The sequence below is a fragment of the Sphingomonas sp. genome (genome assembly GCF_036269755.1).
In the GTDB taxonomy this organism is placed as follows: domain Bacteria; phylum Pseudomonadota; class Alphaproteobacteria; order Sphingomonadales; family Sphingomonadaceae; genus Sphingomonas.
Genome location: NZ_DATBDV010000023.1, coordinates 169634 through 225752, shown reverse-complemented (window position 1 = coordinate 225752; position 56119 = coordinate 169634). Strand labels below are relative to the sequence as shown.

54 protein-coding genes and 1 tRNA gene (2 of these 55 cut by a window edge) are annotated in these 56119 nt (G+C 66.5%); 27 read left to right on the top strand and 28 right to left on the bottom strand.

Going from position 1 to position 56119, the window contains the following annotated elements; all coding sequences use genetic code 11:
* The 6 genes from VH326_RS15800 to VH326_RS15775 all read right to left on the bottom strand — a co-directional run.
* Window positions 1-341 carry the 5' portion of a MucR family transcriptional regulator gene (locus VH326_RS15800; protein ID WP_329632804.1) on the bottom strand. It extends 76 nt beyond the left edge of the window, so the window shows 341 of its 417 coding nt (coding positions 1-341); it begins with the start codon at window positions 339-341; its stop codon lies beyond the left edge, outside the window.
* Window positions 342-453: 112 nt separating this feature from the next.
* Complete coding sequence (gene rimI / locus VH326_RS15795) at window positions 454-924, bottom strand: ribosomal protein S18-alanine N-acetyltransferase (protein ID WP_329632803.1); 471 nt, start codon at window positions 922-924, stop codon at window positions 454-456.
* Entirely contained in the window at window positions 921-1544 is a 624-nt protein-coding gene (gene tsaB, locus VH326_RS15790) for a tRNA (adenosine(37)-N6)-threonylcarbamoyltransferase complex dimerization subunit type 1 TsaB (RefSeq protein ID WP_329632843.1), read from the bottom strand. Before tsaB ends, rimI begins: the two co-directional genes overlap by 4 nt.
* 73 nt (window positions 1545-1617) lie before the next feature.
* The gene (locus tag VH326_RS15785; RefSeq protein WP_329632802.1) at window positions 1618-2214 is read right to left on the bottom strand and encodes a malonic semialdehyde reductase; all 597 of its coding nucleotides are present in this window, start codon (window positions 2212-2214) and stop codon (window positions 1618-1620) included.
* Window positions 2214-2789: a NifU family protein gene (locus tag VH326_RS15780; RefSeq protein WP_329632801.1), complete on the bottom strand. Its 576-nt coding sequence runs from the start codon at window positions 2787-2789 to the stop codon at window positions 2214-2216. The genes VH326_RS15785 and VH326_RS15780 overlap by 1 nt, the downstream gene beginning before the upstream one ends.
* 71 nt (window positions 2790-2860) lie before the next feature.
* Window positions 2861-3712, bottom strand: coding sequence for an aspartyl/asparaginyl beta-hydroxylase domain-containing protein (locus VH326_RS15775; protein ID WP_329632800.1), 852 nt, complete (start codon window positions 3710-3712; stop codon window positions 2861-2863).
* 181 nt (window positions 3713-3893) lie between these two features.
* On the opposite strand from VH326_RS15775, the gene VH326_RS15770 reads away from it, so the two are divergent.
* Complete coding sequence (locus VH326_RS15770) at window positions 3894-6821, top strand: M16 family metallopeptidase (RefSeq protein ID WP_329632799.1); 2928 nt, start codon at window positions 3894-3896, stop codon at window positions 6819-6821.
* Window positions 6822-6854: 33 nt separating this feature from the next.
* Here VH326_RS15770 and VH326_RS15765 read toward each other — a convergent pair whose 3' ends face one another.
* From VH326_RS15765 to VH326_RS15755, 3 genes are read right to left on the bottom strand one after another with little or no spacing between them, the layout of a single operon-like run.
* Window positions 6855-8639: an AMP-dependent synthetase/ligase gene (locus VH326_RS15765; RefSeq protein WP_329632798.1), complete on the bottom strand. Its 1785-nt coding sequence runs from the start codon at window positions 8637-8639 to the stop codon at window positions 6855-6857.
* 60 nt (window positions 8640-8699) lie between these two features.
* Window positions 8700-10472, bottom strand: coding sequence for a gamma-glutamyltransferase (gene ggt, locus VH326_RS15760; RefSeq protein ID WP_329632797.1), 1773 nt, complete (start codon window positions 10470-10472; stop codon window positions 8700-8702).
* A gap of 45 nt (window positions 10473-10517) precedes the next feature.
* Window positions 10518-11543 (bottom strand): quinone-dependent dihydroorotate dehydrogenase, encoded by a 1026-nt coding sequence (locus VH326_RS15755; RefSeq protein WP_329632796.1) that lies wholly within the window; start codon window positions 11541-11543, stop codon window positions 10518-10520.
* A gap of 240 nt (window positions 11544-11783) precedes the next feature.
* On the opposite strand from VH326_RS15755, the gene VH326_RS15750 reads away from it, so the two are divergent.
* The 11 genes from VH326_RS15750 to VH326_RS15700 all read left to right on the top strand — a co-directional run bounded on the left by VH326_RS15750 (window position 11784) and on the right by VH326_RS15700 (window position 21001).
* On the top strand, window positions 11784-12638 hold the full coding sequence (locus tag VH326_RS15750; RefSeq protein ID WP_329632795.1) for an AraC family transcriptional regulator: 855 nt from the start codon (window positions 11784-11786) through the stop codon (window positions 12636-12638).
* Window positions 12639-12853: 215 nt separating this feature from the next.
* Window positions 12854-13354: an SUF system Fe-S cluster assembly regulator gene (locus VH326_RS15745; RefSeq protein ID WP_329632794.1), complete on the top strand. Its 501-nt coding sequence runs from the start codon at window positions 12854-12856 to the stop codon at window positions 13352-13354.
* On the top strand, window positions 13354-14817 hold the full coding sequence (gene sufB, locus VH326_RS15740) for a Fe-S cluster assembly protein SufB (protein WP_329632793.1): 1464 nt from the start codon (window positions 13354-13356) through the stop codon (window positions 14815-14817). Before VH326_RS15745 ends, sufB begins: the two co-directional genes overlap by 1 nt.
* Window positions 14814-15215: a hypothetical protein gene (locus tag VH326_RS15735; protein WP_329632792.1), complete on the top strand. Its 402-nt coding sequence runs from the start codon at window positions 14814-14816 to the stop codon at window positions 15213-15215. Before sufB ends, VH326_RS15735 begins: the two co-directional genes overlap by 4 nt.
* Entirely contained in the window at window positions 15215-16045 is an 831-nt protein-coding gene (sufC, locus tag VH326_RS15730) for a Fe-S cluster assembly ATPase SufC (RefSeq protein ID WP_329632791.1), read from the top strand. The genes VH326_RS15735 and sufC overlap by 1 nt, the downstream gene beginning before the upstream one ends.
* Complete coding sequence (locus VH326_RS15725) at window positions 16042-16362, top strand: hypothetical protein (RefSeq protein WP_329632790.1); 321 nt, start codon at window positions 16042-16044, stop codon at window positions 16360-16362. Before sufC ends, VH326_RS15725 begins: the two co-directional genes overlap by 4 nt.
* Window positions 16359-17111: a SufD family Fe-S cluster assembly protein gene (locus VH326_RS15720; RefSeq protein ID WP_329632789.1), complete on the top strand. Its 753-nt coding sequence runs from the start codon at window positions 16359-16361 to the stop codon at window positions 17109-17111. The genes VH326_RS15725 and VH326_RS15720 overlap by 4 nt, the downstream gene beginning before the upstream one ends.
* Before the next feature lie 115 nt (window positions 17112-17226).
* Window positions 17227-18438 (top strand): cysteine desulfurase, encoded by a 1212-nt coding sequence (locus tag VH326_RS15715; RefSeq protein WP_329632788.1) that lies wholly within the window; start codon window positions 17227-17229, stop codon window positions 18436-18438.
* Window positions 18435-18905: an SUF system Fe-S cluster assembly protein gene (locus tag VH326_RS15710; RefSeq protein ID WP_329632787.1), complete on the top strand. Its 471-nt coding sequence runs from the start codon at window positions 18435-18437 to the stop codon at window positions 18903-18905. Before VH326_RS15715 ends, VH326_RS15710 begins: the two co-directional genes overlap by 4 nt.
* On the top strand, window positions 18905-19258 hold the full coding sequence (locus tag VH326_RS15705; protein WP_329632786.1) for an iron-sulfur cluster assembly accessory protein: 354 nt from the start codon (window positions 18905-18907) through the stop codon (window positions 19256-19258). Before VH326_RS15710 ends, VH326_RS15705 begins: the two co-directional genes overlap by 1 nt.
* Window positions 19259-19342: 84 nt before the next feature.
* A complete protein-coding gene (locus VH326_RS15700) occupies window positions 19343-21001 on the top strand; it encodes a hypothetical protein (protein ID WP_329632785.1) in 1659 nt (552 codons plus the stop codon).
* An 8-nt stretch (window positions 21002-21009) separates the two neighbouring features.
* On the opposite strand, the gene VH326_RS15695 is transcribed toward VH326_RS15700, so the two are convergent.
* From VH326_RS15695 to VH326_RS15670, 6 genes are all read right to left on the bottom strand, one after another.
* The gene (locus VH326_RS15695; RefSeq protein ID WP_329632784.1) at window positions 21010-21462 is read right to left on the bottom strand and encodes a MaoC family dehydratase; all 453 of its coding nucleotides are present in this window, start codon (window positions 21460-21462) and stop codon (window positions 21010-21012) included.
* Window positions 21462-22010: a GNAT family N-acetyltransferase gene (locus tag VH326_RS15690; RefSeq protein ID WP_329632783.1), complete on the bottom strand. Its 549-nt coding sequence runs from the start codon at window positions 22008-22010 to the stop codon at window positions 21462-21464. Before VH326_RS15690 ends, VH326_RS15695 begins: the two co-directional genes overlap by 1 nt.
* Entirely contained in the window at window positions 22003-23844 is a 1842-nt protein-coding gene (locus VH326_RS15685) for an acetyl/propionyl/methylcrotonyl-CoA carboxylase subunit alpha (RefSeq protein ID WP_329632782.1), read from the bottom strand. Before VH326_RS15685 ends, VH326_RS15690 begins: the two co-directional genes overlap by 8 nt.
* Before the next feature lie 126 nt (window positions 23845-23970).
* Entirely contained in the window at window positions 23971-24462 is a 492-nt protein-coding gene (locus VH326_RS15680; RefSeq protein WP_329632781.1) for a nuclear transport factor 2 family protein, read from the bottom strand.
* Between the two features lie 32 nt (window positions 24463-24494).
* A complete protein-coding gene (locus VH326_RS15675; RefSeq protein ID WP_329632780.1) occupies window positions 24495-25073 on the bottom strand; it encodes a hypothetical protein in 579 nt (192 codons plus the stop codon).
* Window positions 25070-26671 carry a carboxyl transferase domain-containing protein gene (locus VH326_RS15670; protein ID WP_329632779.1) on the bottom strand — a complete coding sequence of 534 codons (1602 nt, stop codon included), beginning with the start codon at window positions 26669-26671 and terminating at the stop codon, window positions 25070-25072. The genes VH326_RS15675 and VH326_RS15670 overlap by 4 nt, the downstream gene beginning before the upstream one ends.
* Window positions 26672-26778: 107 nt before the next feature.
* On the opposite strand from VH326_RS15670, the gene VH326_RS15665 reads away from it, so the two are divergent.
* On the top strand, window positions 26779-28854 hold the full coding sequence (locus VH326_RS15665) for a M13 family metallopeptidase (protein WP_329632778.1): 2076 nt from the start codon (window positions 26779-26781) through the stop codon (window positions 28852-28854).
* A gap of 78 nt (window positions 28855-28932) precedes the next feature.
* Window positions 28933-32202: a tetratricopeptide repeat protein gene (locus VH326_RS15660; protein ID WP_329632777.1), complete on the top strand. Its 3270-nt coding sequence runs from the start codon at window positions 28933-28935 to the stop codon at window positions 32200-32202.
* Here the strand turns inward: VH326_RS15660 and VH326_RS15655 are convergent.
* The 3 genes from VH326_RS15655 to VH326_RS15645 form a co-directional block, all read right to left on the bottom strand.
* On the bottom strand, window positions 32199-32738 hold the full coding sequence (locus VH326_RS15655) for a DUF4199 domain-containing protein (RefSeq protein WP_329632776.1): 540 nt from the start codon (window positions 32736-32738) through the stop codon (window positions 32199-32201). The two genes, VH326_RS15660 and VH326_RS15655, sit on opposite strands and share 4 nt — an antisense overlap.
* A 90-nt stretch (window positions 32739-32828) precedes the next feature.
* Window positions 32829-33242 carry a response regulator transcription factor gene (locus VH326_RS15650; RefSeq protein WP_329632775.1) on the bottom strand — a complete coding sequence of 138 codons (414 nt, stop codon included), beginning with the start codon at window positions 33240-33242 and terminating at the stop codon, window positions 32829-32831.
* Between the two features lie 7 nt (window positions 33243-33249).
* Entirely contained in the window at window positions 33250-34404 is a 1155-nt protein-coding gene (locus tag VH326_RS15645; protein ID WP_329632774.1) for an acyl-CoA dehydrogenase family protein, read from the bottom strand.
* Between the two features lie 105 nt (window positions 34405-34509).
* Here VH326_RS15645 and VH326_RS15640 point away from each other — a divergent pair, with 105 nt between their 5' ends.
* Complete coding sequence (locus VH326_RS15640; protein WP_329632773.1) at window positions 34510-35940, top strand: amino acid permease; 1431 nt, start codon at window positions 34510-34512, stop codon at window positions 35938-35940.
* Here the strand turns inward: VH326_RS15640 and VH326_RS15635 are convergent.
* Both VH326_RS15635 and VH326_RS15630 read right to left on the bottom strand, forming a co-directional pair.
* Window positions 35929-36756 carry an oxygenase MpaB family protein gene (locus tag VH326_RS15635; protein WP_329632772.1) on the bottom strand — a complete coding sequence of 276 codons (828 nt, stop codon included), beginning with the start codon at window positions 36754-36756 and terminating at the stop codon, window positions 35929-35931. The two genes, VH326_RS15640 and VH326_RS15635, sit on opposite strands and share 12 nt — an antisense overlap.
* A 149-nt stretch (window positions 36757-36905) precedes the next feature.
* Window positions 36906-36980 (bottom strand) — tRNA-Glu (locus VH326_RS15630).
* A 122-nt stretch (window positions 36981-37102) separates the two neighbouring features.
* Here VH326_RS15630 and VH326_RS15625 point away from each other — a divergent pair.
* From VH326_RS15625 to VH326_RS15605, 5 genes are all read left to right on the top strand, one after another.
* Window positions 37103-38371, top strand: a complete 1269-nt coding sequence (locus tag VH326_RS15625; protein WP_329632771.1) for a hypothetical protein — start codon at window positions 37103-37105, stop codon at window positions 38369-38371.
* Window positions 38372-38409: 38 nt separating this feature from the next.
* Window positions 38410-39039 (top strand): carboxypeptidase regulatory-like domain-containing protein, encoded by a 630-nt coding sequence (locus tag VH326_RS15620; RefSeq protein WP_329632770.1) that lies wholly within the window; start codon window positions 38410-38412, stop codon window positions 39037-39039.
* Between the two features lie 87 nt (window positions 39040-39126).
* Complete coding sequence (locus VH326_RS15615; RefSeq protein WP_329632769.1) at window positions 39127-41388, top strand: putative bifunctional diguanylate cyclase/phosphodiesterase; 2262 nt, start codon at window positions 39127-39129, stop codon at window positions 41386-41388.
* 106 nt (window positions 41389-41494) lie between these two features.
* Window positions 41495-41641 (top strand): lmo0937 family membrane protein, encoded by a 147-nt coding sequence (locus VH326_RS15610; protein WP_329632768.1) that lies wholly within the window; start codon window positions 41495-41497, stop codon window positions 41639-41641.
* Window positions 41642-41793: 152 nt separating this feature from the next.
* Complete coding sequence (locus VH326_RS15605; protein ID WP_329632767.1) at window positions 41794-42201, top strand: MAPEG family protein; 408 nt, start codon at window positions 41794-41796, stop codon at window positions 42199-42201.
* A gap of 10 nt (window positions 42202-42211) precedes the next feature.
* Here VH326_RS15605 and VH326_RS15600 read toward each other — a convergent pair whose 3' ends face one another.
* On the bottom strand, window positions 42212-43513 hold the full coding sequence (locus tag VH326_RS15600; protein WP_329632766.1) for a chloride channel protein: 1302 nt from the start codon (window positions 43511-43513) through the stop codon (window positions 42212-42214).
* 179 nt (window positions 43514-43692) lie between these two features.
* On the opposite strand from VH326_RS15600, the gene VH326_RS15595 reads away from it, so the two are divergent.
* The gene (locus VH326_RS15595) at window positions 43693-45315 is read left to right on the top strand and encodes a hypothetical protein (RefSeq protein WP_329632765.1); all 1623 of its coding nucleotides are present in this window, start codon (window positions 43693-43695) and stop codon (window positions 45313-45315) included.
* A gap of 12 nt (window positions 45316-45327) precedes the next feature.
* Here VH326_RS15595 and VH326_RS15590 read toward each other — a convergent pair whose 3' ends face one another.
* Window positions 45328-46455 (bottom strand): cytochrome-c peroxidase, encoded by a 1128-nt coding sequence (locus VH326_RS15590; protein ID WP_329632764.1) that lies wholly within the window; start codon window positions 46453-46455, stop codon window positions 45328-45330.
* Between the two features lie 68 nt (window positions 46456-46523).
* Entirely contained in the window at window positions 46524-47897 is a 1374-nt protein-coding gene (locus VH326_RS15585) for a class II 3-deoxy-7-phosphoheptulonate synthase (protein ID WP_329632763.1), read from the bottom strand.
* An 89-nt stretch (window positions 47898-47986) separates the two neighbouring features.
* Here VH326_RS15585 and VH326_RS15580 point away from each other — a divergent pair, with 89 nt between their 5' ends.
* Window positions 47987-48631: a DUF2490 domain-containing protein gene (locus VH326_RS15580; protein ID WP_329632762.1), complete on the top strand. Its 645-nt coding sequence runs from the start codon at window positions 47987-47989 to the stop codon at window positions 48629-48631.
* 1 nt (window position 48632) lies between these two features.
* Here VH326_RS15580 and VH326_RS15575 read toward each other — a convergent pair whose 3' ends face one another.
* Window positions 48633-50060 (bottom strand): carotenoid oxygenase family protein, encoded by a 1428-nt coding sequence (locus tag VH326_RS15575; protein ID WP_329632761.1) that lies wholly within the window; start codon window positions 50058-50060, stop codon window positions 48633-48635.
* 60 nt (window positions 50061-50120) lie between these two features.
* On the opposite strand from VH326_RS15575, the gene VH326_RS15570 reads away from it, so the two are divergent.
* Both VH326_RS15570 and VH326_RS15565 read left to right on the top strand, forming a co-directional pair.
* Window positions 50121-50714, top strand: a complete 594-nt coding sequence (locus tag VH326_RS15570; RefSeq protein ID WP_329632760.1) for a TetR/AcrR family transcriptional regulator — start codon at window positions 50121-50123, stop codon at window positions 50712-50714.
* 63 nt (window positions 50715-50777) lie between these two features.
* Window positions 50778-51107: a Rap1a/Tai family immunity protein gene (locus VH326_RS15565; protein ID WP_329632759.1), complete on the top strand. Its 330-nt coding sequence runs from the start codon at window positions 50778-50780 to the stop codon at window positions 51105-51107.
* Between the two features lie 45 nt (window positions 51108-51152).
* Here VH326_RS15565 and VH326_RS15560 read toward each other — a convergent pair whose 3' ends face one another.
* The 4 genes from VH326_RS15560 to cysS form a co-directional block, all read right to left on the bottom strand.
* A complete protein-coding gene (locus VH326_RS15560; protein ID WP_329632758.1) occupies window positions 51153-52088 on the bottom strand; it encodes an NAD(P)-dependent oxidoreductase in 936 nt (311 codons plus the stop codon).
* On the bottom strand, window positions 52085-52525 hold the full coding sequence (locus VH326_RS15555) for a TM2 domain-containing protein (RefSeq protein WP_329632757.1): 441 nt from the start codon (window positions 52523-52525) through the stop codon (window positions 52085-52087). Before VH326_RS15555 ends, VH326_RS15560 begins: the two co-directional genes overlap by 4 nt.
* A gap of 62 nt (window positions 52526-52587) precedes the next feature.
* On the bottom strand, window positions 52588-53133 hold the full coding sequence (locus VH326_RS15550) for a hypothetical protein (RefSeq protein ID WP_329632756.1): 546 nt from the start codon (window positions 53131-53133) through the stop codon (window positions 52588-52590).
* The gene (cysS, locus tag VH326_RS15545) at window positions 53133-54566 is read right to left on the bottom strand and encodes a cysteine--tRNA ligase (protein WP_329632755.1); all 1434 of its coding nucleotides are present in this window, start codon (window positions 54564-54566) and stop codon (window positions 53133-53135) included. Before cysS ends, VH326_RS15550 begins: the two co-directional genes overlap by 1 nt.
* A gap of 357 nt (window positions 54567-54923) precedes the next feature.
* Between cysS and rpsU the strand changes: the two genes are divergently transcribed.
* The 3 genes from rpsU to VH326_RS15530 form a co-directional block, all read left to right on the top strand.
* A complete protein-coding gene (rpsU, locus tag VH326_RS15540) occupies window positions 54924-55130 on the top strand; it encodes a 30S ribosomal protein S21 (RefSeq protein ID WP_329632754.1) in 207 nt (68 codons plus the stop codon).
* 94 nt (window positions 55131-55224) lie between these two features.
* Window positions 55225-55857, top strand: a complete 633-nt coding sequence (locus tag VH326_RS15535) for an FKBP-type peptidyl-prolyl cis-trans isomerase (protein WP_329632753.1) — start codon at window positions 55225-55227, stop codon at window positions 55855-55857.
* Window positions 55858-55961: 104 nt separating this feature from the next.
* Window positions 55962-56119: the beginning of a cytochrome ubiquinol oxidase subunit I gene (locus VH326_RS15530; RefSeq protein WP_329632752.1), read on the top strand. The gene runs 1243 nt beyond the window's last position; only the first 158 of its 1401 coding nucleotides appear in the window; it begins with the start codon at window positions 55962-55964; the stop codon falls past the right edge of the window.

Genomic DNA, 56119 nt, shown 5'->3' with positions numbered 1-56119 from the left:
GCGACCATCGGATAGTCGGCGGGCAGGTTCCACTTCTGGCGATACTGATCGGGGGTCATCTGATAGTGAGTCATCAGGTGCCGCTTGAGCATCTTGAGCTTCTTGCCGTCTTCGAGGCAGACGACGTAATCGGGCTTGATCGACGAACGGATCGACACCGCCGGCTCCTGCTTGGGCTCGGGGGCGGGTGTCGCGGGATTCAGCTTCGACAAGCCGCGATAGATGTTCTGGATGACCAGTTCGATGTCGGAAACGGCGACATTGTTGTTGCCCATATATTCGGCGGCAATGTCAGCGGTCAGCGTGACCAGCGTCTCCTGCAGGTCGGTATCGTTATCCATGAATGATTCCTTTGGCACATTTGGCGGAGTTCTTCCCCCGCGCGAGCTTTAGGGCGGGTTATTCCGCCAGCGCAAGGACGCAGTTTAGGTTTGCGACAATTTTATGGCACGTTCAGCGGGTGGCGCGGCGAAGGGTCAGCGCCGAATAGTTGTGACCGTCCGCGCCGCGATAGTAATCGCGCCGCTCGCCGACCTTGCTAAACCCCGAATTTCTATACAGTTTGATCGCATCATTGCCGTCGCGGACTTCGAGATGGAGCGACGCGATCCCCCGGCTCGCGCAATCGGCGATCACCGAGCGGAGCAACGCCGCGCCGACTCCGCCGCGCCGCATTTCCGGCACGACCGCGAGTAGCAACAGTTCGGCCTCGTCGAGCACGCCGCGAGTCAGCGCGAAACCCGCGGTCCGCCCGCCAAGCTCGGCGATGGTCAGCCACACGCCGGGCACAGCAAGAATCCCGATCATCTGATTGCGAGTCCACGCCTCGCCCCAGCGCGGGTCGAACGCTTGCGCCATCACGCGGTCGACTCGATCGAGGTCGCGGATGTCGCCTTCGCGCAATTCGAGGGCCGCAGTGCTCATGCGACAACCTTCGGCGCCGCCATCGGCTTGGCGTCGGGCGCGCGTCCGTAGATAGGGCGTGGCGCAAGGCTGGCGAGGACAGCGGGCAGCAGGATCACGGCGGCGGCATCGGGCAGCGCCTCACGCCCTCCCACATCCAGAAACCGGACGCCGTTTCCGACCGCCAGCGCGCCATCGAGCCGCGCCATCGCATCGGCAGGCGCGAGCGAGGCGAACTCAGCGGTGTGGGCAAATGGATCGGCGGCGAAGGGCTGCATGAACACCTCTCCGTGCCCGCCCTCGAGCACGATCGCAACCCGGTCTAGCGTTGGATCGCCGGCGAAGGCGGACGCGGCGATCAGGGGAAGGGATGAGAAGCCATACACCGGCGCATTCCAGCCGAGCCCAAGCCCGCGCGCCGCAGCGATCCCCACTCGGATCCCGGTGAAGCTCCCCGGGCCGCAATCGACCAGCACCGCATCGGCGCGGCCACCTTCGGGTAGCTCCGCGATCATCGGCACCAACCGCTCGGCATGCCCGCGCCCGACCACCTCGTGAATCGAGGCGACGACCCGACCGTCCGCGATCAGCGCGACCGAGCAGGCGGCGGTGGCGGTTTCGATGACGAGTGTGCGCGTGATTTCTACGTCACCCCAGCGAAACCCGGGGTCTCCCAGTTACAACGAGACCCCAGCTTTCGCTGGGGTGACAATGTTATGCAATGGTGTTGAACTTCTCGAAGTCGGGCCGCGGCGAACGATCGAAGATCGTTGCCGGATCGCCATAGCCGAGCGTCGAGATGAAGTTGGACTTCACCGCCGGCGTGTCGGCAAAGAACGCGGCGTCGACCTTTCCGTTGTCGAAGCCGGACATCGGTCCCGTGTCGAGGCCCAGCGCGCGTGCGGCAATGATCAGATACGCGCCCTGCAGCGACGAATTGCGGAACGCCGACGCTTCGCGCAGCGGCGAATTGCCATCGAACCAGCTCTTCGCGGTCTGGTTGTGCGGGAACAGCTCGGGCAGATGCTCGTGGAAGTCGGTGTCCATCCCGACGATCACGCTGACCGGGGCGGCGCGGATCTTGGGCGCGTTCTGCGCGCTGGCGCAAGCGGCGAGCTTCTCCTTCGCCTCGCCGGACACGCACCATACCAGGCGTGCGGGCAACTGGTTGGCTGAGGTCGGGCCGAACTTCATCAAGTCCCAGATCGCGCGGAGCTGGTCCTGCGTCACCGGCTGGTCGGTATAGCCGTTATACGTGCGCGCGGTACGAAAGATCGTGTCGAGCGCTGCGTCGTCGAGCGGCTTGCCCATCAGACCGCCCTCACTTCGGTGACTTCGGGGACGTAATGTTTGAGCAATTGCTCGATCCCGTTCTTGAGCGTCGCGGTGGAGGATGGGCAGCCCGAGCACGCGCCCTGCATGCGCAGGAACACCTTGCCCTTGTCGAACCCGCGATAGACGATGTCGCCGCCGTCGTTGGCGACTGCGGGACGGACGCGCGTGTCGATCAGCTCGCGGATTTGCGCGACGATATCGGCGTCGGCGGGATCGTCGGCGAGGCCCTCATCGTCGGCCGGGACCGAAATCCCGCCAGCGCTGGCCGGCTTGAACAGCGGCATATTGGCGGAGAAATGATCGAGCAGGATCGCCAGCACGTCGGGCTTGAGCCCCGGCCAGTCGACCCCGGGCGCGGCGGTCACCGACACGAAATCACGCCCAAAGAATACGCCGGTGATGTCGCCCAGATTGAAGATCGCCTCTGCCAGCGGGCTCGCCTCCGCTTCTTCGGGCGTCGCGAAATCGCGCGTGCCGGCATCCATCACGGTGCGGCCGGGCAGGAACTTCAGCGTCGCCGGATTGGGCGTGGTTTCGGTCTCGATTAGCATGGGGGCCATGTGGGCGGGATGGCCGCGCGGATCAAGCGCACATCGGGAAAGGATTGGTTTCCCGATGACGATCAGGCGTCGAGTTGCTCTATCGCCGCGTTCCACGCCATCACATTGGCGCGCGCTTCCTGGACGAAGGCGCTGCGGCGGATGACGTTGAGGAACGTGTCGGCGATCCATTTGCCGGGGTTGCGCAACGGGCGGCGGACCTGGATCAGCAGGACGACGCGCGTGTGCCTGGTGTCGTTCCACACTTCATGGTCGTAGGTGTCGTCGAACACCAATGTTTCACCGTCGGCCCAGCGCACGATTCGGTCGCCGACCCGCATCCGGGCGTCGCCATCCCTCGGCACGATCACCCCGAGGTGACACGTGATCAGCCCTTTGGTCACGCCGCGGTGCGCGGGGATGTGCGTGCCCGGCGCGAGTATCGAGAAGAAGGCGCTGTTGAGGTTGGGGATTTTGGCGACGGTCGTACTGGTCACCGGGCAGGCGGCCAGGTTTTCCTCGACGCAATAGCCATAGCCCCACAGGAAGAAGCTGCGCCACTTGCCGACCGGCGCGATCGAGCGGTGATCGGGCGAGATGCTCGACAGCGAGGGCGATTTGCGGCCGAGCACGGCACCGATCGCCTCGTCGCGGATCGCTTGCCAATTCTCGCGAAGATGCTGAGTCCAGGGAAAGTCGCGCACGTCGAGCACCGGGTCGTTGGGGACCAGCGAGGACGAAGCGATCAACCGGTCGAACACGCCGCGCAGGTGTTTGCCGTGGCGGATGATCAGCGGCCGCTTGCGGCCGGCCGATTGCTCAGCCGCCGCGTCGGGCAGGCACGCGCCCGACACGATCGTCATGTCGGGCACGCGACCATCGGCGAGATCCCCAGGCGGCCGGTCCTGCACGACGATCTTTTGCTGGACGCTCACTGAAAACCTCGATTGTCGCCATCTGCCCCCGGCGCTCGACCCGCGCCTTTTTCGGCGCGCTAAGCCGGGGCTAACCCGGACTTTGGACCAAATCGTGGCGAATTTTGGCGGTATCCGTGATCTTTGCCCGACGGCGCGCGCGGCATTGCCGGTGGCGGACCGAGTCCTTACACTGGAGCATATGCCGATCCTGTCCCGCGCGCCGCGCCTGTCGTTCGTTCTTGCCATCACCCTGGGTCTCGCGATCCCCGCGATCGCACAGGACACCGCCAAAAATTCGCCGAGTGCGGCCAAGGCTGTTCCCACTGTCCCCGCCGACGTCGACCGCTCGCCCTGGCTGTTCAAGGGCAGCGACATCACGCCCGATCTCAACTGGCATTTCGGCACCTTGCCGAACGGGCTGCGCTATGCCGTGCGCAAGAACGGCGTGCCGCCGGGCCAGGTCTCGATCCGCGTCCGCATCGACGCCGGCTCGCTGTACGAGGACGACAGCGAGCAGGGTTACGCGCACTTCATGGAGCACCTCGTGTTCCGCGGCAGCCAGTATGTCGCCGACAACGAGGCGAAGCGGACCTGGCAGCGGCTGGGCGCGACGTTCGGCAGCGACACCAACGCGCAGACCAGCTTCACCCAGACGGTGTTCAAGCTCGACCTTCCGGCGGCGACGGCCGAGAGCGTCGATGAGAGCCTGAAAATCCTGTCGGACATGATGGAAGCGCCGAGCTTCGACGACACCGTGGTCAACTCGGAACGCCCCGTGGTCGAGGCCGAGCAGCGCGAGGCGCCGGGGCCACAGGTCCGCTATGGTGACGCGATGCGCGCGGCACTCTTTGCCGGCCAGCCGTTCGCGACGCGCGCGCCGATCGGCACGACCAAGACGCTCGAGGCAGCGACCGCCGCCTCGCTGCGGGCGTTCCACGACAAATGGTATCGCCCCGAACGCGCGGTGGTGATCATCTCCGGCGACCTCGATCCGGTGCTGTTCGAGCAATTGGTCGACAAGAATTTTTTGAGCTGGAAGGGCAAGGGGCCAAACCCGGCCGACCCCGATTTCGGTACGCCTGCGACCAAGCAGCCGATCACCGCGAGCCTGGTCGAGCCCGGCCTGCCGACGCTGGTGAACTTCGCGACGCTGCGCCCTTGGCACTTCAACGCCGATCTGGTGATCTTCAACCAGAAGCGGCTGGTCGATCTGATCGCGGTGCAGATCATCAACCGTCGGCTCGAATCGCGCGCGCGCGCCGGCGGCAGCTTCCTGCAGGCAGGGATCAGCCTCGACGATGTATCGCGTTCGGCGAACGGCACTTTCGTCAGCGTGGTCCCGGTCGGCAACAATTGGGAACAGGCGATGAAGGACGTTCGCGCGATCATCGCCGACGCCATGACCAATCCGCCGAGCCAGGCCGAACTCGACCGCGAACTCGCCGAATATGATTCCGCGATGAAGAACGGCGTCGACACCGCGCGTGTCGAAGCAGGCGCGTCGCAGGCCGACAATATGGTCCAGGCGCTTGATATCCGCGAGACGGTCGCCGCACCTGACGTGTCGTACAAGATCTTCACCGACGCGCGGGCGAAGGGGATGTTCACGCCGGCGTCGATCCTCGCGTCGACCAAGCGCGTCTTTCAGGGCGACGCCACCCGCGCATTCGTGTCGACCCCGACCGCCGATCCCGCGGCGGCGACCAAGCTCGCCACCGCACTGACTGCGGACGTGTCGAAGCTGGTGCCCAAGCGCACAGCGCTGGCTGCGGTCGACTTCTCGAAGCTGCCGCCGCTCGGCGCGCCGGGCAAGGTCGTCAGCCGTGAGCCGATTGCCGACCTCGATATGGAAAAGGTCGTCTACGCCAATGGCGTACGGCTCGTGCTCTATCCCAATTCGGGCGAGACCAATCGAGTCTATGTCCGCGTGCGTTGGGGCGGCGGCTACAATGCGTTGCCCGCGACACGACGCACCCCGGCTTGGGCGGGCGATCTCGCGCTCGTCCAGAGCGGGATCGGCTCCTTGGGGCAGGAGCAGATCGACCAGTTGATGACCGGACGGCGGTTGGGGATGGATTTCGCGATCGACGACGACGCGTTCGTGCTCGGCGCGGTCAGTTCGCCCGCCGATTACAAGGATGAACTGCGCTTGCTCGCCGACAAATTGGCGAATCCGGGCTGGGATCCGTCGCCGATCCCGCGCGCCAAGGCGGTGGTGATCGCTGGCTATCCCGGGCTCGATTCGTCGCCCGACGGCGTGCTCAGCCGCGACCTCGAATATTTCCTCCACGACCGCGACCCGCGCTGGGGCTTGCCGCCGCGCGACGCGGTCGATGCACTGACCCCGGCAAGCTTCAGGGCGCTGTGGCAGCCGATCCTCGCCTCGGGCTCGCTCGAGGTCCAGGTGTTCGGCGACGTCACCGCAGACGACGCGATCGCCGCGGTCGGCGCGACGTTCGGGGCACTCAAGCCGCGCCCGGCGGCGCTCCCGGCGGCGCCGCCGATCCGGTTCCCCGCGCACAACGCGACGCCGGTCGTCCGCACGCATTCGGGCCAGGAGAACCAGGCGGTGGCATTGATCGCGTGGCCGACCGGCGGCGGCATCGATGGCATCGCGGATAGCCGCAAGCTCGAGGTGCTGGCGCAAGTGTTCAGCGATCGTCTGTTCGACCGGCTGCGCACCGAATCGGGCGCGAGCTACAGCCCGAGCGTCCAGTCGAGCTGGCCTGTCGGCGCGGCGAATGGCGGGCGAGTGATGGCGGTCGGCCAAGTGCCGCCCGACAAGACAGCTTTGTTCTTCCGTCTGGCGCGCGAGATTGCCGCCGACCTCGTCAAGAACCCGATCGGTGCCGACGAGCTGCAGCGCGTCAAGGCGCCGATGCAGCAATATGTGCTGCGCTCGTCGACCGGGAACACGTTCTGGCTCAACCTGCTGGCCGGCGCGAGCTACGACCCGCGCCGCATCGCCGCGGCGCGCTCGATCATGGATGATTACCAGGCGATCACCGCCGCGGACCTGCAGGCGGTGGCGGCGAAGTATCTGAGGCCCGACCGTGATTGGACGATGGAGGTGGTGCCGAAGGCGGTCGCCGCGAAGGAAGGGCTGACGGTCGCGGCGGGGCAGTGAAAACTATTTCCTCCTCCCTCGTAGGGAGGGGGTTCAGGTCCGATACAAGGCGTCCAGGCGCTCACCGTACACCTGCTTCAACACATGCCGCCGAATCTTCAGGCTCGGCGTCATTTGCTGGTTCTCGATCGTGAAGGGTTCGTCGGCGAGGATGAAGCGGCGGACGCGTTCGATCACCGACAGATCCTTGTTGACTCGCTCGACCGCCGCCATCAGCGCGGCGCGATAGTCGAGGTCGTCGATCAGCTTGTTCGGGTCGCACGGCGCGGCGTGCTTGGCGCACCATTCCTGAGTCCATTCCTGGTCGGGCACCAGCACCGCGACCATGTGCGGGCGGCGGTCGCCGGCGATCATCGCCTGGCCAATTTCGGGCTGGAGCGTCAGCATGCCCTCGACCTTCTGGGGCGAAACATTGTCGCCCTTGTCGTTGATGATCAGATCCTTCTTGCGATCGGTGATCTTGATCCGACCCTTGTCGTCGATGATCCCGACGTCGCCGGTGTGCAGCCAACCGTCCTTCAGGACCCGCGCGGTTTCTTCGGGGTTCCGCCAATACCCGTGCATGACGAGCTCGCCGCGCACCAGGATCTCGCCGTCCTCTGCGATCCTGACCTCCGTGTTGAGCAGCGGTGGCCCGACCGTGTCCATCTTGAGCCCTGCACGCGGCCGGTTGCACGAGATGACCGGCGCGGCCTCGGTCTGGCCATAGCCTTGCAAGAAGGTCAGCCCGAGCGATTGGAAGAAGATGCCGATCTCTGGATTGAGCGGCGCACCGCCCGACACCATCGCCTTGATCCGTCCACCAAATCTTTTGGCGATCTTGGGCATCAGCAGCGTCCTAACGATCAGGTTCATCGGCTGGTCGTAGATCGGCACCCCGCCCGCCGCCTTCTTGCCGCCGATCGAAACCGCGCGGTCGAGCAGATAGTAGGACAGCTTGCCCTGCTTCTCGATCGCCTTGACGATCCGCGTGCGCAGAACCTCGAACAGCCGGGGGACAACGACCATGATCGTTGGCCGCACTTCCTCGATATTGCTCGCAAGCTTCTCGAGCCCCTCGGCGTAATAGATCTGCGCGCCGAGCCCGATCGGAAAATGCTGGCCCCCGGTATGCTCGTAGGCGTGGGAAAGCGGCAGGAATGACAGGAACACTTCGTCCTCCCAGCCGAAGTCCTCTGCGATCAGCGTGCAACACGCCTCGACGTTGTGCAGGATCGCGCCGTGATGCTGCATCACTCCGCGCGGCGCGCCGCCGGTGCCGCTGGTGTAGATTATGCAGGCAAGGTCGTCGCGAGTCGCCGTCGATACCATTGCCGAGGGATCGGTCGCATTGTCGGCGACCAGCTTCGACCAATGGTGATAGTCGAGCGTCCCGGTCTGCATCACGCGCAGATCGTCGATGCCGATGATGATTTTGGCGTCGCTCGCGCGGATCGCGGCGGGGAGCAGCGGCCGGGCGAGCTTGGCGTTCGACACGATTACCGCGCGCGCGCCCGAATTTTCGAGGATGTGCGTATGATCGCGTTCGGTGTTGGTGATGTAGGTTGGCACCGTCACGCATCCGGCGGCCATGATCGCTAGGTCGGAGATGCACCATTCGGGGCGGTTCTCGCTGACCAGCATCACGCGGTCGCCGGGTTGCATCCCGATCGCCTTGAGCCCAGCGGCCAGGCTCGCGACCTGCCGCGCCGCCTCGGCCCAGCTGAGCGGCATCCACGCGTCGCCCGCCTTGTGCCACAGGAACGGCGCGTCGCCGCCTTGTGCCGCGCGCGCGAAGAACATCGCGACGAGGTTCGGGAACTTCTCGATCTGCCGCATCCGGCTGCCTCTCCTCCTGACGCGCCGCATTCGGCTACGCCTGATCCCCCGCGAGGGGCGTTATTCCGACGGCCGATTGTCCGGCATGCCCACGCGCTTGATCCAGCCGACCTTGCCGTCCTGGCCCATCGCGACGCCTTCGCTGCGCGGATCGGCCGCGCCGACCCAACGGCCGCCGACTCGCTCGATCGCGTTCGCCTTGAGCCCGAGCGGCCCGACCACGATCTTCTCGCCGAGCGCACGCAACGCGGGGGTCATCGCTTCCGCCTGGGTGCCCTGTTCCGCGACCGCCATCGGCCCGGGAGCGTAGATCAGCCCCAGCCCGATCGCGTCCTGCGCGCTCATCTTCCAGTCGATCACCGCGACGATCGCCTTCGCCACCTGCGCGATGATCGTCGATCCCCCCGCCGCGCCGATCGCGAGGCGGACCTTGCCGTCGGGGCCGTAGACGATCGTCGGTGCCATCGAGCTACGCGGGCGCTTGCCCGGTTCGACGCGATTGGCGACGAGGTAGCCGTCCTTTGCCGGCACGATGTCGAAGTCCGTCAGCTCGTTGTTGAGCATGACGCCATCGACCGACAGGCCCGAGCCGAACGGCCCCTCGATCGTGGTGGTCACCTCGACGACGTTGCCGGCCTTGTCGGTGACAGCGAGGTCGGTGGTCCCCGGCGTCTCGCTGGACGCGACTCGCTTGCGCGGCGGGGCTCCGGCGGGGACACCGGCGACGACGTTCGCCATCGAGCGGTCGGGCGAGATCAGCGCCGACCGTCGAGCGATGTATTTGGGATCGAGCAGCCCGGCGAGCGGCACGGTCACGAAGTCGGGGTCGCCGAGATACATGTCGCGATCGGCGTATGCGAGCCGCGAGCTTTCGGCGAACAGATGCCAGGCGACGGGCGAATCCTTGCCCAGCTTCGCCATGTCGAAGCGCTCGAGCTGCTTGAGGATCATCAACACGGTGAACCCGCCCGACGAAGGCGGCCCCATCCCGCAGATTCGATAGCCGCGATAGCTACCGCAGAGCGACGGGCGCGGCTTGGCGCGATAGGTGGAAAGGTCGCTCGCAGCCATTTTCGACGGATTACGCTGCGCGCTGTTGACCGTCGCGACGATGCGCCCGGCAGTGGGGCCGGTGTAGAAGGCTTCAGGACCCGCATTGGCGATCCGCGTGAACAAATCGGCTTGCGCCGGGTTCTTGAGCCAGGTGCCGACCGGCCACGGCTTGCCCGAAGCGTCCATGAAGATCGCGCGCGCCCCCGAATCGATGTGCCGCGCGAACTGCATCACCGAATTGTTGAGCCGCGGCGATACCGCAAAGCCTTCGCGCGCGAGCCGGATCGCGGGCTCGAACAGCCGCGCCCAGGGCAGCTTGCCCGATTGCGCATGCGCCATCGCCATGACGCGAAGCTGGCCCGGCACGCCGACGCTGCGCCCGCCGGGCACCGCCGCTTCGTGCGGCAGCGGATTGCCGTTGGCATCGTAGAACCAGTGCGCATCGGCGGCCTTCGGGGCGGCTTCGCGCCCGTCGATCGTGGCGACTCGGCCGGTCGTGGCGTCGTGGCGGACGAAGAAGGTGCCGCCGCCGACGCCCGAGCTTTGCGGCTCGACCACGTTCAACGCGAGCATCGTCGCGATCGCGGCGTCGGTCGCGCTGCCCCCGGCATTGAGGATTTCGACTCCCACGGCGGCGGCGCGCGGATCGGCCGCGCTGACCATGCCGGTGGCGGGACGGATCGCGGCGGCGCGCGTGGCCGGCTGGCGCGCCGGGGCCGAACCGGGGATCGACGCCACCAGCGGCAGGAGCAGCGCGGCGATGGGGAACAGTTTCTTCATGGCGATCGACCCTAGCGGCGAGGGCGCGCGTGGCAAGACGCGACGTCAGTCACGGCCGATCGCATCCTCGACGTTGGCGAAGCCGTCGCGCGCGAGAAGCGCGGCGAGGTCGTGAACGATACGGCTTGGAAGGCCGGGGCCGCCATAGACCAGACCGGTATAGAGTTGGACGAGGCTCGCGCCGGCGCGAATGCGGGCGTAGGCCTCGGCGCCGCTGTCGATCCCGCCCGCAGCGATCAGGGAAACCTTGCCGCCGGTCGCCGAACGGAAATCGCGCAAGCGTTGCGCGGCGAGCGGGGCGAGCGGCGCGCCTGACAACCCGCCAGCCTCGCTTGCGTCGGGCGAAGCGAGGGGAGGCCGGCCGACCGTGGTGTTGCCGACGATCAGCGCGTCGATCCCCGCGTCGATCGCGGCTTTGGCGATTTCGTCGATTTGCGTCGGCTCCTGGTCGGGCGCGACCTTGAGAAAGAGGGGCGTTGCCCCGCGCGCGGCGGTGGCGCGGGCGAGCAGTCCGACCAGCGCGCGGCCGTGCTGCAGGTCGCGCAGCCCCGGCGTGTTGGGCGAACTGATGTTGATCGTCACGTAATCGGCAATCGGCGCGGCGGCGGCAACGCCGGCTTCGTAATCGGCAATCCGGTCGACCGCGTGCTTGTTCGCGCCGACGTTGATTCCGAGAATCCCGCGCCGCTTCGCCGCCTTCGCGCGCGCCAGGGCGGCGGCAAGCCCGCCATTGTTGAACCCCATCCGGTTGATCACGCCGCGATCGGCGCGCAGGCGGAACAGGCGGGGCTCTGGATTGCCGGGCTGCGGCAGCGGGGTCAGCGTTCCGATCTCGACGCTGCCGAACCCCAAGCCGAAAAATCCCGCGATCCCACGCCCGTCCTTGTCGGCGCCCGCGGCAAGGCCGACCGGGTTGGGGAAGGTCAGTCCGGCGACCGTCACCGGCAACGCTGTCGACGCCGCCGCGAACGGTGTCCCGATTGCCCCCCATCCCGCCAGCATCTCGATCGACAGCCCATGCGCGCGCTCGGCGTCGATCGCGAACAGAAGCGGGCGCAACGCAAAACTCATCGCCGCGCCATGGCAGCCCGCGCGCATTTCGCAAAGCGGCGGCGAATCCGTCCAATACGACTCGGCCAGCCCCGGGTAGACAAAGCATGCGACCCGAAGGGCCCTGGGAGGGGTTCTTTCCCTCGACGGCCCGGTTTCCCTCGTGGAGACCGGGCCGCTTTTCATTTCGAGGCTATGGCCGAGTCGGCCGAAATCGTATAAAAGCGACACCAACGAAAGCATAACAGGGGCGCGTCTTTCGTGGGAGATATCGAGCTCGACTATCGGGTCCCCGGACCCGACGTCGCTGACTTCGCGACGTTATTCTATTTTTTTCGCACCGATCTTGCGGTGTTCGAAGACATGGAACGCGCCGATCATGCCCAGATGCGGTTCCGCCTCGACGATGGCGCCGCCCAATACCATTTCGCCGACGGCAATTTGCAACAAGCGACCCCGGTCCATGTGATCGGCCCGACCAGCGCGGCGTTCAAGGTGCGCGCGCAAGGCCCGGTGCGGCTGTTCGGCTGGGGCGTCACCGCAGCGGGCTGGGCGGCGATGATCGGCGGCGACGCCTGCAATGCGCTCAACCGCATGGTCGATGCGACGGCTTTGCTCGGACCGCGGATGCTGGAGGCGCGTGCGACGTTGCAGGCGGCGCCCGATTTCGACGCGATGGTGGCGGTCGGCACCGCGCTCATCCAGCAGTTGGTCAAGACGAGCAGCGGTGAGATGGTCCGCTTCGCGCGCCAGGTCGATGCCTGGCTGGAGGACGATCGCTCGCCCGAACTCGGCAATCTGATCGTCGCGACCGGGCTGTCGCGCCGCCAAGTCGAGCGCAAGTGCAACGCGATATATGGCGCCCCTCCCAAGTTGCTCGCGCGCAAGTTCCGCGCGTTGCGTGCCGCGGTGGCGATGCGCGGGCGCGACTTGAGCTTCGACGACGCCGTCGGCTGGGGTTTCTACGACCAGTCGCATTTGATCCGCGAGGTCAAGCAATTCACCGGGCTGACCCCCAAGCAGATCCGCGACCAGCCGACCGCGCTCGCCGCGATCACGGTTGCGCAACGGACCGCGCTGGGTGGGCAGGTCAAGTCGCTGATTTCCGAGACCTAGTTCCCTCTCTCCTTGTGGGAGAGTGAGGGAGCCGCGAAGCGGCGGAAGGGTGAGGGGGAGTGGCGATGCGTCCCCCCACATCCTTCCCACTCGCTACGTTAGCGGGCCCCTTCCTTCTCCCACAAGGGGAGAAGGATTTGCGGTTGACCAACCGGCTGGCATTCCCCACATGGCAATCGGATCGAATTGATCCGATTTGAGAGTCATTCGCAACAATGCGCCTTTCCAGCCTGGCCGATTATGCCGTGGTGATGATGTCCGCCGCCGCGCGGCACTGCGGCGGGATTGGGCGACTCAACGCCACGAGCTTGGCCGACGAGACCGGTCTGCCGCTGCCGACGGTGCAGAAGCTCGTCAGCAAGCTGTCGGCCGCGGGCCTGATCGAAAGCCAGCGCGGCACGGGCGGCGGGTTTCGCCTGTCGCGCCCGCCAGCGACGATCAGCCTCGCCGATATCGTCGAGGCGATCGAGGGGCCGATCGCGATGACCGCGTGCGTCGACCACGGCGCGCACGATTGCTGCGTCGAGCAAAGCTGCAAGGTGAAGCCGCATTGGAACGCGGTGAACGGCGCGGTGCGCGGCGCGCTGGCGGGGGTTTCGCTGGCTTCGCTCTCGGCCGCACCGTGCTCCGGCGAAGGCCGGAGCGTTGGACCAAGTAGCGATATTCTTTCCCTCCAACGCTCCGGCCTTCGCCGGAGCACCGCGGGACACGCATGATGGCGACGAAGAACGCCGAGGCGCATGCCGCCGCGAACAAGACCTATGAATGGGGTTTCTCCTCGGACATCGAACAGGAGTTCGCGCCCAAGGGGCTGAGCGAGGACACCGTCCGCTTCATCTCGGCCAAGAAGGACGAGCCCGAATGGATGCTCGACTGGCGGCTCAAGGCCTACCGTCTGTGGCTGACGATGGAGATGCCCGATTGGGCCAAGCTCAACGTCGACCCGATCGATTATCAGGACGCTTATTACTACGCCGAGCCCAAGGCGAAGCCGAAGCTCGGCAGCCTCGACGAACTCGATCCCGAAATCCTGCGAGTCTACGAAAAGCTCGGCATCCCGATCGAGGAGCAGAAGGTGCTCGCCGGGGTCGAGGGCGCGCGCAAGGTCGCGGTCGATGCGGTGTTTGACAGCGTCTCAGTGGCGACGACGTTCCGCAAAGAGCTCGAAGCCGCGGGCGTCATTTTCCGATCGATCTCGGAGGCGATCAAGGAATATCCCGACCTCGTCCGCAAATGGCTCGGCAAGGTGGTGCCGCAGCACGACAATTACTTCGCGGCGCTCAATTGCGCGGTCTTCTCTGACGGCACGTTCGTCTACATTCCCGAGGGCGTTCGCTGCCCGATGGAGCTCAGCACCTATTTCCGCATCAATGCCGAGAATACCGGCCAGTTCGAACGCACTTTGATCGTCGCCGACAAGGGCGCGTACGTGTCGTACCTCGAAGGCTGCACCGCGCCGATGCGCGACGAAAACCAGCTCCACGCCGCGGTGGTCGAACTGGTCGCGTTGGACGATGCCGAGATCAAATATTCGACCGTGCAGAACTGGTATCCCGGCGACGAAAACGGCAAGGGCGGCATCTACAATTTCGTCACCAAGCGCGCGCTGTGTCAGGGGCGGAACAGCAAGGTGTCGTGGACTCAGGTCGAGACCGGTAGCGCGATCACCTGGAAATATCCGTCGTGCGTGCTCAACGGCGAGAACAGCGTCGGCGAATTCTATTCGGTCGCGGTGACCAATAATCGCCAGCAGGCCGATACCGGCACCAAGATGATCCATAACGGCAAGGGCTCGCGCTCGACGATCGTGTCAAAGGGGATCAGCGCGGGGCGCTCGGACAACACGTATCGAGGGCTGGTCCGCGTCGCACCGGGCGCGGAGGGTGTGCGCAACTTCACCCAATGCGACAGCCTGCTGCTCGGCAGCGAGTGTGGCGCGCACACCGTGCCGTATATCGAAGTGCGCAACCCGTCGGCGCAGATCGAGCATGAGGCGACGACGTCGAAGATCAGCGACGACCAGATGTTCTACGCGATGCAGCGCGGGCTCGATCAGGAGGCCGCGGTGGCGCTGATCGTCAACGGCTTCGCGCGCGAGGTGCTCCAGCAATTGCCGATGGAATTCGCGGTGGAAGCGCAGAAGCTGCTGGGGATTTCGCTTGAGGGGAGCGTGGGGTGAACGTTTTCTTGATTCTTGGATTGCTCGCTACGCAAGCGAGCGGCGATCAGACGCTGGAGGGCAGTTCGAGCTTCACTGCGCCCCCGTCCATCAATACTGCCATCCGGAAGTATCTCGATTGCCTCCAGCCGACGTTGATGCGGAACAGCCAGAAGGCGGGGCGGCTACACGCTGAGGGGATACGCAAGATCATCGATCAGTCCGTTGGAGAATGCGCCGCAACACGTGCCGCGGCACGTGACCGTGTACTCAAACTGATCGCTCGCGATGCCTCCATTGCGGAGAGCGGACGTTTCGCGGAAGTCGATCGGGTGTTCAGCGCGGTCGATCATGCGTTCGATGGAATGGTCGACGCGATTGCGGCGGAAGACGCAAAAGCCGCGACCGAGGAAAAATGATGCTCAAGATTGAAAACCTTCACGCCGAAATCGACGGCAAGCTGATCCTCAAGGGCCTCTCGCTCACCGTGAATGCGGGCGAGGTCCATGCGATTATGGGGCCGAACGGCGCGGGCAAGTCGACGCTCGGCTATGTGCTCGGCGGCCGGCCGGGATATGAAGTGACGCAAGGGAGCGTGCGCTTCCTCCGCGATACGGCGGGCTCCGGCGAAGGCCGGAGGGTTGGCGATGAAGTCCAGGGCTCCGGCCTTCGCCGGAGCACGGAGGAGGACGGATGGGTCGACCTTCTCGCGCTCGACCCGCACGAGCGCGCCGCGGCGGGGCTGTTCCTCGGCTTCCAGTATCCGGTCGAAATCCCCGGCGTCTCCAACGTCCAGTTCCTGCGCGAGGCGCTCAATGCGCAGCGCCGGGCACGCGGTGAGGAGCCGCTGTCGGGCGGCGATTTCCTCAAGCTGGCGCGCGCGCAGGCGGCTTCGCTGTCGATGGATGCCGAGATGCTCAAGCGTCCGGTCAATGTCGGCTTTTCGGGCGGCGAGAAGAAGCGCAACGAGATGGTGCAGATGGGGATCATCGCGCCGCGCCTCGCGATCCTCGACGAGACCGACTCAGGCCTCGACATCGATGCGCTGCGCGTGGTCGGCGACGGCATCAACCGCATCATGCGCGCGCCCGACAAGGCGGTGGTGCTGATCACGCACTACCAGCGGCTGCTCGATTATGTTCGCCCCGATTTCGTCCACGTGCTCGAAGGCGGCCGGATCACGCGATCGGGCGGGCCCGAGCTGGCGTTGCAGCTCGAGCGCGAAGGCTATGGGGCGGTGGCGGCGTGATCTGGTTGTTGCTCACTTTGCTGGCGCCGCAGGAGTCGCCATATGAGCCCAAGACGCGGGCCGAACTTAACGCGTTGTCGGAGAGTTACACTGCGGCGCAATTCGACGTGGCAATAAGCGCCAACGGCCGTGTGTCATGCAATTCCACCCCGAGGGTCAACAGTGCAACGTTGTCGGTCCAGTCCTGCATCATGGCAGCGAACTGCGCTGAGAAGGGCGAGCGCGATCTCAAGAAGCTCGTCCGTTGTATCGAGCGCGGCAAACCGGGTCTGCTAAGAGCCTATCGGCGCGACTGGCTACGGGCGCACCCGCAGTGACGCTGCTCGCTATCCCGACCCGGCGCGACGAGGCGTGGCGGTATAGCGACCTCGACGCGCTGGCGAGCGCGTGGCCGCTGCCCGCGGCCGAGCATGTGCGCGTGGCGGCCGGTGAGGACTTCACCCGAGTGATCGTCCAGGACGCGGCCGATGGCGCGGTCGCGGTGCGCGATCTGTCGCTGGTGCTCGAAAAGGGTGCGCGGGCGAGCGTCAACATTCTCAACATCGGCGGCAAGCTCGGCCGCGTCGCGATCGACGTGACGTGTCACGAAGGTGCGCATTTCGAACTGGGCGGTGCGATCATCGGCGGGGGGGAGCAGACGCTCGAGCTCGTGACGACGGTCAACCATGTCGAACCAGACGCAATCTCGAACCAAATCGTGCGGTCGGTGCTCGGCGGCAAGGCGACGGGGTCGTATCTCGGCAAGGTCGCGGTCGCGCGCGACGCGCAGAAGACCGACGCCAGCCAGTCGGTCAAGGCGATGCTGCTGACTCGCACCGCCACCGCCAATGCCAAGCCCGAACTCGAAATCTTCGCCGACGACGTCAAGTGCGCGCATGGGGCAACCGTCGGCGAGTTGGACGCGATGGCGCTGTTCTACCTCGAAAGCCGCGGCATCGCCCCGGCCGAGGCGAAGAAGCTGCTGCTGCGCGCGTTTGTGGGGTCAGTGTTCGACCGGATTGCCGACGAGGATGAGCGAGACCGCGTCGAAGCGGCGGCGATAGCCGCGTTGGAGCGAATATTGTGAGGCGTTCCCTTCCCCTAATTAATCATGCTGAACTTGTTTCAGCATCCATCGCGGAACGACCGCTATCGTTGGTCGCGGAGGAGTGGGCCCTGAAACAAGTTCAGGGTGACGGCGCATGAATGTGATGGCCGACACACGCCCGCTCGACGTGCTCGCGGATTTCCCGGCAATCCATCCCGGCTGGCATTATCTCGACACCGCCGCGACCTCGCAGAAGCCGCAGGCGGTGATCGACGCGATCGCCCGCGCCTATGGCGAGACCTACGCGACGGTGCACCGCGGCGTGTACCAGCGGTCGGCCGACATGACGCTCGCCTACGAGGCGGCGCGCAAGCGGGTGGCGCGGTTCATCGGCGCCGAGGGGCGCGAGATCGTTTTCGTTCGCGGCGCGACCGAGGCGATCAACTTGGTCGCGCGATGCTGGGCAGGCGAGCAGCTGAAGGCGGGCGACCGAATCCTGCTCTCCACGCTCGAGCATCATTCGAACATCGTCCCGTGGCAGATGGTCGCCGAACGGATCGGCGCCGCAATCGACATCGTAGCGCTGACCGATGACGGCCGGATCGACCTCGACGCGATGGCGGCGATGATCACGCCGCAGCATAAAATGGTCGCGCTCGCGCAGGTCTCGAACGTGCTCGGCTCGGTGCTCGATGCTCGCCGCGCCGCCGACATCGCGCATTTGGTCGGCGCCAAGATCCTGCTCGACGGGTGCCAGGCGGTGCCGCGGATGCCGGTCGATGTTCGCGCGTTGGACTGCGACTTTTACGTCTTTTCGGGACACAAGCTGTACGGTCCGACCGGGATCGGCGTGCTGTGGGGCCGTTACGATTTGCTCGACGCGATGCCGCCATATCAGGGCGGGGGGTCGATGATCGACCGCGTGAGCTTCGCTAAGACGACCTACGCGCCGCCGCCGGGCCGGTTCGAGGCGGGAACGCCGCACATCGTCGGCGCGCTCGGGCTGCACGCCGCGATCGATTACGTCGAAAGCACCGGCCTCGATCGCATCCACGCGCATGAGGCGGCATTGGTCGAGGCCACCCGCGAACGGCTCGGCCAGATAAACTCGGTGCGGCTGTTTGGCCCCGAAGACTCCGCCGGGATCGTCAGTTTCGCGGTCGAGGGGGTGCATCCGCACGATGTCGCCACCATCTTAGACGAGAGCCAGGTCGCGATCCGTGCCGGGCACCATTGCGCGCAGCCGCTGATGGATGCGCTGGGGGTGCCGGCGACCGCGCGCGCGAGCTTCGGCGTGTACAATTCGTTGGCCGATGTCGAGGCGTTGGCCAGTGGAATCGAGAGAGTGACGAGGATCTTCGGATGAACGAAGAGAGTAGAATTGCGATCGAGGAAGTGACATCGGTCGAGGCGCCGCCCAAGGCCCGCGTCGACGATGCCGGCGCGACCGGGACGTTCGAGCGCAAGCGCGACTATCTCGCGGGGTTCCTCGCGCAAAAGCCCGAGCCGCTGGCGGGCGGTGATCCGGGGGGCGATTTGTACGAAGCGATCATCGCTGCGCTCAAGGAAATCTACGATCCCGAAATCCCGGTCAATATCTACGACCTCGGGCTGATCTACGGCGTCGAGGTGACCGACGAAGGCCATGCCGCGGTGACGATGACGCTGACCACGCCGCATTGCCCGGTGGCGGAGTCGATGCCGGCGGAAGTCGAATTGCGTGTCGGCAGCGTGCCCGGGGTCGCGATCGCCGACGTCAATCTGGTGTGGGATCCGCCCTGGGACCCGCAGAAGATGTCGGATGAGGCGAAGCTCGAACTGGGAATGTTGTAATGGCCACCACCTTGCGACCACGCCCCGCCGCGCTGATCCTGACGCCCAACGCCGAGGCACGCATCGCCGAGCTGATGGCCAAGGCGCCCGAGGGTGCGATCGGCGTCAAGCTGTCGACCCCGAAGCGCGGATGTTCGGGGCTCGCCTATTCAGTCGACTACGTCACCGAAGCCAAGCCGTTCGACGAGAAGATCGAGACCGCGGGCGGTACGCTCTACATCGACGGCGGATCGATCCTGTACCTCGTCGGATCGACGATGGACTGGGTCGAGGACGATTTCGCCGCGGGCTTCGTGTTCCAGAACCCCAACGCCAAGGGCGAATGCGGGTGCGGGGAGAGTTTTACCGTTTGATCGTGAAGCCCGGCGCGGCTTGATTGTGGTCGTGTTCGGGAGAATGGTGTCGACCCGATAGGCAGCTCCGCGAAGGGGGTCGATATGCACCGCGTGCGTTTGGCAGGGCCGGTCGTCGCGCTGGCCTTGCTGGGGAGTGGTCTGGCGGGCTGCGGCGAATCGGGCGCTGGATCAGGCGGTGGCTTGAGTGGCGGAACGCCGGCGCCGGCGCCGACGCCCGCGCCTGCACCGACTCCAACCCCGACCGCCACCACGATCACGCTGATCAATCAGCCGCCGGTCGACGTCTATTTCGCGATGCTGCTGACCGACGGATCGGTGATGGCCCAAGCCAATCCAGAGGGCACGCCAGGAACGAGTGCCGGCGACTTCTACCGGCTGACTCCCGATGCGAACGGCGATTACGCCAAGGGCATTTGGACCCATTTGTCCAAGCCGCCCACTGGATACGCGCCGTATGCCAGCGCGGAGGCGGTACTGGCCGACGGAAGGGTGCTGTTCGTCGGCGGCGAGTACAACCAGGACAACTACTCCTTTCCGTTCGCGCCGTCGGGGCTGACCAACATGTCCGCGGTCTACGATCCGGTGGCCGATAGCTGGCAGATGATCGCTCCGCCGCCGGGCGCTCCCTATATCGGCGACGTCCCGTCGGCGGTGCTCCCCGATGGGCGGTTCGTGTTCGGCTTGAAGCTCGGCCGGACGATGTGGGCGCTGGACCCCGCCGCCCTGACCTGGTCCTCGCTTCCGGCGACCAACAAGAATGACGATTTTGCCGAGGAAGGCTTCACAATGCTGCCCGGCGGCAACATCTTGACGGTGGACGTCGGCGCGCCACCGCGAGCGGAACACTATCTGACGGCGAGCGGCAGCTGGGTGTCGGACGGCGCGACGCCCGTCGTACTCACATCGCCGACGGGAACGCCGGGGGGCGCGGGATACGGGCCGGCGCCGGTCCAGGTGGTCGGCGGCATCACCTACGGGCCCGGCCCGACGGGCACCTATTTCCCGCCCGGTGAGATCGGTCCGCAAATCCTGCGTCCCGACGGATCGGTATTCGTGGTGGGGGCGATAGCGGGATCGGCGGCGGCACACACCGCGGTCTATCATCCCGGCGCCACGCCGGGCGTGTCCGGTAGCTGGACCGCGGGCCCGGACTTTCCGGCGATCGACGACGGCGACGATTCATCGGCCGCGCTCCTCGTCAGCGGCAATGTGCTCGTGGCGGGCGCGAGCGGCGCGCTGTACGAGTTCGACGGCACGAACTTCCGGACGACGTTGGCCCGGCCGTTCGCGAACCAGAACAGCGCAATGTTCCTGTTGCCGCTGCCCAGCGGGCAGGTGCTGATGCTTACCCCCGGTCTGGCCGCGCGCGCGCGCCTCTACGTTCCGCTTGGCGGCCCGCTCGCCGCCTGGGCACCAACGATTGCGTCCGTGCCGACCAATATCACGCGAGGCCAGACCTATGCGCTCACCGGCACGCAACTCAACGGGCTCAGCGAGGCGGCGGCGGTCGGCGACGAACTGACCGCCGCGACCAATTATCCGCTGGTCCGGCTGACAAACCAGGGGACCGGGCACGTCTGGTACGCGCGCACCCATGGCCACACGATGGGCGTCGCGACCGGAGCAGCATCGGTGACCACGCAGTTCGACGTACCGGCTGGGACCGAGACCGGCGCGACGACCCTGGTCGTGATCGCCGACGGGATCGCGTCATCGCCCGTCACCGTGACGGTCAGCTAGCGGCGCAGTCAGGCCGGGCCGCGGCGCAACATCGCCATCCGCGAACACTCGCACACCAGTTCGTCGCGCTGGTTGAGCATGCGGTGTCGCCACGTCACCAGCCCGGCGTTCGGGCGCGACTTGCTCTCGCGCAGTTCGGTCACTTCGCTCGTCGCGTGGAGCGTGTCGCCGATGAACACCGGCTTGGGCATCACGAGCTTGTCGTAGCCCAGGTTCGCGACGAGCGTCCCCATCGTCGTCTCCGCGACGGTGATCCCGACCATCAGGCTGAACGTGAAGGTGCCGTTGACGAGGATGCGCCCGAACTCGCTCGCCTTGGCGGCCTCGGCATCGAGGTGGAGCGGTTGCGGGTTGTGGGTCATGGTCGACCACAACAGGTTGTCGGTCTCGGTCACCGTGCGGTGCAAGGGGTGCTCGATCGTCTCACCGACGGTCCACTCGTCGAAGAACTTGCCCGGCATCACTGGGTCTCCGTCAAATAGAGCTTGAACCCGGCATGGCTCTTCGCCCAGCCGAGCTTTTCGTAGAAGGCATGCGCGCGGGTGCGGTCGTTGTTCGAGGTTAGTTGCGCCATGAAGCAGTCGTGCGCGCCGAACCAGGCGAGCGCCCAGTCGATCATCTGCGCGCCGAGCCCTTGGCCGCGCTTGTCGGCAGCCACGCGCACCCCCTCGATCTGCCCGCGCCACGCGCCGCGATTGAGCAGACCGGGAAGAAGGGTGAGCTGCATCGTGCCGACGACGGCGCGGTCGAGTTCGGCGACGATCAGGCGCTGGTTGGGGTCGCGATCGATCGCGTCGAACGCCGCGCGGTAGGCGGGGTCGAGCGGTTCGCTCGGATCATCTGCGCGGCCGCCGATCTGGTCGTCGGCCAGCAGGCGGACGATCGCGGGCAAGTCAGCCGCGGTAGCGTCGCGATAACTCAGCGTCGCCCCGGCGGAGGCCGGGACCGCTTGATGTGGCGCGGTGATCGCAGCGGCCCCGGCCTCCGCCGGGGCGACGGATTCAGTCATCCGTCTTCTCGATCCGCGCGAGCAGCGCGTCGACCTGGACTTGCGTGCCAGCCTCTGCGTTGAGTTCCGCGACCGTCCCGTCGAACGGCGCGACCAGGCCATGCTCCATCTTCATCGCCTCGAGCGTGAGCAGCTTCTGGCCCTTCGCCACCGCGTCGCCCGCCGCGACGTCGACCGCGATTACGCGCCCCGGCATCGGCGCCAGGATCGCGCCGTCGCCGGTGGCACCACCCGCGCCGCCGGTCGCGCGCCAGCGGCTGAGCTGCCACGTCTGGCCGTCCTCGGCGATCAGCAGAGCGTCGAGCGGCTCCGCGTCGGGCTCGCCCGTGCCGCGTTCGATCATCACCGGCTCCCCGTCGAGCAGGAAGGTCTCGGCCGTGCGCGGCGCGGCGTTGAGTCGGAACCCCGCCATCGGGTCGCTGCCGACCAGCGCGGCGGCGGCATCGGCCAGCGCTTCGTCCGACGGGCGCGGCGGCGGCATCAGCGCGTCACCCTCGCGCGCGATCAGCCCAGTGTCGACATCGCCCGAGGCGAAGGCTTCATGCTCGAGCGCCTCGACGAGAAAGCCGGCGTTCGACCGCACCGGCCAGACGATCGCATCGGTCAGCGCATCGGCGAGCTTTTCGCGTGCCTCCTCGCGATTCTCGCCCCACGCGATCACCTTGGCGATCATCGGATCGTAGAACGGCGAGATGTCGGCGCCTTGCTCCACCCCCGTGTCGATCCGCGCGCCTTCGCCGAGGTCGAACGCCTCGAGCCGCCCGATCGAGGGGAGGAACCCGCGCGCCGGATCCTCGGCATAAAGCCGCGCTTCCATCGCCCAGCCGTGAATCTCGAGCTCGTCCTGGCGGCATGGCAACGGCTCGCCCGACGCCACGCGCAACTGCCACTCGACCAGATCCTGCCCGGTGATTTCCTCGGTCACCGGGTGCTCGACCTGCAGCCGCGTGTTCATTTCCATGAACCAGATGCGGTCGGCCCTTAGACCTTCGCTCGCGTCGGCGATGAACTCGATCGTTCCCGCGCCGACATAATCGACCGCTTTTGCTGCGCGCACCGCCGCAGCGCAAATCGCCGCGCGCGTTGCCGCGTCCATGCCGGGGGCAGGGGCTTCCTCGATCACTTTCTGGTGGCGGCGTTGCAGCGAGCAGTCGCGTTCGAACAAATGGACGACGTTGCCGTGGCTGTCCCCGAACACCTGCACTTCGATATGGCGCGGCGACAGGATGTATTTCTCGATCAGCACGCGCTCGTCGCCGAACGACGAGGCCGCCTCGCGCTGGCACGACTGCAGCATCTCGGCGAATTGCTGCGCAGCATCGACTCGCCGCATGCCCTTGCCGCCGCCGCCCGCGACGGCCTTGATCAGCACCGGATAGCCGATCGCGTTGGCCTCCGCCTGCAACCGCTCGGGTGCCTGGTCCGCGCCGAGATAGCCCGGCGTCACCGGCACGCCAGCCGCGATCATCCGCGCCTTGGCGGCGTCCTTGAGGCCCATCGCACGGATGCTGTCTGGCCTGGGGCCGACCCAGATCAAGCCTGCGTCGATCACCGCCTGCGCGAAGTCGGCATTTTCGGAGAGGAAGCCGTAGCCGGGATGGATCGCCTCGGCGCCGGTTTGCTTCGCGGCGGCGATGATCTTGTCGCCGACCAGATAGCTTTCGCGCGCCGGCGAAGGCCCGATATGCACCGCTTCGTCGGCTTGCCGCACGTGAAGCGCCTGCGCGTCCGCATCCGAATAGACCGCCACCGTCCGCACGCCCATGTCGCGCGCGGTGCGGATGATGCGGCAGGCAATCTCGCCGCGATTGGCGATCAGCAGCGAGCTCAGCATCCGCCGTCTCGCAACGCCGCAAACTTCTCGAAGTTCGCGCATGTGAGGCAAGGAAAAAAGCGAAGTTGCGGCGGCCGTTTCATCGTGGGGATATAGCGTAACCCGGGGTTTGTAGGACAGCGCAAATCATTGCGCGGCGACGCATCCCGTCGAGCGCTGCGACCAGGTCACGTTCTGCACCTTCCACTGGCCGTTTTCGCGGACCATGTCGAAATGGTCGACTCCGCACGTCGCGACCTTGCCGTCGACCGACAGCGTGAAGTCGCCCCATACCATCGCGATGTCGCCGTCGATCTCGATCGCGGGGGCGCCGGTGAATTGTTCGTGATATTTGTGCTCGCCGGATTTGACGTTGGCGAGATACTCTTCCCACGTCAGGTGGCGGACGATTTTCTCGCCATTCGCGCGCGTCGCCGCGACGGTCGCGCCGCCGCCACCCGTGATGCGAAGCTGCGCGCGGATCGCGGCGGCATCGGCCGCATCGATCCCGGCGAACCACGCGCGCAACGGGGCCATGACTTGCTCCTCCTCGCTCGCGGGCGGGGGGAGCGGGTTGGCGGGCGGGAGCTTGTCGGTAGATTGCTGCGCGGCGAGGGCGAGGAGGAGGGGGAGGAGCATTGAATTCATGGCGATTCTTTCAAGTGGTCGTGTCAGTGCCAATTTTCTGCTGAAAACAAACCTCTTAGGCGAGCCGTCTGTTGAGGAGAGTCAGCTACTTGTTGGGCGAAATAAAGTGGCAAGCTTTCTTCCAAGAGCAAGTTTCCAAAATCTGCCCAAGTCAGCTTCGACTGCGTGTCCAAGCCATCGTAAAATCGTCCGAACCACGGCCAAAAGCCTTCACGATCGGCGGCCATGTCCTCGATAACGGTTCCGACTAGAACTGCCCCCGACACGACGAATGCATCAAATGCGACATCCTGCGATTTTTCGGCAGCCTTCCTCGCTTTAGCCTCGCCGCCCATCACAAGGGAAATCACCCGGAGGCTGGCTTCCATATAACAACCGAAAGTGTCAAAGGCGCACTCTGCTATTTCTTGCTGCTTGGCATCCAGTTTACCGAAATCAACAACATACGAAGGAAGTGTCTCGGGCTCCTGCAGTTTGATACTAAGTTTTTCGATACGGTCTGGATTAAACCAGCTTGGCACAGGACGATTTTCTCGCTGAAGTTCTCGGCGTAGGTTGTCCATGTATCGCAAGGACGGACGGTTGTGATTGAGCTTGGTCACATCCGGAACACGCCGAAGCTCGCGCGTTCCGGGATCGGGGCGTTGAGCGTTGCGGCCAATGACAATCCCAGCACATCCCGCGTCTGCGCCGGGTCGATAATCCCGTCGTCCCACAGCCGCGCGGTCGCGTGCCAGGGCGAGCCTTGCGCTTCGTAATCGTCGCGGATCGGTTGTTTGAAAGCTTCGGCCTGTTCGGGGGTCCAGTTCGCGGCGTCGCGGTGGACGGTAGAGAGCACCGATGCGGCCTGTTCGCCGCCCATCACGCTGATCCGGCTGTTGGGCCAAGTGAACAGGAAGCGCGGCGAGTAAGCGCGGCCCGCCATGCCGTAATTGCCCGCGCCGAAGCTGCCGCCGATCAGCACGGTGATCTTGGGCACGCTCGCGGTGGCGACGGCGGTCACCAGCTTTGCGCCATGTTTGGCGATTCCTTCGGCTTCGTACTTGCCGCCGACCATGAAGCCCGAAATGTTCTGGAGGAACAGCAGCGGGATGCGGCGCTGGCAGGCGAGTTCGATGAAATGCGCGCCCTTGACCGCGCTTTCGCTGAACAGCACGCCGTTGTTCGCCAGGATCGCGACCGGCATGCCCCAGATGTGCGCGAAGCCGCAGACGAGCGAGCTGCCGTGCAGTGCCTTGAACTCGGCAAACTCGCTGCCGTCGACTAGCCGCGCGATGATCTCATGCACGTCGTACGGCGCGCGGACGTCCTGCGGGATGATGCCGTACAGCTCGTCGGCGGCGAACTTGGGCGGGCGCGGCTCGCGCAGTTCGACGTCGGGCGGGCGGTCGGGCCGGAGCGTCGAGACGATGTCGCGGACGATCGTCAGCGCGTGCTCGTCATTCTCGGCGAGGTGATCGACGACACCTGACTTGCGCGCGTGGAGATCGCCGCCGCCCAAATCCTCGGCGCTGATCACTTCGCCGGTTGCGGCCTGAACGAGGGGAGGGCCTGCCAGGAAGATCGTTCCCTGATTGCGCACGATCACGCTCTCGTCGCTCATCGCGGGAACGTACGCGCCGCCCGCGGTGCAGCTGCCCATCACGCAGGCGATCTGCGGAATGCCCTTGGCCGACATGTTGGCCTGGTTGAAGAAGATCCGCCCGAAATGATCGCGATCGGGGAATACCTCTGCCTGGTGCGGCAGGTTGGCGCCGCCCGAATCGACCAGATAGATGCACGGCAGCCGGTTTTGTTCGGCGATCTCCTGCGCGCGGAGATGCTTCTTGACCGTCATCGGGTAATAGGTTCCACCCTTTACCGTGGCGTCGTTGCAGACGATCATCGCCTGGCGGCCCGACACGCGGCCGATTCCGGCGATCATTCCGGCGCCGGGAACCTCACCGTCATACAGGTCGCACGCCGCGAGCTGGCCGATCTCGAGGAACGGCGATCCGGCATCGAGCAGCCGCTCGACGCGGTCGCGCGGGAGCAGTTTGCCGCGCGCGGTGTGGCGGTCGCGGCTCTTCTGGTTGCCCCCCAACGCCGCCGTCGCGACGTCGCCGCGCAGCCGCTCGCCCAGCGCACGATTGTGCGCGGCATTGGCGCGGAAGGTTTCGCTGTCGGCGGAGAGTTTGGTGTCGAGAACGGGCGCGCTCATGGGGCTCTGCCTAGCCGCGCATTTCGGCCATGGGAAGCCGCTGGCGCGCCGCGCGGCGTTGGTGTAGCCCCCGACTCATACACCATATCGAAAGAGGGCTTTTTCCAATGAAGCGCACCGTCCTTGCCGCCATGCTGCTCGCCACCACCGCTGGCGGAGTCGCCGTCTGGCAGGGGCCGGCGCTTGCCCAGAGCGTGATGGGCACCAAATCGGGGGTCGATCAGGCGCTGATCGATCGCACCGCCAATCCTGGCGACGACTTCAATGCCTATGCCAATGGCGTGTGGCTCAAGACCGCCGAAATCCCCGCCGACCGCTCGTCGATCGGCGTCGGGCTCGACGTGTCGAACGTCGCCGAAGCGCGCAACGCCGATATCATCCAGAATGCCGGCAACGCGCACGCCAAGGCGGGCACCGACCTGCAGCGCATCGCCGATTATTACGCGGCGTATGACGACACCGCCGGGATCGAGGCACGCGGCCTCGCGCCGCTGCGGCCGACGCTCGCGTCGATCGCCGCTTTGCGCACCAAAAGCCAGCTGTCGGCGATGCTCGGCGCCAACATGCGCGCCGATACCGACCCGTTCAACAACAACAATTACGCGTCGACCAGCAACCTGTTCGGGCTGTTCGTCAGCCAGGATCTCAACCGTCCGACGGTCAACGTGCCGTATCTGATGCAGGGCGGGCTGGGGCTTCCCGATCGCGATTACTACCTCTCCGACAAGAAGGAGATGGCCGAGCTACGCGACGGCTATAAGGATTACGTCGCCAAGCTGTTCAAACTCGCCGGGATGAGCGATCCGCAGGGCCGTGCCGACCGCGTACTTGCGCTCGAGATGAAGATCGCCGCGGCGCAGACCGACATCATCACCGCGCAGGACGCGCACAAGGGCGACAATCCGTGGAAGCGCGCCGATTTCGCCGCGAAAGCGCCGGGGATCGACTGGAACGCGTTCTGGACCGCGGCGGGACTGCCCCGGCAGCAGGACTTCATCAACTGGAATCCCGGCACCACGACCAAGCTCGCCGCGCTTGTCGCGAGCGAGCCGATGGCGACGTGGCAGGACTGGCTGGCGTTCCACCAGATCAGCCAGAACACCTCGGTGCTGCCCAAGGCGTTCGATGATGCGTCGTTCGATTTCTATGGCAAGCAATTGAGCGGCACGCCGGCGCAGCGCCCGCGCGACAAGCGTTCGATCAGCGCGGTCAACGGCGCGCTCGGCGATCCGGTCGGGCGCATCTACGCCGCCAAATATTTCCCGGCTTCGTCCAAGGCGGCGATCAACACGATGGTCAAGAACATCGTCGCCGCGTTCGATCGCCGCATCGCCGGGCTCGACTGGATGGCGCCCGCGACCAAGGTCGAAGCGCGCAAGAAGCTCGCGGTGCTCAAGGTCGGCGTCGGCTATCCCGACAAGTGGCGCGCTTTTCCCTATTTCGCGGTCAGCGCCAGCGACCCGTTGGGGAACCTGCAGCGCGCCCGGCTGTCCAACTATCGTTATCACGTCGCCAAGCTCGGCCATGCGCCCGATCGCGGCGAGTGGTGGATGACGCCCCAGACGGTCAATGCGGTCAATCTGCCGCTGCAGAACGCGCTCAATTTTCCGGCGGCGATCCTGCAGACGCCGTATTTCGACCCCAGCTTCGACGCGGCGGCGAATTACGGCGCGATCGGTGCCGTCATCGGGCATGAGATCAGCCATAGCTTCGACAATCTCGGATCGGATTTCGATTCGACCGGCCGGCTGCACAATTGGTGGACGCCCGCCGACCTCACGCGGTTCGAAGCGTCGGGCAAGGCGCTTGCCGACCAATATTCGGCCTATGAGGCGCTGCCGGGGCTTCACCTCAACGGCGAGCAGGAACTCGGCGAGAACATCGCCGACACCGCCGGGCTGACCGCGTCGTACGAAGCGTATCACGCCTCGCTCGGCGGCAAGCCGGCGCCGGTGATCGACGGGCTGACCGGCGACCAGCGCTTCTTCCTCGCCTTCGCGCAGAGCTGGCGGACCAAGATGCGCGACCGTTCGCTCCGCGCGCGCATCGCCACCGACGTCCACGCGCCCGCGCCGTGGCGAGTCGAGACGGTGCGCAACCTCGACGCATGGTACGACGCGTTCGGGATCAAGCCCGGCGACAAGCGCTACCTCGCGCCGAAGGATCGCGTGCACGTCTGGTAAGAAGCGCACGCCCCGCCTTGCCTTTGGCCCCGACACGCCTAAGCTTCGGGGAAAGCGATTGAAATAGGGGGCGTTGTGGTGAAGATCCGGCTGTTGCTGGCGGCGGCGTGCGTGACATTGGGCGACATCGTCGGCGTCGTCCCGGCTCATGCCGACGACGTTCTCCATGTCGGCAAGCAGCCGGCCTGGGTCGTGCCGGTCGCCGCACCCGCCGCCAAGCCGGCGGACGGGGCGGTCACCTTCCGGCTGGCCGATTTCCAGGTGCGGTTCGACGACAAGGGCATGCACCAGTTCGTGCGGCAGCTCATTCGGGTGAACACGCCCGCAGGGCTGCAAGTCGCGGGCACGGTCGGCCTCGCGTGGCAGCCGACGCTCGATCTCGCGACGGTCGATCGACTCGTCATCCACCGCGGCGCCGAGACGATCGACGTGCTCAAGGACGGCAAGGGGTTCCAGATCCTGCGCCGCGAAAGCGAACTCGAATCGGCGATGACGATCAGCGGAGTCTTGACCGCGGTGATGCCGCTCCCCGATCTGCGCGTGGGCGACGAGGTCGAATTCGCCTACTCGATCGACCTCGCGAACCCGGTGCTCGCGGGCCATGCCGAGGCGATGCTGCCGTTGACCAAGATGCCGGCGATGGATCGCATGAGCGTCCGCTATAGCTGGCCGCTCGGCCGGCAGATGCGGTGGAAAACGGGGCCGCAGCTTCCCCCGATCGTGCTGGCCAGGGCCGATGGGTTTCAGGTCATGACGATGACTCGCGACGGCTGGACCACGCCCGAACTGCCGGCGGGCGCGCCGGGCCGGTTCTCGAATGGTGCGCTGGTGCAAGCGGCGGACTTTGCCGATTGGGGATCGGTCGCCGCGCTGATGCGGCCGCTATACGCCAAGGCGACGACGATCGGCGCCGATTCGCCGGTGATGGCGGAGGTCAAGCGGATCGCGGCCTTGTCGCCCGATCCCAAGGTGCGCGCGACCGAAGCGCTGCGCGTCGTTCAGTCGCAGGTGCGCTATCTCGCGCGTCTCGACGGGCTGGGCGGTTACGTCCCCGAAAGCGCGGATGCGGTGTGGGCGGCGAAGAGCGGCGATTGCAAGGGCAAGACCGTGCTGCTGCTGGCGATGCTGCGCGCGCTCGACGTGACCGCGGAGCCCGCTTTGGTGTCGGCGACCGACGGCGACGGGCTCGACCAGTCGCTGCCGATGCCGGGGCGGTTCAACCACGTCATCGTCGAGGCGACGATCGGCGGCCAGACCTATTGGCTCGACGGCACCCGGCTCGGCGACCGCGGCGTCGACACGATCGCGGTCCCCGCGTTCAAATGGGCGCTTCCGCTCGATAGCGCGGCCACCGGGCTGACCGCGCTGGCGGCGACCGAACCGGCCGTGCCGGACAGCGAGGACCGGCTCGATCTCGACGCGCGCGCCGGGCTCGCCAAGCCTGCCAAGGCGAGCGGATCGATAATCTATCGTGGCGAAATGGGCAGCCAGATGCGGATCGGACTGTCCGTGATGTCGGCGACCGACCGCGACGAGATGCTGCGCAAGATCTGGAGCGACCGCTACAGCTGGATCACCGTCAAGACCGCCGACTATCGGGTCGACGACAAGACCGGCGAAGTCGTCTTCTCGTTCACCGGCACCGCAACGCTGGACTGGAGCAATACCGGCGCCGATTCGATCCAGCGCTACGTCGCGGACAATGCCCTGCTCGGGCGCGACTTGGCGCCGAAGCGCGACAAGAACCCCGACGCCGCGCCGGTGGCGGTCGATGGCGGATACACCACCTCGCGTGAGACGATCCTGCTGCCCGACGGCGGCAAGGGGTTCGCGGTCGAGGGCGAGGCGTTCGACCGCAGCTATGGTGGCGTCCGGTACGTTCGCGACTATTCGCTGAAGGACGGCAAGTTCGAGATGTCGGCGACGACCCGGAGCAGGCCCGGCGAAATTTCCTATGCCGATGCCAAGACCGCCGACAAGCAGACCGACGTCCTGATCAAGAAGGCGTTGTACATCACGGCGCCACCGACGTTCGGCGCGCCGGCCAGCGAGGTCGCGACCACCGCGCCGGTCAAGCCGGGCGACGCCGCACCCGATACCGGGCTGGCCGAGGTGACTCGGCTCGCACTGGCGGGCAAGAACGACGAGGCGCTCAAGCTGCTCGACACCCGGATCGCGGGCGGCGACAGGACCGGCAAGACGCTGGCGATGCGCGGACAGGTGTTGCGCGGGCTCGACCGCACCGACGCCGCCAGCGACGCCTACGACCAGGCGCTTGCCGCCGACCGCCGCGAGCCGCTTGCGATCACCGGCAAGGCGGAGATGCTGATCGCCGCGGGCCGCGACGAGGATGCGCTGATCCTCTATGACCGGCTGGTGCTGCTGTGGCCCGAGGCGACAGAGGGCTATCGCCGCCGCGCCGGCGTCCGCGCCGAGCTCGGCCAGATCGACGGCGCGCTCTCCGATCTCGGCATCATGATCGACAAGAAACCCGACGACCTCGATGCGCGCGCATCCCGGACCGAATTGTACCTTCAGCGCGGCCGCGGCGACGACGCGGTCGCCGACGCGCGCGCGCTGGTGAAGCTCAAGCCCGACGATGCCGCCGCGCATGCCTTGCTCGCCAACGTGCTTGCCGCGACCGGCAAGCGCACCGAGGCGATCGCCGAGACCGACAAGTCGATCGCGCTCAAGGCGAGCGGTACGCCCTATCGCGTTCGGCTGCGCTTCGGTCTCGAACCCGATGCCAAGGGGCTGCTGGCGGACACGGTCGCGCTGATCAAGTACGAGCCGTGGTCGGACCTGCCGCTAGCGCCGCTCAAGCGCGTGATGGGCGATCCGGCGGCGCGGACGGCGGTGCTGCAGGCCTATGATGCCGCGCTGACGGAGGACCCCGACAGCGCCGATTCGATCACCAGTGAGCGCAACCGCGCGATCGCCGTCGGCGGCGACGCCAAGGCCTATATCGCCGAGATCGACGCGCAGCTGGCGAAGAAGCCGACCGATGCAGCGGCGCTCAACGAAGCGTGTTGGGCACGGGCCTGGCTCAAGGTCGAGCTCGACGCCGCGCTGGCGCAATGCGACAAGTCGATTGCGGGGAGCCGCCAGGCCGCGACGTTCGACAGCCGCGGGCTGGTGCGGCTGCAGCGCGGCGAGTGGGACAAGGCGGCGGCCGATTACGGCGACGCGGTGGCGCTGCGCCCGACGATGGCGAGCAGCCTTTACGGCCGCGGCATCGCGCGCAAGCGGCTCGGCGACCTGGCCGGGAGCAAGGCCGACATCGCCGCCGCGACGATGCTCGATTCGAAAGTTGCCGAATCCTATGCGGCCTATGGCCTGACGCCCTAACCGCGCGCGGGCAGCAGCCGTGGGTTGCGCAGCAGCGCCGCCGAGAAAAGCGCGACGAGCAATCCCACGGGCGCGACTTCCATGAAGGTCATCGGCAGCCGGTACAGCGGGTTGGCGTACATCGCGCGCATCGAGTCGAAATCGGCCGTCATCTTCGCGATGTCGGCCGCGCTCTTGCCCGCCCCACGCGCCTTGGCGAGCGAGGTAGCGATATATTCGTCCATGAACGCATAGTGCGTCGCGGCGAGATAGGCTTCCCACACGAGCGCATAGGCGATGCCGGCGATCAGCGCGATCAGCAGCCCGAGCCCAAACGCGCGCCAGAACCGGATCACGCCGCCGCCCTCGAGGTCACGATAGCGCTTCACGCCGACGAAGATGAAGCTCATCGCCACCAGCATGACCGCATAGCCGAACGCCAGGCTGGCGACGAAGGCGAGCGCGTGGTGCAGCAGCCCGACGGCAGCGACGAACGCGGCGAGCACGGCGCCCGCTAGCAACCCGTAGATCAGCGAGTAACGAAGCGTCGGATTCATCGTGCTTCCCCCATGTTTTCGAACGGCGCCCGCATCGCCGCTTTCCCCGATCTGCACTATCGCCCGAACGGGTGATTTTCGCGAATCCGCTTATTCGATGAGCGACAGGAAGCGCGCTTTCTCGATCGCTTTCACGCGTCGGTCGACTTCGAGCTTGGCGAACACGCTGGCGAGGTGAGTCTTGATCGTGTGGGGCGACACGCCGAGCGTTCGCGCCAGTTCCTTGTTCGACTGGCCCGAGGCGAGCAGATCGAGGATCTGGCATTCGCGCGGCGTCAGCCCGAGCGACGCAATCGCGGCGCCGTTGCGCTCGAACCGCGCACGCGGCTTTCGAGCGGTCAGCCGATGCCCGACCCACAGCCCCAGAGCGGTAAAGCCGAGCGCGAGCAGGCCGACATAGAGTTCGGTCGAAATCGCGGTCTCGGCGAAGCGGAACTTGAGCTGTTCGAGCGCTATCGCCGCGGCTGCCAGCGCCAGACCGTAGCCGAGGACCGTCCGCCACATGGGCGTGTTACGATCCCGCCCCAATCAACTCACGCCCGATCAGCATACGGCGAATCTCGTTGGTCCCCGCGCCGATATCGAGCAACTTGGCATCGCGCGCGTAGCGTTCGACCGGCCAGTCCTTGGTGTAGCCGGCGCCGCCGAGCGCCTGGATCGCTTCGTTGGCGACCTTCACCGCACTCTCGCTGGCGAGCAGGATCGCGCCCGCGGCGTCGAACCGCGTGGTCTTGCCCTCGTCGCAATTCCTGGCGACGGCGTAGGTGTAGGCGCGCGCCGATTGCAGGGCCACGTACATGTCGGCGACCTTGGCCTGCATCAGCTGGAAACTGCCGATCGGCTGGCCGAATTGCTTGCGCTCGCGGACGTACGGGACGACCACGTCAAGGCAGGCCTGCATGATACCGAGCTGGATCCCGGCGAGCACGGTGCGCTCGTAATCGAGCCCCGACATCAGCACGCCGACTCCGCCGTTAAGCGGGCCCATGACGTTTTCCTCGGGCACTTCGCAATCGTCGAACACGAGTTCTGCGGTGGGGCTGCCGCGCATCCCCATCTTGTCGATCTTCTGCCCGATCGAGAAGCCCGGCATGTCCTTCTCGATGATGAAGGTGGTGATCCCGCGCGAGCCTTCGCCGGTCTTGGCGTAGACCACCAAAGTGTCGGCATAGGCGGCGTTGGTGATCCAGAATTTGGTGCCGTTGAGGACGTAGCCGCCCTGCACCTCGTCGGCGCGCAGCTTCATCCCCACGACGTCCGATCCTGCGCCGGCTTCGGACATCGCCAGGCTGCCGACATGCTCGCCGGAGATCAGCTTGGGCAGGTACTTGGCCTTTTGCTGGGCGTTGGCCCAGCGGCGGATCTGGTTGACGCACAGGTTGGAGTGCGCGCCGTAGCTGAGCCCGATCGACGCCGACGCACGGCTGACTTCCTCGCACGCGATGACATGCTCGAGATAGCCGAGCCCGAGCCCGCCATCCTCCTCGCCGACGGTGATGCCGTGCAGCCCGAGTTCGCCCATTTGCGGCCACAGCTCGGTCGGGAACCAGTCCTCGGCATCGATCTTCGCGGCGAGCGGCGCGATCTGCTCGCTCGCGAAGCGCCGAGTCACATCGCGGATCATGTCGGCATTCTCACCGAGGCCGAAATCTAGCGTCTGGTCCATATCCACTCCGTTCGCGCCGAGCTTGTCGAAGCGCCGTACTTTGTATTTAACCTCTGAAGAAAGAGCAGGCCTTCGACAAGCTCGGGCCGAACGGGGAGGGTGTGCATGGCCGGTCTTTTTCGCCGCAAGACGATCGTCGAGCAGCCGCCCGAGCATCGCCTAGCGCGGACCTTGTCGTGGCCGCATCTGGTCGCGCTCGGGGTCGGGGCGATCGTCGGCACGGGCATCCTCACGCTGATCGGGGTCGGCGCCGACCGGGCAGGGCCGGCGGTGTTGCTGAGCTTCGTCGTGGCGGGTGCGATCTGCGCGGCGGCGGCGCTCTGCTATGCCGAGATGGCGACGATGATCCCCGCCTCCGGCAGCGCCTATACCTATAGCTATGCGACTCTGGGCGAAGTGATCGCCTGGGTGGTGGGCTGGTCGCTGATCCTCGAATATTCGCTGGTGGTCGCGACGGTTGCGGTCGGCTGGTCGGGGTATGCGGTCGGGTTCCTGCACGGCTTGGGAGCCGACCTGCCTTGCGCCTTGACGCACGGCCCGGTGTTCGCCGGCAGGGTTTGCGATCATGCCGTCACCGCGACCGAATACGGCGTCAACTTGCCCGCCGTGTTCATCATCGCGGTGGTCGCCGGATTGCTGATGCTCGGCACGCGAGAGAGCGCGCGGATCAACACTGCGCTGGTGGTGCTCAAGATCGTCACGCTGGCGCTGTTCGTCGCGGTCGCGTTGCCGCATTTCAACGCCGCCAACCTGCACCCGTTCGCGCCGCTCGGCTATGGTAGCGCTGCCGGTGCCGGCGGCGTCAAGTATGGCATGATGGGCGCTGCGGCGATCATCTTCTTCGCCTTTTACGGGTTCGACGCGATCTCGACCGCGGCGGAGGAGACCAAACGACCCGAACGCGATCTCGCCATCGGAATCGTCGGATCGATGCTGGCGTGCACCGCGATTTACATGATCGTCGCTGCGGCCGCGGTCGGCGCGCTCCATTTCTCGAGATTCTCGAATAGCCCGGAGCCGCTCGCGCTGATCCTGCGCGAGATCGGGCAGGGCGGGGTGGCGACGATCGTCGCCGCCGCGGCCGCGATCGCGCTGCCGACGGTGATCCTCGGCTTCCTCTACGGCCAGAGCCGGATCTTCCTGGTCATGGCGCGCGACGGGTTCCTGCCCGCGGGGCTGGCCAAGCTGTCGAGCCGCGGCACGCCGGCGCGGATCACCGCGGTGACGGCGATGGTGGTGGCGGTGCTCGCCGCGCTGACGCCGCTCGACGTCATCGCCAGCCTCGCCAATGCGGGGACGCTCTGCGCGTTCGTCGCAGTCGCACTGTGTGTGCTCGTGTCGCGGCGCCGCGACCCAGCCGCCAAGCGGCCGTTCCGGACGCCGCTCGTGTGGCTCGTCGCGCCGATCGCGATCCTCGGCTGCCTCTATCTGTTCACCAGCCTGCAGAGCATCACGCAGCTCTGGTTCCTGATCTGGAACGCGATCGGGCTGCTGATCTATTTCCTCTACGCGCGCCGCCGCGCGTCAATTGCGTAGCGCCCAGCGCACCGTTTCCGCCATCCCGCGCGTGCCGAGGCGCACCGCCGGGCGCACCGGGTGCGGTGAGCGGAGGCCGTGCATCGCGCGCGCCCAGCCCGGCAGCAATTCGACCGCGGCGTTCATCGTCAGCGCCTGAAACGGCACCAGCATCAGGCTCGGGGCGGGCTCGTCCATCAGCACGCGAAGCACCTCGGCGCTGCGTTGGTCGGCGCGAAGTTCCGGACGGAAGTCGGCGATGATCGCCGCCGCCTCTGCGTGGCTCCTCGGCACCGGATCGGCACCCAGCATCTCCCCGATCACCGCGATCTCCGCGAAGTAACGATCCTGATCGGCCGCGCTCATCCGTGGCTCGCCGTAGCGCATCCACGCGTCGAGGAAGCATGTCGCCTCCGCGACATGCACCCAGGCGAGCAGGCGAGGATCGTTCGCCGAATAGGGTGTGCCGTCGGGCAGCGTCCCCGATACCGCGTCGTGGATGTGGCGCACCCGCGCGATCTGCGCTTCGGCCGATGCGCGAGTCTCGAACGTCGTCTGCGCGACGAACCGCGCGGTGCCGCGCAGCCGCGCCTTCATGTCGTCGCGAAAGCCCGAATGGTCCCACACCCCCGCCAGCACGCGCGGATGGAGCATCTGCAGCATCAGCGCGGCGACCCCGCCGACCATCATGCTGGTCACGTCGATATGGACTCGCCAGGCGACCGAATCGGGCGCGAACAGCCCGCTGCCGTCGCGCGCGATCCGGATCGGCGGGTTGGCCGGGTCCGAGAGGAGACCGCGGACCTGGCGTGCGATGGTGGAGCGTAGGCCGAGCATCGAGCGGAGATAGGGCGGGGCGGTGGCCGGTGTAAGACTTTGGTGCGGTCGCTTGCGCTGCCGTGCCGATGTCTCGCCCGCTGCTCGTGGTGAGGTCGCTTCGCTCCCGTCACCGAAGCACAAACGCCGTCCCGCGGCGTTTGAGTCTTTGGTGACCCCTACGGGAATCGAACCCGTGTTTCAGCCGTGAGAGGGCCGCGTCCTAACCGCTAGACGAAGGGGCCGCGAAAGCGCGAACGCGGCGCATTAGGGCGGGGCGGGCGGGGCGTCAAGGCGCGAGCAGACTCGCCGCCGAAGGGGCCGATCGCGACCGATCGTTAACCATTTCCGTCTACCCATCGATCCGATGTTCAGGGGCTGGAATTGGCTGCGCGGGATTGGCGCGGTGGCGCTGGTCGCGTCACCGCTGCCCGCGCTTGCGCAAAGCGCGACCGAGCTGTTCACGCCGGAAACCGTCGCGGCAAACGGCTACGTTCGCATCGTTGGGACCGACGGCGAAACCAGCTGGCTCGACGACGGCTATGGCAAGACACGGTTCGACGCCGCATCCGCTCGCAACTTTCGTCTCGATCCGGAGGCGGTCGAGGCCGATGTGGTTTGGACGCCGCGCTTCACGTGGGGGTTGAGCGGAACCGTCGTCGCGATCGCGCAGCAGGGGCAGGAAAACGTCGTCGACTTGTCCGAAGCCTATTTGACCTACAAGCCGCTGCTCGCCGGCGGCACCAAGCTCAACGTTCGCGCCGGGTTATTCTGGCCACCCGTCAGCCTGGAACATACCGGCCCCGAATGGCGCGTTCGCGACACGATCACGCCATCGGCGATCGGCTCTTGGATCGGCGAAGAGGTCAAGGTCGGCGGTGTCGAGGCGAACGTTACGCGTACTATCGGCGCGCAAAGACTGAGCGGCACCTTTGCGATATTCGGGCTCAACGACACCGCGGGGACATTGCTCGCGTTTCGCGGCTGGGCGCTGCACGACGAAAAAGCGGTGGCGTTCGGGACACAGCCGCTGCCCCCGCTCAATCCTTTCTTTGCCGCAGACGTGCAAGCGACGCGCACGCGCCCGGCGATCGAGTTGGACAATCGCCCCGGCTGGTACGCCAAGCTCGGCTGGACGCCGACGCCGTGGCTCGATCTCCAGGCGGTGCATTACGACAATCGCGGCAATCCCGAAGCGGTGACGCCGACGTTGCAATGGGGCTGGCGCACCCGGTTCGACACACTCGGCACGGTGCTGAGCCTGGGCGATTGGCAAGTCCGCGCGCAGGGAATGAGCGGGCGCACGATGATGGGCTTTCCGGAGGGTGACCGGCTGTGGGTCGATACGCGGTTCCGGTCGGGCTATGTGATGACGACGCGCAATTTCGGGCGCGGGTCCGCCTCGCTCCGCGCCGAGGCGTTCAGCACCACCAGCCTGGGGTCCGAACTCGGGCGTGACTGGTCCGAAAACGGCTGGGCGCTGACCGCCGCGGCTCGGCGCGACATCGGCAAGACCTGGACGGTGCTGGTCGAGGCGCTGCATGTCGACAGCCGTAAGGACGCGCGTGCTTCTGTCGGCCTGACGCCCGACCAGGACCAGACGCAGGTGCAGCTGGCGCTAAGGGTCCATCTTTGAAGCATTTGTTTACGCGCACGCGCTAGGATCGCGCGGTTATGCGCATCGTCGTCTGCCTGTCCGTTCTGCTGCTGCTCGGCATGGCTCCGCCACCGCCGCTCGCGGGCGTGAGCGTCGCCGTGCGCGGCGCCAACGGCCAACCCGTCGTTAATGCCGTCGTATCGATCCGATTGGTCGGGCGCGACACGCCCGGCCCACGCATGGGGTCGGGCTATGCCGTCCGCCAGCAGAACATCCAGTTCGCGCCATTCCTCTCGGTCGTGCCGATCGACGCGGACGTCGCGTTTCCGAACCTCGATTCGGTGCGCCACCAGGTCTATTCGTTCTCGCCGGCGAAGCGCTTCGAGCTCAAGCTCTATGCGCGCGAGCAGAACCGCACGGTGCGGTTCGATCGCGCAGGCGCGGTCTCGCTCGGGTGCAATATCCATGATCAGATGACCGCGTTTATCTACGTCACCGACAGCGTATTCACCGCGCGGACCGATGCGGCGGGCAACGTCAACTTGGCGGGGGTGCCGGCTGGGCCGATCAGCATCACTGTATGGCATCCCTATCTCCGCGCCCCGGGCAACCAGGTGTCGCGCCAGATCGATCTGGGCGGCGGTGCGCGCGAGACCTTCACCGCCGCGCTGCGCCCGCCGCCGCCGTCGGCCGGGTCATCCTACTGAGCGATGAGCGTGCGCATCCGCCTTCCCCAGTTCCGCCGCCTCCGGACGCGGTTGACGATCCTCTGCGTAGGATTGGTTGCAACTGCGATGCTCGCCATTTCGGTGACCTTGCTGGCGGTGGCCGAACATAGCGCGACCGACCAAGTCGAGCGCGAGCTTGCCGCAACCGGTACGGTGTCCGACCGGTTGTGGAGCCAGCGTGCCGCGCAGCTTGGTGGCGCTGCCGGATTGCTCGCGCGCGATTTCGGGTTCCGCGCGGCGGTTGCAACCGGTGACAAGCCGACGATCGTATCCGCGCTCGACAATTTGAAGCGCCGCATGGGCGTCCCGGTGGCGTTCGTCGTCGGGGCCGACGGCAACGTCGTCGGCGGCGGTTCGCAAATGTCGGCGGAGGCCGCCGGGCTGTGGAATGCGCTCGATGCGGGGCAGACGTCGGGCGTGACCCAACTCGGCGGCACGCCACACCAGGTCATCGCCGCGCCCATTCTCGCGCCCCAACTGATCGGCTGGGTCGTGTTCGCCACCGATCTGGACGTCAAGGAGATGCGCGGGCTGCAGAGTCTGTCGGCGATCCCGATTCAGGCTGCGGTGTTCCAGCGTCGAGAGAATGGGCAATGGGCGGACCCATTCGATCCCGAAAGCGGCGCTCTGTCGAGCTTCATCGAGCGCGCGGCAAAGGATCGATCGGCGTCCGAGGTAACGACGCCCACGGGCACCGCGCTCGCTTTGGTCAAGCCGCTCCCGACGATGGCAGGCGCGCCAGACGCGGTGCTGCTACTGCGCTATCCCCTGGACCTTGCTTTGGCGGGTTATCACCGGCTTCAGGTCACAGTCCTGCTCGCGGGGTTGCTCGGGCTGCTCACCACTTTGTTCGCCACCTTCCGTATGGCACGGTCGATCACGCGGCCGGTTACGCTGCTTGAGGCGGCGGCGGCACGGCTCGCGGCGGGCAACGAGGCGTCGGTCCCAGTCGAGGGCAATGACGAGTTGTCGCGCCTCGCCGAGAGCTTCAACCGCATGGCGACCGACATCGCCGAGCGCGAGCGGCGGATCACGCAGCTGGCGTTCAACGACACGCTGACCGGGCTGCCCAACCGCGCACACTTCCTCGAACATGTCGAGCATGAGCTCAAGCTCAGCGAGCGCAACGGGGGCGGGATTGCGGTGCTGATCGCGGATCTCGACAATTTCAAGTCGGTCAACGACACGCTCGGCCATCCGGTCGGGGACGAGCTGCTGCGTCAGGTGGCGGCCCAGCTCGACACTGTGCTCGGGCACAGCTTCGTCGCGCGGCTGGGGGGCGATGAATTCGTCATCGTCGCGCGTCAGGACCCCGACGATCCGATCGAGCGTCTTGCCAAGCGCGCGCTCGATGCGGTCGGCGCGCCGACGCGGATCGACGGGCACGACGTCACGCCCGGCGCGAGCATCGGCATCGCGATTTCGCCCGGCGACGGCACCGACGCGCGCGCGCTGCTCAAGAACGCCGACCTCGCGCTCCACCGCGCCAAGGAGCTCGGCCGGCGAACCTTCTGCTTCTTCGAGGAAGCGCTCAACCAGCGCGCGCAGGAGCGGCGGCGGATCGAGGGCGACCTGCGCATCGCCTTGCAGGAAGGGCAATTCGAGCTCCACTTCCAGCCGTTGTTCGACCTCGCGCGCGACCGTATCGGGTCGTTCGAGGCGCTGCTACGCTGGCATCATCCCACGCGCGGCTTCGTGTCGCCGGCCGAATTCATCCCGATCGCGGAGGAAATGGGGTTGATCGTCGAGATCGGCGCCTGGGCGTTGCGCGACGCGTGTCAGCAAGCGACGGCCTGGCCCGAGCATGTCCGAGTCGCGGTCAACGTGTCGTCGGTGCAGTGCCGCCGCCCGGGCCTCAACGAGACGGTGATGCGTGCGCTCGCCGCCAGCGGGCTTTCGCCGAGCCGACTCGAACTCGAAATCACCGAGTCGATCTTCCTCGAAGGATCCGACGCGACCTTTACCCTGCTCCACGGTCTGCGCGGGCTGGGGGTCAGGGTCGCGCTCGACGATTTCGGGACGGGTTATTCGTCGCTCAGCTATCTCCAGCGGTTTCCGTTCGACAAGATCAAGATCGACCAATCGTTCATCCGCGACTTGCTGACTCGCTCCGGCGCGGTGGCGATCGTCCGCGCGATCACGGATCTCGCCCGCGCATTGGGGATGGAAACCACCGCCGAGGGGGTCGAGGAGGAGGCGCAACTCGCCGAGCTCCGCAAGCACGGCTGCACCTCGGTTCAGGGCTATCTGTTCAGCAAGCCGGTCGACGGCGCGGCGGTCCAGGCGATGCTCGCCGACGACACGCCGCGGCGCGCCGCCGTGGGGTGAAACGACGAATTGCGGAACCTGCGGGCGTGTGGCGCGTCTTTCCGTTCCTGTAGCGTATCGTTTCGGTGACCGAGCGAGCGCTGCGCCAGAACAGGAAGGAAATATCATGCTTTGGACGATCGTCGTCATCCTGCTCGTTTTGTGGCTGCTCGGGTTTGCCGTGTTCCATATCGGCAGCCTCATTCACATTCTCCTCGTGATCGCGCTGATCGTCGTCGTCGTTCGCCTGATCCAGGGTCGACGCGTCGTCTAGCTGAGCCATGTGCGGGGCCTTCCCCGCGCTTCGAATGAGCGACGGTTCCGGTGGCCATGCTGCCGGAACCGTTCGTGTGTTCGCATCCGGCCGGATTTCGTGTCATGTCTCGCCATCGCGCCGCTTCACGCGGCGCTCTCGGGGGGACGAACATGATGATGGAACATCGCTGGACCGCTCTGGTCACGATTCTGGCGCTGCTGGTCTATTTCGGCATGGGGCTTCAGGTCGCCCGCGCGCGCGGCAAGTCGGGGATCGATGCCCCCGCGATGACCGGCCACCCGATCCTGGAGCGCGCGAACCGGGTGCACATCAATACGCTCGAATGGCTGCCGCTGTTCCTGGCGGCGCTGTGGCTGTTCGCGATCTATTGGGACGAACGCGTCGCGGCCGGTCTCGGCGTGGTGTGGATCGTCGGACGGGTCGTCTATTCGAGCGGCTACATGGCCGATCCAGCCAAGCGCAGCACGGGGTTCCTGATCCAGGCGCTTGCCGTCGTGGTTCTGCTGCTCGGCGCGCTCGGCAGGATCGTCTACAGCTTGGCGACCGGGGGAGCCTGACGCCCGGAAATCACGTCGCGACGGCCGGCGTGGCTTCCGTCACGAACCGCCTCGACAGCGCGTGATACACGCCTTCGCGGCAAACCAGGCGCGACGCCGCTCGGCCGATAAAGGCGGCAGCCATGACGGGCACGACCATGGCGTGGTCGTTGGTCATTTCGGTGACGATGACGAACGCCGTGATCGGCGCCTGCACCACCCCGGAAAAGTAGGACACCATGCCGAGCAGGACGAGCGCGGCGACCGGCGTTCCGGGGAACAGAACGGACAGGTTGGAACCGATCCCGGCGCCAACCGCGAGCGACGGCGAGAATATCCCGCCCGGGATGCCGCTGATCGCCGCGAGCGCGGTCGCCACCAGCTTGAGCAGCCCGAACGAGTGCGGAAGCGACGCGCCGTGATCGAGCAGCGGCTTCACTTGCGCATAGCCGGTGCCGTAGATCGTGTCGCCGGAGGCGAGGCCGCATAGCGCCACCCCCACGCCGCACAGCATCGCGAACACCACCGGGTGATGCTTGATGACGCGCCCGGCGGCGCCCGGCAATCCGCGGCCGAACTCAATCAGGATGCGGCTGAACAGCCCGCCGACCAGGCCGCCGACGACGCCGCAGACCGGCACCGCGAGCCACCCCAGCGGCCCCAGCCTGACCGAGGTCGTCCCGAAATAGGTATAGTCGCCGAACAGCGCGAGCGAGGTCAGGCCCGCTGCGATGATTCCGCCGATCAGCAGCATGCTGGTCCTCGCCTCGAACGCGCGGCTCATTTCCTCGATCCCGAACACGATCCCGGCAAGCGGCGTGTTGAACGCCGCGGCGACTCCGGCCGATGCGCCGGCGAGGATAAGGCCCGGCTGGCGTCGCGGCGACAGCCGGCCGATCGCGAACATGATCGACGCGCCCACCTGGACGGTCGGGCCTTCGCGGCCGATCGAGGCGCCGCACAGCAGGCCGAACAGCGTCAGCACGATCTTGCCGATCGCGACTCGGATCGACACGAGCTTGCCGCGCGCGTCGGCATCGGTCAGCTGTCGCGCCGCGATCGCCTGCGGAATGCCGCTGCCCTGCGAGTTGGGGAACAGCCGACGCGTGACATAGGCGATCAGCCCGAGCCCGAGCGGCGTGATCACCAGCGGGACATAGCGCCAGCGCAGGATCAGGCTGTGGAACGCTGCCTGGGCCTCGTCCGCGAGCAACGCCATCGCGACCGCCGATGCACCCACGGCGATACCGCCCAGCAGGAAGACGAGCTGGCGCTGCGTTCGGATCGAATGCAGGCGAATGCGCCTGGAAAAGACGAAGGATGGGCGAGCCATTTGATGCACCGGCAGGAGGAAGAGGCACCCCTTAGCCGCTGCCGGCGTCGCTGTCAGTGCTTGTCCAGCCTGCCTGCGTTGCCCGATCGGTTCCGCGCCCGGTTCAGCTGCGCGGGCGAAGGGGAGGGCAAGCGAAATTTCGGTGGTGCGTTCGTATCGTCAAGGCATATGGTGGCGCCATGAGCCGCCGTCCGCTCCCGCCCGCCCCGCCCCCCGCGATCGTTTCGCGGCGGAGCACGCTGGCGATGCTGTCGTCCTCCGCATTGCTCGCGGCGTGCGGCGGAAGCAGCGGCGGATCGCCGACGCCGAGCCCAGCGCCCGCACCCGCCCCCACGCCAACCCCCGCACCGGTCTCAGGCCCCGCCTGGTTCAGCTACGGCCACGACCCGCAGCACACGGCGGTGAGCGCGATCGCATCGCAGAATCTGGGCCGGATCGCGTGGTCGTCGGCAGTCGATCTCGTGCCGCAATATACTGCGAGCGGCGCGTTGCTCACGCACTACGGCTCGCCGGTCGTAACGACGCACAACACGGTGGTGATTCCGGTCAAGACGACGGCCACCGGCGGTTATCGTGTCGAGGGCCGCGACGGCGCGACCGGCACGCTGATCTGGTCGGCGATGACCGACTATGTCACGCCGCCGCACAATTGGGTGCCGCCGTACAATGTGCTGCTCACCCAGGGGGGCCGCCTCTATGCGCCGGGGGCCGGCGGCAAGCTGATGATGCGCGCCGACGCCGACGCTACTGGCGGCGCGTTTGCGTCGCAGCTGTTCTACGGCTCGGGCACGTACGCCGCCAATTCGGCGGCGTTCGACGGCAGCGTGTTCATCAACACGCCGCTCACGGCCGATGCGCTGGGCAACATCTTCTTCGGTTTCCAGGTGAGCGGCGCGAACCCGGCTGGTCTGGTGAGCGGAATCGCGCGCGTCGCGCCCGACGGCACGGGTATCTGGGTCAGCGCCGCGACGGCGGCCGGCGACGCGGCGATCCAGAAGCCCGCGATGAATTGCGCGCCCGCGCTCTCGATCGACGGCGCCACGGTCTACATCGCGGTGAACATCGCCGTCGGGGCCGGCACCCAGAGGGGCTATCTGCTCGCGCTCGACAGCACGACGCTGGCGACTCGCGCGAAGGTCGCGTTGATCGATCCGAACGCGCTCACGCCCGCGCGCGTCAGCGACGATGGCACCGCGTCGCCGGTGGTCGGCCCCGATGGCCGCGTATTCTATGGCGTGCTGGAAGCGCAGTTTCCGACGCACAATGCGCGCGGCTGGCTGCTCCAGTTCGACGCCCTGCTCAATCCGGTCGGCGTGCCCGGCAGCTTCGGCTGGGACGTATCGCCCAGCGTGATCCCGGCTTCGATGGTGCCGTCTTATGGCGGCGCGTCGACCTATTTGCTCGCGCAGAAGTACAACAATTATAACGGTGTGGGTACGGGCGACGGGCTGAACCGGATTGCCGTGCTGGACCCCAAGTCAAGCCAGCCCGACTCGATCGTGCCGAGCGTGGCGGTGATGCGTGAAGTGCTGACGATCCTCGGGCCGACGCTCGACACCGGCTCGGCGACGGCGCGGCGCGAATGGTGCATCAACACGATGGCCGCCGATCCGGCGCGCAAGTCGATCCTCGCCAACAACGAGGACGGCGTGCTCTACCGCTGGGACCTGACGACGAACACGCTGTCGCAAAGCGTGCGGCTCAACGCCGGGCTCGGCCAGGCCTATACCCCGACGCTGGTGGGCGCCGACGGTGCGGTCTACGCGATCAGCAACGCAACCTTGTATTCGATCCGCGCCTAGGACTTGCCGGCTTCACCGGCGGAACGGATCGCTGAAGCGGGCATCCTTGGTTAGCGCGGGGTCGTTCAGCGTCATCAGAAAGGCGACCAGCGCCGCTCGATCCGCCAGGCTGAGGTTCAAGCGCTGCGGTCGACCAGCTTGCCGCAGCCGATTGTCGAGCGCCGGCCCCGCCTGGATGCCGTGATCGTAGAAGCCGACGACGTCCGCCAGCGTCGCGAACCGCCCGTCGTGCATATAGGGGCCGGTCAGTCCCACGCTGCGTAGCGAGGGCGCCTTGAACAACCGCGTTTCGCCCGCGTCGAGGCCATTGCTCCGCGCATCCGCCGCCAGCGCGAAGGTCGGCGGAACGTGGCAGGACGAACAGCCGGCGCCTCCGTTGCCGACCCGAGTCATGAACAGGTGCCGCCCGCGATTTTCCTGGCCGCTGAAGTTTGGCAGGTCGACGTCCAGAGCGCGGTTCGGCGCGGCCGGCGAAAAGACTCGCGCATAGCCCGTGTCCCACCGGCTCGAGCTGGAGATCATCGCGCGCACGAACTGGGCAAGGGCGTGCTGGATACGCGGTTCGGTGATCGTGGCGCTGCCGAACGCCCAGCCGAACAGATCGGGGTAATATGGCGTCGCGGCCATCTTTTTGGCCAGCGTGTCGAGCCCGCCCGCCGCGCCGCCCCATCCCAATTCGCTCAAGCTGTGGATCGGAATGCTTGCCTGCGCCTCGACGCTCGCCGCGCGCCGATCCCAGAAGGCCGACCCCGGCTGCCAGTACCGGAGATTGCCGAGCCGCATCGCGTGAAAGTCGGTCGTCGCGGCGCTGCTGATCCCGTTGCTGAACCGCATCGAGTCGGTGAAGCCAAGCGCCTGTCGATGGCAGGAGGCGCATGAGGCGCGGTTGTTCGTGCTTAGCCGCAGGTCGTAGAACAGCACGCGCCCCAGCGTCGCCACCCGATCGTCGGCCACATTGGACGCCGGGCTGTTGTCGAGCGCGGTCACCGTCCGATCGAAAGAGGCGGGAAGCGCCGGGGCGGAATAGTTGGCGACGTGTGCGAAGTCGATGGTGGTGAGTGCCGCGACGCCCGCGGGCGTGGCGCGCGGCGGAGCGTGTCCCCTGCCGCACGCCGCCACCGCCAGGACCAGGGCGCTCACGATCAGCGGCCCCATGCTCCCCCAGCGCATCGCTCTCCCTTCGTCTCTGGGCCAGCGCTCTATCGCCGCTAAGCCGCCTCAGCCCTTCGCTGCCGGAGTTCGTCGTTCAGCATTTCCGCCAGCAGGAACGCCAGCTCCAGGCTCTGCCCCGCGTTCAACCGCGGGTCGCAATGCGTGTGGTAGCGATCGCCCAGCGACTGTTCGGTCACGGCGACCGCGCCGCCGGTGCATTCGGTGACGTTCTGTCCAGTCATTTCGGCGTGGATGCCGCCTGCGAACGTCCCCTCCGCGCGGTGCACCGCGAAGAAGCCGCGGACCTCCGCCAGAATGCGGTCGAACGGGCGCGTCTTGTAGCCGTTGGCGGCACGGACGATGTTGCCGTGCATGGGGTCGCAGCTCCAGATCACCGGATGCCCATCGCGCTTCACCGCGCGGACCAGCTTGGGCAACCCCGCCTCGATCTTGTCGTGGCCATAGCGGGTGATCAGCGTCATTCGGCCCGGCGTGCGCGCCGGGTTGAGCGTGTCGAGCAGCCGCAGCAGCAGATCGGGCTCGAGGCTCGGCCCGCACTTGACACCGATCGGGTTGCCGATTCCGCGCAGGAACTCGACATGCGCCGATCCGTCGAACCGCGTGCGGTCGCCGATCCACAGCATGTGCGCGGATGTGTCGTACCAGTCGCCGGTCAGGCTGTCCTGGCGAGTCATCGCTTGCTCGTAGGGGAGCAAGAGCGCTTCGTGGCTGGTGTAGAACACTGTCTGCGCGAGTTGAGGTACGGTTTCGGGATTGATCCCGCACGCTTCCATGAACTCGAGCGCCTCGCCGATACGGTCGGCGGTTTCCTCGTATTTCTTCGCCCACGGACTCGATCCGAGGAAATCGTGCGTCCAGCGATGGACCTGGTGGAGGTTGGCGTAGCCGCCTTGCGCGAACGCGCGGAGCAGGTTGAGCGTCGCGGCGGACTGGCTGTAGCCCTGGACCATGCGTTGCGGGTCGGGCGTGCGCCCTTCGGCGGTGAACGCGATGTCGTTGACGTTGTCGCCGCGGTACGAGGGGAGGGTGACGCCGTCGACGGTCTCGGTATCGCCCGACCGCGGCTTGGCGAACTGGCCGGCCATCCGGCCGAGCTTCACCACCGGCAGCTTCGACGCATAGGTCAGCACCACCGCCATCTGGAGGATCACTCGGAAGGTGTCGCGGATGTTGTTGGGGTGAAACTCGGCGAAGCTCTCGGCGCAATCGCCGCCCTGGAGCAGGAACGCTTTCCCTTCCGCGACGCGCGCGAGATCGGCGGTCAGGTTGCGCGCCTCGCCGGCGAAGACCAGCGGCGGATATCCCGTCAGCTGCGCGGTCGCGGCGTCGAGCGCGGCGGCGTCGGGATAGGACGGAAGTTGCCGTGCCTCGTGCCTTTTCCAGCTGTCGGGGGCCCAATTGGCGGCCATGATCGTCACTATTCCTCGAAAAACCGGGCCGTTTCCATGCGGGAAACACCGGCGTCGCGCAATCAAGGAAAGTTTGGCATGGGCGTGCGATGCGCTTGCCCCTGCCATTGGCCGCCCTCGCGATCCTGATCCCTGGCGCGGCATTCGCGAAGGACGGGGAAGTGTGGACGAGCGCCGGCGCGAGCGGGTCGCTGGGCGGCGATTGGCGAGCCTCGGTCGACGGCATCGCGCGGTTCGACGGCGACGGGCTGTACGAATGGGTGGCGAGCGGTGCGATCGGTTACCGGCTCGACCGCCACGCGACGGTCTGGGCGGGCTACGTCTACAAGACCGCCTATGCCAGCAACGCGGCGACGAACGAACAGCGCGTGCGCGAGGATCTGACGCTCGACGACATCGCCCGGATCGGGCCGGTGCGGATCGGTGGGCGGTTGCGCGGGGAAGAACGCTGGCGGGAAGGGCGGAGCGGGCTGGGCTGGCGCGCGCGGCCGATGCTCAGGCTCACGCTGCCGCTACGCAAGGACGGCCCGGCCTTGGTCGCGGGCGCGGAGGGGTTCTTCAACCTTGGCAGCGGCGCGGGTCAGCGCCGCGGCTACGACCGCATCCGCGAATCGATCGGCGTGCAGCTGCCGCTGGCCAAGGCGGTCAGGCTCGACGCAGGCTATCTGCGGCAATGGACTCGCGGCGCCGGGACGATCGGCGCCGCGACATTGGGGCTGGCGTACAAATGGTAGGCTAGCCGTTCGCCACCCAATTGCCGTGGAAGCCCGGCGGCACGCGGTGGGGGATGCGGATGCTGGCGACTGGCGCGGCCGCGAAATCCATCGCGTCGATGATGACGAGGTCGGTGGTCTCGTTGGGCAAGTCGATCACCAGCCCGACCATCCAGCCGTCGCCTTCGGCTGCATCGTCGCTGCGCGGGACGAACACGAACTCGCCCGGATAGCGGCCTCGACCGAAATCGTGAGTCTGCTTGCCGCCGGTTTCGAGGTCGTGTCGATACAGCCGGGTGTCGCCGATCGCGAAGTCGCCCGTGGGCAGCGCCATCGTGTAGGCGTAGCGATAAGGCTGGCCAAAGAAGCGCTCGTCGGGGCGCGGGAATTCTTGCGGCTTCGCATCGATGGTCCGGCGCGCGACGGTTTTGGCGACTGGATCGATCGTCCAGCGTTCGAGCCCCAGCGAGCGCCCTGAGGGGCCGCCCGTCATCTCCGCGAACATCGTATCGTACACGCACGCATCGAGCACGACCGTGCCGTCCGGCGCGTCATAGGCGTTGGCGACGTGGAAAATGTACGCCTGCGGGCAATCGACCCAGATCACGTCGCCCGCGCCGCCGTCACGCGGGAGCAACCCGATCCGCGCCTGATGCTCGGGATTCCAGCGATAGGGGAAGCTGTGCCCGCCGATCAGCGCCTTCATCGAGAAGGTGACCGGCAGATCGAGGATCAACGCATAGCGCGCGGTGATCGCGCAATCGTGGATCGAAGGGCCATGCTTGACCGGTATCGCCAGCTCGCGAGTCACCTTGCCATCGGGCGACAGCACGACGTGGCGCACTTCGTCGGGGACGGTCGCTTCGTAGCAGATCGCGTGGTGCTCGCCCGTCAGCGGATCGCAGTGGGGATGCGCGGTGAAGCTGCCGGCGAGCGTGTCGTCGAACGGATTGTAGGTCTGCTCGTCGAGTTCGTCCGACAGCTCGACCGGGTAGCTGCCCGCCTCGACCAAAGCCCAAGTGCGCCCGGCAATGCCGAGCACGTTGGTGTTGACCGTGTCGAACCCGCCATGGCGCGGGCCGGGGGCATGCTGCGTCCCGGTTTCCGCCTCGACTCGCTTCGATCGAATCCAGCGGTTGCGGTACCACAACGCCTTGCCGCTCTGGAGCGCGATGCCGTGGACCATGCCGTCGCCGGTGAACCAGTGATACCCCTTGGCCTCAGGCCGCGCCGGGTTGGGGCCGATGCGGAGGTAGCGACCGTCGAGTTCGGGCGGGATCGTGCCAGTGACGGGCAAGTCCTCCAGCGTCAGCTCGGCCGGCATCGGCTTGTGGATGCCGCTCAGGAACGGATGGTCGGTGTCGGGCATGCGCTTGCGGTTGAACTCGGCAACCGCGCCGATCCCCTTGGTGACGGTACCGCGGATTGCATTTTCGATGACACTGGCCATGACTGGTCTCCGACTCGATGTTTATGGCGTCAACATATCTGGTATGGTAACAGTGTCAACATGAAAGATTCGGCCGCCAAATCGTATCACCATGGCGATCTGCGCGCGGCATTGATCGCCGAGGGATTGCGCATGCTCGAGGAGCGCGAGGACGCCGATCCGTCGCTACGCGAAATCGCGCGCGCCGTCGGGGTCAGCGCGACCGCGGTATACCGACACTTTCCCGACAAGGAGGCGTTGCGCGCGGCGCTGGCGTTCGCGGCGTATGATCGGCTCGGCGAGGCGCAGCGCACGGCCGCGGCCGACTATGACGACGTGCTCGACCAGTTCCAGGCAACCGGCCGCACCTATGTGCGGTTCGCGCTCGACCATCCGGCGCTGTTCCGGCTGATGGCGGCGATGCCGCCGCACGACGATTTGTTCGACCTCGAAGCGCCCGAGGATGACGAGGCGGGGAAGCTGCTGCGCGCCTATGCCTTCAAGATTGCGGGGGAGGGCGCGAGCGTCGCGGCCGCGCGGACGATTGCGATGCGCGCCTGGGCGCTGGTTCACGGGCTCGCGGTGCTGATGCTGCAAGGGTATGTCCCGCGCGACGAGGCGCTGATCGACGCCGTGGTCGACACGCGCGGGCTGGGGATGGGCGGGCCCAAGTAACGGCTTGCCCATCGTTGGACGGCCTGCGATCCTTGCGGCAACTCGAAGTGCTGGGAAAAGCAAATGATCGCGGTGATGCTGATGTTGCAAGAAGTGACCGTTACCAATTTCGAGACGGGAAAGTCGCTGTTCGCCCGGTGCGTCAGCGTGAGCGCCGAGGATCAGGCGGCTTGCGCGGCGTACGTTACCGGTGTCGCCGACCTGGCCGAAACCGGTAAGGCCACCAAGTCGCTGCCGCCGCTCATCTGCGCGCCAGCGGGGACGACGCCTGACAAGCTCAAGGACGTGGTCGTTCGCTATCTCCGCGCCAATGCTGATGAGCGTTCATTAGCGGCGTCGGGAATTGTGATCGCCGCGCTGAGCAACGCCTTTCCCTGCGCGAAGCGCAAATAAGGTTCGGTCGATCGGCATAAGGCGGAGTTCGCTGGGTGTGGAGGCTCAATACCCAGCTTCGAGATCGACGACATTCTCCATCGGTCGACCGTTCACGAGCGCGTCGAGGTTGCGCAGGAAGAGCGCGGCGGCGCGGGGGAACATCTTGGTCTGGCTGCGGCCCGACAGGTGCATCGTGATCAGGCAATTGGGCGCCGACCAGAGCGGATGCTCGGGCGGGAGCGGCTCGGGGTAGGTCGGGTCGAGAAACGCGCCGGCGATCTTGCGGCCGTTGAGCGCGTCGAGCAAAGCGGCTTCCTCGATCATGTCGCCGCGTGCGATGTTGATCAGCCACGCGCTCGGCTTCATCGCGGCGAGTTCGGCCGCGCCGATCATCGCCTTGGTCGAATCGGTCGACGGCGCGGCGAGGATCACCCAGTCGAACGCGCCGAGTTTCGCCTGCCACTGATCGGGCTTGAGCGTGCCGTCGCGCCCCGACCGCGTGACCCCCGTCACATCGACGCCAAACGCCGCCAGCCGCTCGGCGATCAGCTTGCCGATCGCGCCCATCCCGACGATCAGCGCCTTGGTCTCGAACAATTCGACCTGGCCCGGCGCCTGCAGCGTCCATTCGTGCTTGTCGGCGAGCCGCACGACCTCGTCATAGCGCTTGGCCGCGACCAGCACGCCCATCACGGCATATTCGGCGACCGCGAGCGCGTTGATGCCGGTGCCGTTGGTGAGCACCGTGCCGTTGGCGCGCAACGCTTCGAGATCGAGGAAGTCGATTCCGGCAAAGATCGTCGACAGCCATTTGAGCCGAGTCGCCTTGGCCACCGCTTCGGCGGTCCACACCCCGCGCTGCATGTCGACCCAGGCGATGTCGGCATTGACGATCATCTCTCCCGCTTCCTCGCGGGTGGCGAACCAGGAGACGTGGATCCCCGCGGGGATTTGCGGCTCGAGCAACGGGCGCGCGAGCGCGGGGAGGACGGCCTTCACGCGATCCGCTGCTGATAGCGCGCGTTGAATTCGGCGTCGGACATGACGAGGTAGCGGATGAAATCGACGAACGCCCAAATGCTGGTGACCAGCACGCCGACGACCGTACAGGTCAGGATCAGCATGACGACGCCCGACCCGATCCGCCCGAGATAGAAACGGTGCACGCCGAACACCCCGAGGAAGAAAGCGAGCAACGCGGCGACGACCTTGTTGCGGTCGGTGCGCACGGCGGCGGGCGCCACGGCATGGCTGCCGGGCTGACGATAGATTCGCCGCGCGTTGCGCCCGTCCAGGTCGAAATCGATCAGCGCGCCCACCGATGGCCCGACGCGGTCGTTCCAATCGTCGGGCTTGAAGACGTAACGCTGGCCGTCGTCCCCCGAAATCTGGCCGTCGCCAGTCGTGACATCGACGCCAAGTACTTGCCCGCGCATTCCATCCCCCGAATCTCGTGGGCGTAATCTAGCCGGGGCGCCGGGGCTCGTTCAAGCGCGAGTCACTGCCCCTGCACGCGGCACACCTCGACGATCGCCGCCGCGGCGTCGAGATCGCCTTGCTCGAGCGCCATCTTGCGCGCCTCGGCGCACTTGCCCTGGAGGATCAGTTGCGAGGCGCTGCGCCCGAGAAAGCTGTGCTCGCGCGCGCGCATCTCGCTCCAGCCGCCCGGTTCGCCGCCGGTCCCGGTCATCGAATTGGGCGCGCCGTTCGGCGCGGTGTAGCGGGGGAGGTTCTGGTCGGGCTGGAACGGGAAGGCGGGCTTGCCCTGCGGATCGATGAACTCGATCCGAGTCACGCCCTTGTCGAACAGGCGCCTTGCGAGCTTGCGCACGCACGGGAAGTCGGCGTCGCTGCGCAGGATCAGCCGCACCGGGTGCCCGGCCTTCCATTCCTCGGTGCGCGCGTCGAATTGCGCGTCGGTCATCGCCTTGTCGGCGAAGCGCAGCGTGCAGCTGTCCCGCACCGCAGTGACGACGATGTCGTCGGGGCGGTCGCTATTGTCGACCGGCGCAGTCTGTAGCGCGAGGAATAGCAAGATGCTCATCATAATGTTGGCCTCCAGTCCCACCCCAGCGGGTCGCCGTCCATTACTTCCACACGGGCGGCGGCGAGTTCGTCGCGGATCGCGTCGGAGCGCGCGAAGTCCTTCGCGGCACGCGCTTCGCGGCGCCCGGCGAGGTGGGTGGCGATGTCCGCTTCGGTAAGCGTCGCGGCCGCGGGGCGGACGCGCAGGTCTTCGCGGCGCATTTCGCCAAGGCCGAGTCCGAGCACGGCGTCGAAATCGGAAAGCGCGGCGAGGCGGTCGGCAGGCGATACCGTCTTGTCGGCGAGCAGTTCGTCGAGCGCGACCAGCGCCTTGGCGGTGTTGAGGTCGTCCGACACCGCCCGATCGAGCCGCTCGCGATAGCCTAGCGCGGAGCCGGCTGAGGGCGCGGGCGGACGGTCGCGAAGCTGCGTCACGGTGATCGCCAGCCGCTTCAAGCGAGTGAGGGCGGCGAGCAAGTTCTCCTCGCTGAACTCCAGCTCCGACCGGTAATGCGCCTGCAGGCACATAAGCCGATAGGCGAGGGGGTGGACGCCGGCGTCAACCAGCTTTTGCAGCGTGCGGAAGTCGCCCGACGATTTCGACATCTTGCCGCTGCGCTCGACCAAGAAATTGTTGTGCATCCACCACCGCGCGCCGGTGTCCGAACAATCGCAATAGGCCTGGTTCTGCGCGATCTCGTTGGGGTGGTGGATCTCGCGATGGTCGATGCCGCCGGTGTGGATGTCGAACGGCGAGCCGAGATATTTCTCGCTCATCACCGAGCATTCGAGGTGCCAGCCCGGCGCGCCTTTGCCCCAAGGGGAATCCCATTCCATCTGGCGCTGCTCGCCCGGCGGCGAGGCGCGCCAGATCGCGAAATCCTGCGGGTGGCGCTTGCCCGCGACCGTGTCGATCCGGCCCTCACGGACATCGTCCTGCGCTCCCGCGAGCCGGCCATAATCTGGCACGGTCGAAACGTCGAAATAGAGGCCGCTGTCGAGTTGATAGCAGTGCTTCGGCGCGATCCTTTCGCCGAACGCGATCATCTCCGCGATGTGATCGGTGGCGACCGACCAGCGCGACGGCTGGCGGATGTTGAGGTCGTTGAGGTTCGCCTTGAACGCCGCGGTGTAATGCGCGGCGATGTCCCAGATACTCTTGGCCGAGGCTTTGGCCGCGGCCTCCATCTTATCGTCGCCGGCGTCGGCGTCCGACGTCAGATGCCCGACATCGGTGATGTTGATGACGTGGGTGAGGGGGTAGCCTTTCCACCTCAGCACCCGGGAGAGCGTATCGGTGAAGACGTACGCGCGCAGATTGCCGATATGCGCGTAGTTATAGACCGTCGGCCCGCACGAATAGACTCGCACATTGGCTGGATCGATCGGCTCGAAGGTTTCGAGCGATCGCGTCAGGCTGTTATAAAGGACAAGCGGAGCGCCGTGCGTCATGCCGCGCGGCTTAGCCAGCGGGCGGCTGCTAGGCAAACGGGCGGATACGGCATGCGGCCGTTCGGGTGCGATCCCGCTTGTAATGTTGGAATTGCTTCGTCAGCGTCGGGGGGTGACCTCCGTTCGCCCCGCCTGTCCGCTGACATCGCCACTCGGTTCGCCGCATTTTGGCGGGAGACGTCCCGTGACTTTCGTGACCTTCGCCAGCGACACCCCGTGAACCTTGTGAAGTTTGGCCGTGGCGAATCAGGTCGCGCGCTTGCCTTTCGCGGACACCGCTGTTAGGGGCACGCCCCTTGAACGCCCGGACCCGGTTCGCGGCGACCATATCTATTCGATTCGGAGTTGACGGGTTTTATGCAAATCATCGTGCGCGATAACAATGTCGATCAGGCGCTTCGGGCTCTCAAGAAGAAGCTCCAGCGCGAAGGCGTGTATCGCGAGATGAAGCTTCGCCGCCACTACGAAAAGCCCAGCGAGAAGCGTGCGCGTGAGCGCGCCGCCGCCATTCGCCGCGCCCGCAAGCTCGAGCGCAAGCGGATGGAACGCGACGGGGCCAAGTAGACCCGTCCTATCCGGGGCTTGCGGCTAGCGGCCCCCGCTTCTACCGACTGCGTGTCCCGGCCGTGGCAACGGCCATCCCGTCGAGGCTGACCCAATGACCGTGACCGCCGTTCCGCTTCAGCCCGTCAAGCGCAGCTACCTCGTCTATCTGTGGATCGGCATTGCCCTATTGGTCGCAGCGGCATTCCTGCTCGCGCGCCAGGGCGATTTCTACCACACCACCGCGTCGGGCCTCAAATATCACGTGCTCGCGACGGGCACCGGCGACAAGCCGACCGATAACGATATCGCGCTGGTGATGTACGAAGGGCGGCTGCCGTCGGGCGAGACGTTCGACCGTTCGCAGCAGCCGACGCCGATGCCGGTCGCCGCCGCCGATCCGAAGAAGGGTCGCGACGGCGTCGTCCCCGGCTTCTCCGAAGCGCTCAAGATGATGAACAAGGGCGCCAAGTACCGCTTCGTCATCCCCGCCAGGCTCGCTTACGGCGCCGAGGAAAAGCGCGATCCGAGCGGCAAGGTCGTGATCCCCGCCAATTCGCCTTTGATCTTCGACGTCGAGATGCTCGGGTCGATGCCCGCCGACCAGTTCCGCATGCTGATGCAACAGCAGCAGATGATGGGCGGCGCGGGTGGCGCGGGCGGTCCCGGTGGACCGGGCGGCCCTGGTGGGCCGGGCGGCGACACGGCGCCTCCGGGCGGCGAAAACCTGGTACCTCCGGGCAAGTGATTTTGCCCGCTAGGCGCGCTGACAAGCACGGCACGCCGGGCTGCACAGACTGCACTTGCGCCGCGGGCTGACGGGGCGCATCGGCGGCGGGCAAGGAGGTGGCGATGACAGCCGCTGAAACTGCCCTGTTGCTCGCTCGGATCCAGTTCGGGTTCACGGTCAGCTTTCATTTCATCTTCCCGAGCTTTTCGATCGGGCTCGCCAGCTATCTGATGGTGCTCGAGGGGTTGTGGCTGCGGACCGGCAAGCCGGTCTATCTCGA

Excerpts from the sequence above, each read along its gene's own strand:
- rimI (WP_329632803.1), bottom strand. The coding sequence starts at position 924 with ATGAGCACTGCGGCCCTCGAATTGCGCGAAGGCGACATCCGCGACCTC.
- VH326_RS15785 (WP_329632802.1), bottom strand. The coding sequence starts at position 2,214 with ATGGGCAAGCCGCTCGACGACGCAGCGCTCGACACGATCTTTCGTACC.
- VH326_RS15780 (WP_329632801.1), bottom strand. The coding sequence starts at position 2,789 with ATGCTAATCGAGACCGAAACCACGCCCAATCCGGCGACGCTGAAGTTC.
- VH326_RS15770 (WP_329632799.1), top strand. The coding sequence starts at position 3,894 with ATGCCGATCCTGTCCCGCGCGCCGCGCCTGTCGTTCGTTCTTGCCATC.
- VH326_RS15765 (WP_329632798.1), bottom strand. The coding sequence starts at position 8,639 with ATGCGGCAGATCGAGAAGTTCCCGAACCTCGTCGCGATGTTCTTCGCG.
- ggt (WP_329632797.1), bottom strand. The coding sequence starts at position 10,472 with ATGAAGAAACTGTTCCCCATCGCCGCGCTGCTCCTGCCGCTGGTGGCG.
- VH326_RS15755 (WP_329632796.1), bottom strand. The coding sequence starts at position 11,543 with ATGAGTTTTGCGTTGCGCCCGCTTCTGTTCGCGATCGACGCCGAGCGC.
- VH326_RS15745 (WP_329632794.1), top strand. The coding sequence starts at position 12,854 with ATGCGCCTTTCCAGCCTGGCCGATTATGCCGTGGTGATGATGTCCGCC.
- sufB (WP_329632793.1), top strand. The coding sequence starts at position 13,354 with ATGGCGACGAAGAACGCCGAGGCGCATGCCGCCGCGAACAAGACCTAT.
- sufC (WP_329632791.1), top strand. The coding sequence starts at position 15,215 with ATGCTCAAGATTGAAAACCTTCACGCCGAAATCGACGGCAAGCTGATC.
- VH326_RS15715 (WP_329632788.1), top strand. The coding sequence starts at position 17,227 with ATGAATGTGATGGCCGACACACGCCCGCTCGACGTGCTCGCGGATTTC.
- VH326_RS15710 (WP_329632787.1), top strand. The coding sequence starts at position 18,435 with ATGAACGAAGAGAGTAGAATTGCGATCGAGGAAGTGACATCGGTCGAG.
- VH326_RS15705 (WP_329632786.1), top strand. The coding sequence starts at position 18,905 with ATGGCCACCACCTTGCGACCACGCCCCGCCGCGCTGATCCTGACGCCC.
- VH326_RS15700 (WP_329632785.1), top strand. The coding sequence starts at position 19,343 with ATGCACCGCGTGCGTTTGGCAGGGCCGGTCGTCGCGCTGGCCTTGCTG.
- VH326_RS15695 (WP_329632784.1), bottom strand. The coding sequence starts at position 21,462 with ATGCCGGGCAAGTTCTTCGACGAGTGGACCGTCGGTGAGACGATCGAG.
- VH326_RS15690 (WP_329632783.1), bottom strand. The coding sequence starts at position 22,010 with ATGACTGAATCCGTCGCCCCGGCGGAGGCCGGGGCCGCTGCGATCACC.
- VH326_RS15685 (WP_329632782.1), bottom strand. The coding sequence starts at position 23,844 with ATGCTGAGCTCGCTGCTGATCGCCAATCGCGGCGAGATTGCCTGCCGC.
- VH326_RS15680 (WP_329632781.1), bottom strand. The coding sequence starts at position 24,462 with ATGCTCCTCCCCCTCCTCCTCGCCCTCGCCGCGCAGCAATCTACCGAC.
- VH326_RS15670 (WP_329632779.1), bottom strand. The coding sequence starts at position 26,671 with ATGAGCGCGCCCGTTCTCGACACCAAACTCTCCGCCGACAGCGAAACC.
- VH326_RS15665 (WP_329632778.1), top strand. The coding sequence starts at position 26,779 with ATGAAGCGCACCGTCCTTGCCGCCATGCTGCTCGCCACCACCGCTGGC.
- VH326_RS15655 (WP_329632776.1), bottom strand. The coding sequence starts at position 32,738 with ATGAATCCGACGCTTCGTTACTCGCTGATCTACGGGTTGCTAGCGGGC.
- VH326_RS15650 (WP_329632775.1), bottom strand. The coding sequence starts at position 33,242 with ATGTGGCGGACGGTCCTCGGCTACGGTCTGGCGCTGGCAGCCGCGGCG.
- VH326_RS15645 (WP_329632774.1), bottom strand. The coding sequence starts at position 34,404 with ATGGACCAGACGCTAGATTTCGGCCTCGGTGAGAATGCCGACATGATC.
- VH326_RS15640 (WP_329632773.1), top strand. The coding sequence starts at position 34,510 with ATGGCCGGTCTTTTTCGCCGCAAGACGATCGTCGAGCAGCCGCCCGAG.
- VH326_RS15635 (WP_329632772.1), bottom strand. The coding sequence starts at position 36,756 with ATGCTCGGCCTACGCTCCACCATCGCACGCCAGGTCCGCGGTCTCCTC.
- VH326_RS15625 (WP_329632771.1), top strand. The coding sequence starts at position 37,103 with ATGTTCAGGGGCTGGAATTGGCTGCGCGGGATTGGCGCGGTGGCGCTG.
- VH326_RS15620 (WP_329632770.1), top strand. The coding sequence starts at position 38,410 with ATGCGCATCGTCGTCTGCCTGTCCGTTCTGCTGCTGCTCGGCATGGCT.
- VH326_RS15615 (WP_329632769.1), top strand. The coding sequence starts at position 39,127 with ATGCTCGCCATTTCGGTGACCTTGCTGGCGGTGGCCGAACATAGCGCG.
- VH326_RS15610 (WP_329632768.1), top strand. The coding sequence starts at position 41,495 with ATGCTTTGGACGATCGTCGTCATCCTGCTCGTTTTGTGGCTGCTCGGG.
- VH326_RS15605 (WP_329632767.1), top strand. The coding sequence starts at position 41,794 with ATGATGATGGAACATCGCTGGACCGCTCTGGTCACGATTCTGGCGCTG.
- VH326_RS15600 (WP_329632766.1), bottom strand. The coding sequence starts at position 43,513 with ATGGCTCGCCCATCCTTCGTCTTTTCCAGGCGCATTCGCCTGCATTCG.
- VH326_RS15595 (WP_329632765.1), top strand. The coding sequence starts at position 43,693 with ATGAGCCGCCGTCCGCTCCCGCCCGCCCCGCCCCCCGCGATCGTTTCG.
- VH326_RS15585 (WP_329632763.1), bottom strand. The coding sequence starts at position 47,897 with ATGGCCGCCAATTGGGCCCCCGACAGCTGGAAAAGGCACGAGGCACGG.
- VH326_RS15580 (WP_329632762.1), top strand. The coding sequence starts at position 47,987 with ATGCGCTTGCCCCTGCCATTGGCCGCCCTCGCGATCCTGATCCCTGGC.
- VH326_RS15575 (WP_329632761.1), bottom strand. The coding sequence starts at position 50,060 with ATGGCCAGTGTCATCGAAAATGCAATCCGCGGTACCGTCACCAAGGGG.
- VH326_RS15570 (WP_329632760.1), top strand. The coding sequence starts at position 50,121 with ATGAAAGATTCGGCCGCCAAATCGTATCACCATGGCGATCTGCGCGCG.
- VH326_RS15565 (WP_329632759.1), top strand. The coding sequence starts at position 50,778 with ATGATCGCGGTGATGCTGATGTTGCAAGAAGTGACCGTTACCAATTTC.
- VH326_RS15555 (WP_329632757.1), bottom strand. The coding sequence starts at position 52,525 with ATGCGCGGGCAAGTACTTGGCGTCGATGTCACGACTGGCGACGGCCAG.
- VH326_RS15550 (WP_329632756.1), bottom strand. The coding sequence starts at position 53,133 with ATGAGCATCTTGCTATTCCTCGCGCTACAGACTGCGCCGGTCGACAAT.
- cysS (WP_329632755.1), bottom strand. The coding sequence starts at position 54,566 with ATGACGCACGGCGCTCCGCTTGTCCTTTATAACAGCCTGACGCGATCG.
- rpsU (WP_329632754.1), top strand. The coding sequence starts at position 54,924 with ATGCAAATCATCGTGCGCGATAACAATGTCGATCAGGCGCTTCGGGCT.
- VH326_RS15535 (WP_329632753.1), top strand. The coding sequence starts at position 55,225 with ATGACCGTGACCGCCGTTCCGCTTCAGCCCGTCAAGCGCAGCTACCTC.